At 70.0% G+C, this 52,325-nt stretch carries 46 protein-coding genes, 3 tRNA genes and 1 pseudogene (1 of these 50 only partly in view); 32 read left to right on the top strand and 18 right to left on the bottom strand.

All coding sequences use genetic code 11. The annotated features are described in order from the left end of the window. The first annotated feature begins 139 nt into the window (after positions 1-139). The 4 genes from ACVMLK_RS01590 (at position 140) to ACVMLK_RS01575 (ending at position 5,545) form a co-directional block, all read left to right on the top strand. Positions 140-622 (top strand): DUF2497 domain-containing protein, encoded by a 483-nt coding sequence (locus ACVMLK_RS01590; RefSeq protein ID WP_457485414.1) that lies wholly within the window; start codon positions 140-142, stop codon positions 620-622. Positions 623-694: 72 nt separating this feature from the next. After that, a complete protein-coding gene (locus tag ACVMLK_RS01585) occupies positions 695-3,391 on the top strand; it encodes a valine--tRNA ligase (RefSeq protein ID WP_457485413.1) in 2,697 nt (898 codons plus the stop codon). 191 nt (positions 3,392-3,582) lie between these two features. Further along, complete coding sequence (gene ilvD, locus ACVMLK_RS01580) at positions 3,583-5,307, top strand: dihydroxy-acid dehydratase (protein ID WP_457485412.1); 1,725 nt, start codon at positions 3,583-3,585, stop codon at positions 5,305-5,307. Positions 5,308-5,368: 61 nt separating this feature from the next. Beyond that, positions 5,369-5,545, top strand: coding sequence for a hypothetical protein (locus ACVMLK_RS01575; protein ID WP_457485411.1), 177 nt, complete (start codon positions 5,369-5,371; stop codon positions 5,543-5,545). Between the two features lie 10 nt (positions 5,546-5,555). Here the strand turns inward: ACVMLK_RS01575 and xth are convergent, their stop codons facing one another. Together xth and ACVMLK_RS01565 are read right to left on the bottom strand one after the other, a co-directional pair. Then, a complete protein-coding gene (gene xth, locus ACVMLK_RS01570; RefSeq protein WP_457485410.1) occupies positions 5,556-6,320 on the bottom strand; it encodes an exodeoxyribonuclease III in 765 nt (254 codons plus the stop codon). A gap of 12 nt (positions 6,321-6,332) precedes the next feature. Next, complete coding sequence (locus ACVMLK_RS01565; RefSeq protein ID WP_457485409.1) at positions 6,333-6,686, bottom strand: HesB/IscA family protein; 354 nt, start codon at positions 6,684-6,686, stop codon at positions 6,333-6,335. 106 nt (positions 6,687-6,792) lie between these two features. Between ACVMLK_RS01565 and ACVMLK_RS01560 the strand changes: the two genes are divergently transcribed. The 13 genes from ACVMLK_RS01560 (at position 6,793) to ACVMLK_RS01500 (ending at position 17,192) form a co-directional block, all read left to right on the top strand. After that, the gene (locus tag ACVMLK_RS01560; protein WP_198364966.1) at positions 6,793-7,944 is read left to right on the top strand and encodes a deoxyguanosinetriphosphate triphosphohydrolase; all 1,152 of its coding nucleotides are present in this window, start codon (positions 6,793-6,795) and stop codon (positions 7,942-7,944) included. 10 nt (positions 7,945-7,954) lie between these two features. After that, complete coding sequence (gene argS, locus ACVMLK_RS01555) at positions 7,955-9,742, top strand: arginine--tRNA ligase (RefSeq protein WP_457485408.1); 1,788 nt, start codon at positions 7,955-7,957, stop codon at positions 9,740-9,742. Next, positions 9,739-10,551: an SPOR domain-containing protein gene (locus tag ACVMLK_RS01550; protein ID WP_457485407.1), complete on the top strand. Its 813-nt coding sequence runs from the start codon at positions 9,739-9,741 to the stop codon at positions 10,549-10,551. Before argS ends, ACVMLK_RS01550 begins: the two co-directional genes overlap by 4 nt. 11 nt (positions 10,552-10,562) lie before the next feature. After that, complete coding sequence (gene nagZ, locus ACVMLK_RS01545; protein WP_457485406.1) at positions 10,563-11,567, top strand: beta-N-acetylhexosaminidase; 1,005 nt, start codon at positions 10,563-10,565, stop codon at positions 11,565-11,567. Next, positions 11,564-12,265 carry a site-2 protease family protein gene (locus ACVMLK_RS01540; protein WP_457485405.1) on the top strand — a complete coding sequence of 234 codons (702 nt, stop codon included), beginning with the start codon at positions 11,564-11,566 and terminating at the stop codon, positions 12,263-12,265. The genes nagZ and ACVMLK_RS01540 overlap by 4 nt, the downstream gene beginning before the upstream one ends. Continuing rightward, a complete protein-coding gene (locus tag ACVMLK_RS01535) occupies positions 12,262-13,068 on the top strand; it encodes a segregation and condensation protein A (protein WP_198364961.1) in 807 nt (268 codons plus the stop codon). The genes ACVMLK_RS01540 and ACVMLK_RS01535 overlap by 4 nt, the downstream gene beginning before the upstream one ends. Next, positions 13,052-13,642: an SMC-Scp complex subunit ScpB gene (scpB, locus tag ACVMLK_RS01530; protein ID WP_457485419.1), complete on the top strand. Its 591-nt coding sequence runs from the start codon at positions 13,052-13,054 to the stop codon at positions 13,640-13,642. The genes ACVMLK_RS01535 and scpB overlap by 17 nt, the downstream gene beginning before the upstream one ends. Positions 13,643-13,961: 319 nt before the next feature. After that, positions 13,962-14,528, top strand: a complete 567-nt coding sequence (tatB, locus tag ACVMLK_RS01525; RefSeq protein ID WP_457485404.1) for a Sec-independent protein translocase protein TatB — start codon at positions 13,962-13,964, stop codon at positions 14,526-14,528. Positions 14,529-14,538: 10 nt separating this feature from the next. Then, positions 14,539-15,327 (top strand): twin-arginine translocase subunit TatC, encoded by a 789-nt coding sequence (gene tatC, locus ACVMLK_RS01520; RefSeq protein ID WP_457485403.1) that lies wholly within the window; start codon positions 14,539-14,541, stop codon positions 15,325-15,327. A 9-nt stretch (positions 15,328-15,336) separates the two neighbouring features. Beyond that, complete coding sequence (gene serS / locus ACVMLK_RS01515; protein WP_457485402.1) at positions 15,337-16,605, top strand: serine--tRNA ligase; 1,269 nt, start codon at positions 15,337-15,339, stop codon at positions 16,603-16,605. A 43-nt stretch (positions 16,606-16,648) separates the two neighbouring features. Next, a tRNA-Pro gene (locus ACVMLK_RS01510) sits at positions 16,649-16,722 on the top strand. 45 nt (positions 16,723-16,767) lie between these two features. Next, positions 16,768-17,091 (top strand): NADH dehydrogenase ubiquinone Fe-S protein 4, encoded by a 324-nt coding sequence (locus tag ACVMLK_RS01505; RefSeq protein ID WP_198364956.1) that lies wholly within the window; start codon positions 16,768-16,770, stop codon positions 17,089-17,091. A gap of 24 nt (positions 17,092-17,115) precedes the next feature. Then, positions 17,116-17,192 (top strand) — tRNA-Arg (locus tag ACVMLK_RS01500). Between the two features lie 79 nt (positions 17,193-17,271). On the opposite strand, the pseudogene ACVMLK_RS01495 reads toward ACVMLK_RS01500, so the two are convergent. From ACVMLK_RS01495 to panC, 3 genes and pseudogenes are all read right to left on the bottom strand, one after another. Beyond that, positions 17,272-17,895, bottom strand: a pseudogene (locus ACVMLK_RS01495) (endonuclease/exonuclease/phosphatase family protein); the annotation flags it as partial. Between the two features lie 11 nt (positions 17,896-17,906). Continuing rightward, positions 17,907-20,096 (bottom strand): VTT domain-containing protein, encoded by a 2,190-nt coding sequence (locus ACVMLK_RS01490; protein WP_457485401.1) that lies wholly within the window; start codon positions 20,094-20,096, stop codon positions 17,907-17,909. A gap of 60 nt (positions 20,097-20,156) precedes the next feature. After that, positions 20,157-21,068 carry a pantoate--beta-alanine ligase gene (panC, locus tag ACVMLK_RS01485; protein WP_232476828.1) on the bottom strand — a complete coding sequence of 304 codons (912 nt, stop codon included), beginning with the start codon at positions 21,066-21,068 and terminating at the stop codon, positions 20,157-20,159. An 86-nt stretch (positions 21,069-21,154) separates the two neighbouring features. On the opposite strand from panC, the gene trpS reads away from it, so the two are divergent. Further along, the gene (trpS, locus tag ACVMLK_RS01480) at positions 21,155-22,159 is read left to right on the top strand and encodes a tryptophan--tRNA ligase (protein ID WP_198365023.1); all 1,005 of its coding nucleotides are present in this window, start codon (positions 21,155-21,157) and stop codon (positions 22,157-22,159) included. A 29-nt stretch (positions 22,160-22,188) separates the two neighbouring features. Here trpS and ACVMLK_RS01475 read toward each other — a convergent pair whose 3' ends face one another. Then, positions 22,189-23,334 (bottom strand): bifunctional 2-C-methyl-D-erythritol 4-phosphate cytidylyltransferase/2-C-methyl-D-erythritol 2,4-cyclodiphosphate synthase, encoded by a 1,146-nt coding sequence (locus ACVMLK_RS01475; RefSeq protein ID WP_457485400.1) that lies wholly within the window; start codon positions 23,332-23,334, stop codon positions 22,189-22,191. Between the two features lie 154 nt (positions 23,335-23,488). Here ACVMLK_RS01475 and dusB point away from each other — a divergent pair, with 154 nt between their 5' ends. The 10 genes from dusB to ACVMLK_RS01425 all read left to right on the top strand — a co-directional run bounded on the left by dusB (position 23,489) and on the right by ACVMLK_RS01425 (position 35,047). Then, the gene (gene dusB / locus ACVMLK_RS01470) at positions 23,489-24,568 is read left to right on the top strand and encodes a tRNA dihydrouridine synthase DusB (RefSeq protein ID WP_422924090.1); all 1,080 of its coding nucleotides are present in this window, start codon (positions 23,489-23,491) and stop codon (positions 24,566-24,568) included. Then, a complete protein-coding gene (locus tag ACVMLK_RS01465) occupies positions 24,565-25,710 on the top strand; it encodes a two-component system sensor histidine kinase NtrB (protein ID WP_198364952.1) in 1,146 nt (381 codons plus the stop codon). The genes dusB and ACVMLK_RS01465 overlap by 4 nt, the downstream gene beginning before the upstream one ends. Then, the gene (gene ntrC, locus ACVMLK_RS01460; protein ID WP_457485399.1) at positions 25,707-27,146 is read left to right on the top strand and encodes a nitrogen regulation protein NR(I); all 1,440 of its coding nucleotides are present in this window, start codon (positions 25,707-25,709) and stop codon (positions 27,144-27,146) included. Before ACVMLK_RS01465 ends, ntrC begins: the two co-directional genes overlap by 4 nt. Beyond that, positions 27,146-29,446: an ATP-binding protein gene (locus ACVMLK_RS01455; RefSeq protein WP_457485418.1), complete on the top strand. Its 2,301-nt coding sequence runs from the start codon at positions 27,146-27,148 to the stop codon at positions 29,444-29,446. The genes ntrC and ACVMLK_RS01455 overlap by 1 nt, the downstream gene beginning before the upstream one ends. Continuing rightward, positions 29,436-30,836, top strand: coding sequence for a nitrogen assimilation response regulator NtrX (ntrX, locus tag ACVMLK_RS01450; RefSeq protein WP_198364949.1), 1,401 nt, complete (start codon positions 29,436-29,438; stop codon positions 30,834-30,836). Before ACVMLK_RS01455 ends, ntrX begins: the two co-directional genes overlap by 11 nt. A gap of 61 nt (positions 30,837-30,897) precedes the next feature. Next, positions 30,898-31,770: a D-amino-acid transaminase gene (locus ACVMLK_RS01445; RefSeq protein ID WP_457485398.1), complete on the top strand. Its 873-nt coding sequence runs from the start codon at positions 30,898-30,900 to the stop codon at positions 31,768-31,770. After that, complete coding sequence (locus tag ACVMLK_RS01440; protein WP_198364947.1) at positions 31,767-32,438, top strand: HAD family hydrolase; 672 nt, start codon at positions 31,767-31,769, stop codon at positions 32,436-32,438. Before ACVMLK_RS01445 ends, ACVMLK_RS01440 begins: the two co-directional genes overlap by 4 nt. 105 nt (positions 32,439-32,543) lie before the next feature. Next, entirely contained in the window at positions 32,544-32,873 is a 330-nt protein-coding gene (gene hfq / locus ACVMLK_RS01435; protein WP_198364946.1) for an RNA chaperone Hfq, read from the top strand. Positions 32,874-32,898: 25 nt separating this feature from the next. After that, a complete protein-coding gene (gene hflX / locus ACVMLK_RS01430; RefSeq protein ID WP_198364945.1) occupies positions 32,899-34,203 on the top strand; it encodes a GTPase HflX in 1,305 nt (434 codons plus the stop codon). A gap of 16 nt (positions 34,204-34,219) precedes the next feature. Continuing rightward, a complete protein-coding gene (locus tag ACVMLK_RS01425; RefSeq protein ID WP_198364944.1) occupies positions 34,220-35,047 on the top strand; it encodes an inositol monophosphatase family protein in 828 nt (275 codons plus the stop codon). 23 nt (positions 35,048-35,070) lie between these two features. Here the strand turns inward: ACVMLK_RS01425 and mazG are convergent, their stop codons facing one another. The 9 genes from mazG to ACVMLK_RS01380 are packed head-to-tail and all read right to left on the bottom strand — an operon-like array spanning position 35,071 to position 43,791. After that, positions 35,071-35,865: a nucleoside triphosphate pyrophosphohydrolase gene (gene mazG / locus ACVMLK_RS01420; protein ID WP_457485397.1), complete on the bottom strand. Its 795-nt coding sequence runs from the start codon at positions 35,863-35,865 to the stop codon at positions 35,071-35,073. 45 nt (positions 35,866-35,910) lie between these two features. Then, positions 35,911-36,669 carry an MBL fold metallo-hydrolase gene (locus ACVMLK_RS01415; RefSeq protein ID WP_457485396.1) on the bottom strand — a complete coding sequence of 253 codons (759 nt, stop codon included), beginning with the start codon at positions 36,667-36,669 and terminating at the stop codon, positions 35,911-35,913. A gap of 49 nt (positions 36,670-36,718) precedes the next feature. Beyond that, positions 36,719-37,489 (bottom strand): TatD family hydrolase, encoded by a 771-nt coding sequence (locus ACVMLK_RS01410; protein ID WP_457485395.1) that lies wholly within the window; start codon positions 37,487-37,489, stop codon positions 36,719-36,721. After that, on the bottom strand, positions 37,489-39,027 hold the full coding sequence (gene metG / locus ACVMLK_RS01405) for a methionine--tRNA ligase (protein WP_457485394.1): 1,539 nt from the start codon (positions 39,025-39,027) through the stop codon (positions 37,489-37,491). Before metG ends, ACVMLK_RS01410 begins: the two co-directional genes overlap by 1 nt. An 11-nt stretch (positions 39,028-39,038) precedes the next feature. After that, on the bottom strand, positions 39,039-40,043 hold the full coding sequence (locus ACVMLK_RS01400) for a DNA polymerase III subunit delta' (protein WP_198364939.1): 1,005 nt from the start codon (positions 40,041-40,043) through the stop codon (positions 39,039-39,041). Beyond that, positions 40,040-40,681, bottom strand: a complete 642-nt coding sequence (gene tmk / locus ACVMLK_RS01395) for a dTMP kinase (protein WP_457485393.1) — start codon at positions 40,679-40,681, stop codon at positions 40,040-40,042. Before tmk ends, ACVMLK_RS01400 begins: the two co-directional genes overlap by 4 nt. Before the next feature lies 1 nt (position 40,682). Beyond that, positions 40,683-41,894 carry a D-alanyl-D-alanine carboxypeptidase family protein gene (locus ACVMLK_RS01390; protein ID WP_198364937.1) on the bottom strand — a complete coding sequence of 404 codons (1,212 nt, stop codon included), beginning with the start codon at positions 41,892-41,894 and terminating at the stop codon, positions 40,683-40,685. A gap of 23 nt (positions 41,895-41,917) precedes the next feature. Continuing rightward, positions 41,918-42,823 (bottom strand): RlpA-like double-psi beta-barrel domain-containing protein, encoded by a 906-nt coding sequence (locus ACVMLK_RS01385; protein ID WP_457485392.1) that lies wholly within the window; start codon positions 42,821-42,823, stop codon positions 41,918-41,920. After that, on the bottom strand, positions 42,820-43,791 hold the full coding sequence (locus tag ACVMLK_RS01380; RefSeq protein WP_198364935.1) for a lytic murein transglycosylase: 972 nt from the start codon (positions 43,789-43,791) through the stop codon (positions 42,820-42,822). Before ACVMLK_RS01380 ends, ACVMLK_RS01385 begins: the two co-directional genes overlap by 4 nt. A gap of 216 nt (positions 43,792-44,007) precedes the next feature. Here ACVMLK_RS01380 and ACVMLK_RS01375 point away from each other — a divergent pair. Further along, positions 44,008-44,097, top strand: a tRNA-Ser gene (locus ACVMLK_RS01375). A gap of 102 nt (positions 44,098-44,199) precedes the next feature. On the opposite strand, the gene ACVMLK_RS01370 is transcribed toward ACVMLK_RS01375, so the two are convergent. Beyond that, positions 44,200-44,772, bottom strand: a complete 573-nt coding sequence (locus tag ACVMLK_RS01370; RefSeq protein ID WP_457485417.1) for a metal-dependent hydrolase — start codon at positions 44,770-44,772, stop codon at positions 44,200-44,202. Positions 44,773-44,952: 180 nt separating this feature from the next. Between ACVMLK_RS01370 and ACVMLK_RS01365 the strand changes: the two genes are divergently transcribed. Next, entirely contained in the window at positions 44,953-45,639 is a 687-nt protein-coding gene (locus ACVMLK_RS01365; RefSeq protein ID WP_198364933.1) for a DsbA family oxidoreductase, read from the top strand. A gap of 12 nt (positions 45,640-45,651) precedes the next feature. Here ACVMLK_RS01365 and mfd read toward each other — a convergent pair whose 3' ends face one another. Both mfd and ACVMLK_RS01355 read right to left on the bottom strand, forming a co-directional pair. Beyond that, entirely contained in the window at positions 45,652-49,113 is a 3,462-nt protein-coding gene (mfd, locus tag ACVMLK_RS01360; protein WP_232476826.1) for a transcription-repair coupling factor, read from the bottom strand. After that, positions 49,110-49,424, bottom strand: coding sequence for a succinate dehydrogenase assembly factor 2 (locus ACVMLK_RS01355; protein WP_198364931.1), 315 nt, complete (start codon positions 49,422-49,424; stop codon positions 49,110-49,112). Before ACVMLK_RS01355 ends, mfd begins: the two co-directional genes overlap by 4 nt. A gap of 34 nt (positions 49,425-49,458) precedes the next feature. Here ACVMLK_RS01355 and ACVMLK_RS01350 point away from each other — a divergent pair, with 34 nt between their 5' ends. Next, positions 49,459-51,540 (top strand): ATP-dependent DNA helicase RecG, encoded by a 2,082-nt coding sequence (locus ACVMLK_RS01350; RefSeq protein ID WP_457485391.1) that lies wholly within the window; start codon positions 49,459-49,461, stop codon positions 51,538-51,540. A 96-nt stretch (positions 51,541-51,636) separates the two neighbouring features. Further along, positions 51,637-52,325, top strand: partial view of an ABC transporter ATP-binding protein gene (locus tag ACVMLK_RS01345; protein ID WP_198364929.1) — the 5' portion only. 40 nt of this gene lie beyond the right edge of the window; 689 of the gene's 729 nt are visible here — the first part of the coding sequence; it begins with the start codon at positions 51,637-51,639; its stop codon lies beyond the right edge, outside the window.

The following is a 52,325-nucleotide window of genomic DNA, read 5'->3' as shown; positions in this document are numbered from 1 at the left end:
CCCTCCCCGTCGCCCTCTACGACATGGACACCTACTACCAGACCGTCAGGTCCAAGTGGTTCGGTACGGGCGATTACAGCAAGGAAGCACCCTGACCATGGCGCAGCCGCCCTCCCGGCTGGATCCGCATGAGCCTTCCATGGAGGAGATTCTGGCGTCGATCCGCAGCATCCTGAATGAGGAGGAGCTGAAGGCTCCGTCCTCCACACCCGACCCGGACGCACCGCTCGAACTGACGGAATCGATGCTGATCGAGACGCTGTCGGCCAGGATGCCGCCCGAGGCCGCCCAGCCCGCCACGCCTCCGCCGGTGGTGGCCCTGCCGGACGGTCCTCCACAGCCGCAGCCGCAGCCGCAGGCCCCGGAATCCGGGAAGCGGGATTCCCTCCTGGACCCCCTCGCCAGCGCCGCCGCGGCGGCCGCGCTGGGGCAGCTGGCCCAGGCCGTGGCCCGCGAGCGTCGGGCGCCCGTCCACCGGGTTCCCGGCCCCAGCATCGAGGACGTGGTCCGCGAGGAGATGCGACCGCTGCTCAAGGCCTGGCTCGACCAGCATCTTCCCGGCATGGTCGAGCGCCTGGTCCGGGCCGAGATCGAGCGGGTCATGAACCGCTCGGAGGGCTGAGCGGCGGGAGAGGGCCTGATCCGCCGTGACGCCCTCTTGACGAGGGCGGCGGCGCCGCCCAAGCGTGCCTTCATGCTCGACAAGACCCTCTCGCCCGCCAGCTTCGAACAGCGCATCTATGAAGGCTGGGAAGCCTCGGGCGCCTTCGGCGCCGATCCCGGCAGCGCGGCGCCGCCCTTCACCATCATGATCCCGCCACCCAACGTGACGGGCAGCCTGCATATCGGCCATGCGCTGACCTTCACGATCCAGGACATCCTGGTCCGCTGGCGGCGCATGCAGGGCCGCGACACCCTGTGGCAGCCGGGCACCGACCATGCCGGGATCGCCACACAGATGGTCGTGGAGCGGCTTCTGGCAGGGCAGGGGGTCGACCGCCGGGAGATCGGTCGCGACCGCTTCCTGGACCATGTCTGGGAATGGAAGGGGCAGTCCGGCGGCAATATCACCCGCCAGCTTCGCCGCCTCGGCGCCAGTCTGGACTGGCCGCGCGAGCGTTTCACCATGGATGCCGGGCTTTCCGAGGCGGTGCGGAAGGTCTTCGTCACCCTGCACCGGCAGGGGCTGATCTATCGCGACCGACGGCTGGTCAACTGGGATCCGAAGTTTCAGACCGCGATCTCCGACCTGGAGGTCGAGAGCCGCGAGGTGAAGGGGAGCCTCTGGCACCTCCGCTATCCCATCGAGGGCGAGCCCGGCCGCTTCATCACGGTGGCCACGACCCGGCCGGAAACCATGCTGGGCGATACGGCCGTGGCGGTGCATCCGGAGGATGCGCGCTTCCGCGATCTCGTCGGCCGCCACGCCATCCTGCCCCTGGTCGGCCGCCGCATCCCGATCGTCGCGGATGAGTATTCCGATCCGGAGAAGGGATCGGGCGCGGTGAAGATCACGCCCGCGCATGACTTCAACGATTTCGCCGTGGGCAAGCGGCACGGCCTGCCGCTGCCTTCCGTGCTCGATGCCGATGGCAGGATCACGCTGGAGGAGATCGAGGGCGATCTCGCGGCGGTCGAGAACCTGGCCGATCCGGGCTTCGTCCGCGGACTCGTGGGCCAGGACCGCTTCGTCGCGCGGAAGGCCATCGTGGCCGAGTTAGAGCGCCTGGAGTTGGTCGCAGCCATCGAGCCGCATCTCCACGCGGTGCCGCACGGCGACCGGTCGGGCGTCCCGATCGAGCCGCGGCTGACGCTGCAATGGTATTGCGATGCGGCGACCCTGGCGCAGCCGGCGATCAAGGCCGTCGAGAGCGGCCAGACGGTTTTCGTGCCGCGGCACTTCGAGAACGTCTTCTTCAGCTGGATGCGGGACATCCAGCCCTGGTGCGTCAGCCGGCAGCTGTGGTGGGGGCACCAGATCCCGGCCTGGTACGCGCCGGACGGCAGCACCTTCGTCGCCGAGACGGAGGAGGAGGCCCTGGCGGAGGCCCGCGCGAAGCTCGGGCCCGAGGTGACGCTGCAACGCGACCCCGATGTGCTGGACACCTGGTTCAGCTCCGCCCTCTGGCCCTTCAGCACCCTCGGCTGGCCGCAGCAGACGCCGGAGCTGGCCAAGTACTATCCCGGCGACGTGCTGGTCACGGGCTGGGACATCATCTTCTTCTGGGTCGCCCGGATGATGATGATGGGGCACCACTTCATGGGCGATGTGCCGTTCCGCACGGTCTACATCCATGGCCTCGTCCGCGACGAGAAGGGCCAGAAGATGTCGAAGTCGAAAGGCAACGTCATCGACCCGCTCGAGCTGGTGGAGAAGTACGGCACCGATGCGCTGCGCTTCACCATCGCCTCGCTCGCGACACCTGGCCGCGACGTCAAGCTCGGCCCGAAGCGGGTGGAGGACTACCGCAGCTTCGGCACCAAGCTCTGGAACGCCGCCCGCTTCTGCGAGATGAACGGCATCGGCCCCGATCCGGCCTTCGACCCCGCTACGGTCACCACGCCGCTGGGCCGCTGGCTGCTGAGCACCGCCGATGCCGCCGTGGCCGAGGCGACCGCCGCCCTGGAGGCCTTCCGCACGGATGACTATGCCTCGGCCTGCTACCGCTTCGTCTGGGGCAGCTTCTGCGACTGGTTCCTGGAGTTCGCCAAGCCGGCCCTGAACGGACCCGACGGGCCGGAGAAGACCGAGATCAAGGGCGTCGCGCAGCATGTGCTGGGCCTGATCCTGAAGCTTCTGCATCCGGTCATGCCTTATGTGACCGAGGAACTGTGGGACCGCTTCGGCTACGGCCCCGACTATAGCCTGATCCGGCAGGAATGGCCGCGTCCGGCCGTGGTGGCCGGGGCGGAGGCGGCGAAGGCGGAGCTCGACTGGGTCATCCGCCTGATCACCGAGGTCCGCGGCGTGCGGGCCGAGATGAATGTGCCGCCCTCGGTCACCGTGCCGTTGCTGGTCTCCGGCGCCTCGGCGGCGACCCTGTCGCGCGCGGATCGTTGGCTCGACGTCATACGCCGGCTGGCCAGGGCCACGGAGATCCGGCCGCTGGAGGGGGAGGCGCCCAGGGGCGTCGCGCAGATCGTGGTCGATGAGGCGACCATCCTGCTGCCCCTGGCCGATGTCATCGATATCGCCGCCGAGCGGGGCCGCCTCGCCAAGGAGAGGGCCCGCCTGGAAGGCGACGCTGACAAGGTCGCGGCGAAGCTGGCGAACCAGGATTTCGTCTCGCGCGCCAAGCCCGAGGTGGTGGAGGAGAACCGCGAGCGACTGGCCACGGCGAAGGCCGAGATTGCCCGGCTGGACGCGGCCCTGGCCCGCATAGGAGACTGAGACGGCGCGGCCGCCAGGGAGGCCCCGGCTTCGCGGACTTCCCTGGACCATGCCGGAAGGGGATGTCCCCCTGCACCGCCGGACTACCGATAAGTCTCTGATAAACCTATCGGGGTTTGAGACCGCAGTTGCCACAGAAAGACGGCTGCGCGATACCTCGCAGGGGATGAAACGGAAGGAAGGCGCTGCACATGGCTGAGGATATCTGGGACAAGTCGCGCCTGCCGAGCCGCCATGTCACCGTGGGTCCGGAGCGGGCGCCGCACCGTTCCTACTATTACGCCATGGGAATGACCGAGGAGGAGATCGCCCAGCCGCTGGTGGGCGTGGCGACCTGCTGGAACGAGGCCGCCCCCTGCAACATCGCGCTCAGCCGCCAGGCGCAGAGCGTCAAGACGGGGGTCAAGGAGGGCAGGGGCACGCCGCGCGAGTTCACCACCATCACGGTGACGGACGGCATCGCCATGGGCCACCAGGGGATGAAATCCTCCCTGGCGAGCCGGGACGCCATCGCCGACACGGTGGAATTGACGATTCGCGGCCACTGCTATGACGCGCTGGTCGGCCTGGCGGGATGCGACAAGTCGTTGCCCGGCATGATGATGGCCATGCTGCGCCTCAATGTTCCCAGCGTCTTCATGTATGGCGGCTCCATCCTTCCCGGGCGCTTCAAGGACCGCGACGTGACCGTTGTGGATGTCTTCGAGGCGGTCGGGCAGCATGCGGCAGGCAATATGTCGGACGAGGACCTCCATGCCCTGGAGTGCGTCGCCTGCCCTTCCGCCGGCGCCTGTGGCGGCCAGTTCACCGCCAACACCATGGCCACCGTCTCGGAGGCCATCGGGCTGGCGCTGCCGGGCTCGGCGGGGGCGCCCGCGCCTTACGAGGAGCGCGATCGCTGGGCGGTGGAATCCGGCAAGGCGGTCATGGAGCTTCTGCGGCGCAACATCCGCCCCCGCGATATCGTGACGCTGAAGGCGCTCGAGAACGCCGCGGTGGTGGTGGGCGCCACGGGGGGGTCAACCAATGCGGGGCTGCATCTGCCTGCCATCGCCCATGAGGCCGGCATTCGCTTCACCCTGGACGACGTGGCCGCCATCATGCGCCGCACCCCCTACATCGCCGACCTGAAGCCGGGCGGGAAGTATGTCGCCCTCGACGTCCATCGCGTCGGCGGCATTCCGGTGATTATCAAGGCCCTGCTGGATGCCGGCCTGCTGCACGGCGATTGCCTGACGGTGACCGGCCGGACGCTGGCGGAGAACCATGCCGACGTCGTCTTCCCGACCGATCAGGACGTCATCCACCCGGTGTCGCGCGCCATCACGCCCACCGGCGGCGTGGTCGGGCTGAAGGGCAACCTCGCGCCGGAGGGCGCGATCGTGAAGGTCGCCGGCATGAAGAGCCAGCGCTTCGAAGGGGCGGCCCTGTGCTTCGACTGCGAGGAGGACGCCTTCAAGGCTGTGGACCAGCGGGCCTATAAGGCCGGCGACGTGATCGTCATCCGCTACGAAGGCCCCAAGGGCGGGCCGGGGATGCGCGAGATGCTCTCCACCACCGCCGCCATCTATGGCCAGGGCATGGGAGAGGCGGTCGCCCTCATCACCGACGGTCGCTTCTCGGGGGCCACGCGCGGCTTCTGCGTCGGCCATGTCGGCCCGGAGGCGGCGGTGGGCGGGCCCATCGCGCTGCTTCGCGATGGCGATCCCATCGTCATCGACGCCGAGAAGGGCAGCATCGACGTGCTGATCTCCGAGGACGAGATGGCCCGGCGGAAGGCCGCCTGGACGCCGCGGGGCACCGACTACAATTCCGGAGCCTTGTGGAAATACGCGCAGATGGTGGGACCGGCGCACCTTGGCGCGGTGACCCATCCGGGCGGGGCGGCGGAAACGCACAGCTACCCGGATCTTTGAATCGCCGGAGCGGCAGTCGATGGCAGGCGGGCGGGATTTCAGGGCGACAAGGGCGGGAGGCTTGGTCCTCCTGCTCGCCGTGCTGGGCGGATGCACCATACAGCCGGTGATCAATCTGCCCCCGCCGCCCCTCTACTACGAATATTACGAGCCGCTTCCGGCGCCCCATATCCCGCCATACCCACCCAACGAGCGGCGCTATCCGATGGGCGTCCAGCCGGAGAATGCCATCCGATGATGGCTTCGCCCTAGCCGATCTCCAGAACGAGGGGGGTGTGGTCGGAGGGCTGTTCCTGCGCCCTTGGCCCGACATCGACCCAGACCCTGCCGACTTTCTCCATGAGGTCGGGCGAGAGCATGGCGTGGTCGATCCTCAGCCCCCTGTTCCCCTCGAAGGCGGGGCCGTAGTCCCAGTAGGTATAGAGCCGCTCACCCGGATGCAGCGCCCGAAGGGCGTCGGTCATCCCGAGGTACTCCAGAGCGCGAAAGGCCTGGCGCGTCTCGGGCCGGACCAGGGCGTCGCTGGCGGGCAGGGCGCCCGGCGCCAGGTCCAGTTCGGTCGGGCAGACATTGAAGTCACCGAGAATGGCGAAGGGCAGGAAGGCATCGAGCCGCGCCCTGGCCAGGGCGCGGAGCCGCTCCATCCAGCGCAGCTTGTAGGCATAGCCCTCTGCCCCGCCGGAATTGCCATTGGGCAGGTAGATCCCCGCCAGGCGGAGCCCTTCCACCGCGACCTCGAGATAGCGGGCATGGCTGTCCTCCTCGCCCGGCAGGCTCTCGCCGAGAATTTCGAAGGGCAGGCGGCTCAGGATGGCGACCCCGTTGCGGCCCCCGGTCTGCCCCACCGCATGGCTCCGGTAGCCCGCCTCCTCGAACGCCGCCGCGGGGAACTCATGCGTCTGGCACTTCAGTTCCTGAAGAAACACCACGTCGGGCCGGACCGCTTCCAGAAAGCGCAGCACATGCGGCACCCGCTTGCGGACCGAATTCACGTTGAAGCTGGCGAGCAGCACCGGGCGGGCCGCTCAACCCAGCGAGAAGGAAACGCCGCAGCCGCAGCCGGAGGCCGCCTGCGGGTTGCTCACCACGAAATGCGCGCCGATCAGCTCATCGGCCCAGTCCAGCTGCGCCCCCCGCAGCAGATCGAGGCTCACGGGATCGATCGCGACACGCCGCCCGGCATCCTCAAGGACGAGGTCGTCCGCCGCCACCGCGTCATCCAGCGCGAAGGAGTACTGGAAGCCGGAGCAGCCGCCGGCCAGCACGGCAAGGCGCAGCACGGCGCCGGGGCGACCTTCGCGCGCGGCAATCGCCCCCACCTCCTGGAAGGCACGGGGCGTCACGCTGAACGAGGCGGTGGTGGCAGTACCGTCGGGCATGATCGTCATCTCCTGGTGGCCAACATAAGACGGGAAGGCGTGGTTTCCAACGATCCGGGGCGGCGGCGTTGCAGCGGAGCGGGGGGGCTGGTAAGCCGCCGCCCTCATGACCGATCTCGCGCCCTATGCCGTGCGTGCGGAAACCTCCCGGGGCCGGTTGCATCCGGAGCCCGCGGGGGGGGTGCGCTCGCCCTACCAGCGCGACCGGGACCGGATCATCCACAGCGCCGCCTTCCGGCGCCTGCAGTACAAGACCCAGGTCTTCATCTACCACGAGGGCGACGCCTTCCGCACCCGGCTGACGCACAGCATCGAGGTCGCGCAGATCGCCCGCTCCATCGCCCGCAGGCTCAGGCTGGATGAGGATCTGGCGGAGGCCCTGGCTCTGGCCCACGATCTCGGCCACCCCCCCTTCGGCCATGCGGGGGAGGAGGCGTTGAACGGCCTGATGCGGCCCTATGGCGGCTTCGACCACAATGCCCAGAGTCTCAAATCGGTCACCATGGTCGAGAAGCGTTATGCGGAGTTCGACGGCCTCAACCTGACCTGGGAGACGCTGGAGGGGCTGGCCAAGCACAATGGCCCGATCGTCCGGCCCTCCAGCTTCATGGCCGAGTACGACCGCCTGCACCCGCTCGACCTGTCGAGCCATGCCTCGCTGGAGGCCCAGGTCGCCGCCCTGGCGGACGACATCGCCTACAACAATCACGATCTGGACGACGGGCTGCGGGCCGGGCTCTTCACCCTCGACGAAATGGCCGCCCTGCCGCTGGTCGGCGAGGCGGTGGCCGAGGTTCGCGCTCTCTATCCGGAGGCGGCGGCCTCCCGGCAGGCGAGCGAATCCATCCGTCGCGTCATCAACGCCATGGTCCAGGACGTGGTGGCGGAGGCGGAGCGCCGGCTGGCGGTCCTGGCCCCGCGCGGCGTCGAGGATGTCCGCGCCGCCGGCCGCCCCATGGTCGCCTTCAGCGCGCCCATGCAGGCCGCCAATCAGACGGTGCGCCAGTTCCTGCGCCAGCGCATGTACCGCCACTGGCGGGTCAACCGCACGACGCAGAAGTCGAAGCGCGTCGTGCAGATGCTGTTCAGCCTGCTGCATGGCGGGCCGGACATGCTGCCGCCCGAATGGCGGCAACGCGCCGGCGCCGCGGGGAGCGCGGACTGTGCCGCCGTGGTCTGCGACTATATCGCGGGCATGACGGACCGCTTCGCCCTCGACGAGCACAGGCGGTTGACCGACCCTAACATTCCCGGCTGATCGGACATCCATGGAACAGAGCCCCGCCCTCTCGCAGGACATCTTCGCCACGCTGCGCCAGGAGGTCCTGGCCTGTCTGCGCCGCATCCTGCCGGACCTGCCGGAGGAGGCGCTGGCCCGCGTCCAGGTCGAGCCGCCGCGGGATGCGAGCCATGGCGACATGGCCACCAACGCCGCCATGGTGGTCGCCAAGCCGGCCCGGATGCCGCCGGCGCAGATCGCCGCCCGCCTGGCCGAAGCCCTGGTGGCCGCAGCGCCGATGGTGTCGGAGGCTGCCCCGGCGGGGCCCGGCTTCGTCAATCTCCGGCTGAAGGAGGATTACCTCCTGGGGCAGCTGCCCATCATCCTGAACGCCGCCGAGGCCTATGGCGACGGCTCGGCAGGCGGCGGCATCCGCGTCGATGTCGAGTATGTTTCCGCCAATCCCACCGGCCCCATGCATGTCGGCCATTGCCGCGGCGCGGTGGTGGGGGACGCCCTGGCCAACCTGCTCGCCAAGGCCGGCTACGCCGTCACCAAGGAATACTACATCAACGATGCCGGCGCGCAGGTGCAGGCCCTGGCCTATGCCGCCTACTGGCGGTACCTCCAGGCCCTCGGCACCACGCTCGCCGAGGAGGACTACGCGGCCTTCGTCGCTGGCGGGCTGCAGTATCGCGGCGAGTATCTGATCCCGGTCGGGGAGGCGCTGAAGGCCGAGCTGGGCGACGCGCTGGCGCCCGGCGCCATGCCGGCCGATCCGGCCCTCTGGCTCGACCAAGTGAGGGAATTCACCATCGCCCGGATGATGGCGGTGATTCGCGAGGATCTCGACGCGCTGGGCGTCCGGCATGATGTCTTCATCAGCGAGGCGCAGCTGGTCCGCGACGGCGTCGCCGACCGGGCCATCGCGATGCTGGCCGGGAAGGGCCTGGTCTACGAGGGCGTGCTGGAACCGCCCAAGGGCAAGCTGCCGGAGGACTGGGAACCGCGCCCGCAGACGCTGTTCGCCTCCACCCGCTTCGGTGACGACGTCGATCGCCCCCTGCGCAAGTCCGACGGTACCAACACCTATTTCGCCAACGATATCGGAAATCACGCCGACAAGATCGCGCGCGGGATGCAGGAGCTGGTGCAGGTCTGGGGTGCCGACCATGGCGGCTATGTCTCGCGCATGAAGGCGGCCACCAGGGCGCTCTCGGACGGCCGTGTGCCGCTCGACGTGCTGCTCTGCCAGATCGTCAAGGTGGTGAAGGGCGGCGAGCCGGTGCGCATGTCCAAGCGCGCCGGCACCTATATCACCCTGCGTGATCTCATCGACGAGGTGGGGCGTGATGCGGTGCGCTTCACCATGCTGACGCGGAAGTCCGACGCGCAGATGGAGTTCGACCTCGACAAGGTCGTCGAGCAGTCGCGCGAGAATCCGGTCTTCTATGTGCAGTACGCGCATGCGCGCTGCCGCTCCGTGCTGCGGCAGGGGGGTGATCCGGACATCGCGGCCCTGGGCGGGGCGGCCTTCGCCACGTTGACCGACCCCGCCGAACTGGCGCTGGTCCGCCGCCTCACCACCTGGCCTCGCCTTGTGGAAGCCGCTGCTGCAGCGCGGGAGCCGCATAGGATCGCCTTTTATCTCCAAGACTTGGCCAGCGACTTTCATATTTTGTGGAACCGGGGGCGCGATGATGCGACACTCCGTTTCATCCGGGCGGGGGAGCCCGAAGCCACAGGGGCCCGGCTCGCTCTCGTGGCCGCGACGGCCCTGGTGATCCGCTCGGGCCTCAAGGTCATGGGCGTGACGCCGGTCGAGGAGATGCGGTGAGGGAAGTGCAGGTACCGTCCTATCGGGTGCGGGACGTCGCCGAGGATGGCGGCTCCCGCCGCATGATGCTTCTGGCCGGCGGCTTCGCCGGCCTGCTTGCGGTCGGGGGGATCGCGGGCTGGGCATTCAGCCGGTATTCGGACACCACGGTGCCGGTCGTGCAGGCGGATGCGCGGCCTATCAAGATCCGTCCTGATGACCGCGGCGGGCTGCGCGTGGCGAATCAGGACGAGATCATCTTCGAACGGCGCACGGCCTCCGGGGTCTTCGAGCCGGCCGGCCGCCTGGGACCGGCGGCCGAGGCGCCGAATCTGGATGCCCTCCGCGCCGCCACCGCCCCGCCGCCCGGCGCCTCCACGCCGCCCAGTGTCTCCACGCCGGTGGAGCCCTCTCCCGTGGCGGAGGCCGCGCCCAGTGTCGCGGCGGTGACGGCGGAGGCTCAGGCGCCCGCCGCCGCACAGCCCGCGCCGCCGGCGTTGCAGGCCGCGCCCGTGACGGCGCCGGTGGTGGCGACGCCCACTCCTCCGGCGCCGCCGAAGCCGGCGGCTCCCGCCGCGACCGGTAGCGTCGTCGTTCAGCTCGGCGCCCTGGATTCCGAGTCCGGGGCCCGTTCCGAGTGGGAGAGGCTGAGGGGACGCGCGCCGTCGCTCCTCCAGGGCCGTTCGCCGCAGGTGATCCGCTTCGAGCGCGAAGGCAAGCCGACCATGTGGCGCCTGCGCACCGGCGGCTTCGAGAATCGCTCCGCCGCCGGCAGCTTCTGCGAGTCGATCAGAAGCCAGGGCGGCGCCTGTGCCGTCATCGGCGGCTGAGGTTCTTCCGGGTGTCCACGCCGCGCGCTGCCATCATCGGGGTCTCGGGACCCGTCCTGCTGCCGGACGAGGCCGCGTTGCTGCGGCACTCCCGGCCGCTTGGAGCCATTCTTTTCGCCCGCAATGTCCGGGACCCGGGGCAGTTGTCGCGCCTGACGGCCGATCTCCGCGAGGAGCTGGGGGCGGAGGCGCCGATCCTGGTGGATCAGGAGGGCGGCCGCGTCGCCCGCCTGCGGCCGCCGCACTGGCCGGACTTTCCACCGGCATCCGCCTTCGAGAGCAGGCCCGCCGAGGCCGCCTGGGCCAATGCCGCGCTGCTGGGGCGTGAGTGTCACGCCGTGGGGCTGGACGTGGTCTGCGCCCCCGTGCTGGACCTGCGCCTGCCGGGAGCCCACGGCATCATCGGCGATCGCGGCTTCTCGGCGGATCCCGCCGAGGTGGCGCGGCTTGGCGAGGCCTGGATCCGCGGCCTGCAGACGGCGGGCACCATCCCCGTCATCAAGCATATCCCCGGCCATGGCCGCGCCCTGGCCGACAGCCATCTGGAGCTGCCCCGGGTCGAGGCCGGTCCGGAGGAGCTCGCGGCGGATATGGCGCCTTTCCGGGCACTGGCCGGAAGCGGCGCCTGGGCCATGACGGCGCACATCCTCTATACCGCGCTGGATGCCTCGCGCCCTGCCACCCTGTCGGGCCGGGTGATCGAGCGGACCATCCGGGGCGATCTGGGCTTCGACGGCGTGCTGATCTCGGACGATCTCGCCATGAAGGCGCTGAGCGGGGCGCTCGATGCGCTGGCGCGCGATGTCCTCGCGGCGGGATGCGATGTGGCTCTGCACTGCACCGGGCAGCTCGACGAGAACGAGGCCGTGCTGGCAGGAAGCGCGCCATTGACCGACAAGGCGCTGGAGCGGGTGAAGGCGGCACGAAACGCCATGATCGCCCGCCGTGACGCGGGCGTGCCGGATCCTGCGGCACTGGCGGAACGCCGCGACACCCTGCTTCGCGAAACGGCGTGAGCGACTGGCTCCCGGAACTCGCCGTGGCCGTCCTGGCCACGATGCTGGCGATCACCCTGCATGAGGCGGCGCATGGCTACGCGGCGCTGGGCCTGGGTGACGACACGGCGCAGCGTGCCGGGCGGCTGAGCCTGAACCCGCTCCGGCATGTCGACCCGGTAGGGACGCTGCTGCTGCCCGGGCTGCTCCTGCTGGGCCAGTTGCTGACCATCGGCCGGGTCGAGGCCATGTTCGGCTGGGCCAAGCCGGTGCCGGTCGATGTCATGCGGCTGCGCAATCCGCGATATGGCATGGTGCTTGTCGCGGCGGCCGGCCCGGCGATGAATGTCTTCCTGGCATGGTGCGCGGCCATGCTGGCGCACCCGCTGGATTCCCTGCAGGGTGCCCTGCCGCCACAGGCCATGGAGCTGGCCCTGCGGTTCATCGTGCTGTCCATCATGGCGAACCTGCTGCTGGGGCTTTTCAACCTCCTGCCGATTCCTCCCCTGGATGGCGGGCGGATCCTGGTCGGCCTTCTGCCAGCACCTCTGGCCCTGCCGCTGGCCCGGCTGGAGCGGGCCGGACTGCTGATCGTCATGCTGCTGATCTTCGCCCTTCCCCGGATCAGCTCCTCCCTCGATCCCATTGGCTGGATCGTCGATCTCGTCGTGGGGCCCGGCTTCCGGGCCATCCTCTTCCTGGCCGGGCATGGGACATGACGGAACCCGCGCGCGGCGAGAGCCTTCAGCTTCGCCTCGATGGCTTCGAGGGGCCGCTGGATCTGCTGCTGGAACTGGCCAGATCGCAGAAGGTGGACATCGCGCGGATCTCCATCCTGCAACTGGTGGACCAGTATCTGGGCGTCATCGAGGGCGCCCGGCGCGTGCGCCTGGAGATCGCCGCGGACTGGCTGGTCATGGCCGCCTGGCTCGCCTGGCTGAAGTCCCGGCTCCTCCTGCCGGACGAACCGGGTCAGGAGGAGGATGCCGAGGCGCTGGCGGGCCAGCTGGCCGAGCGCCTGGCCGAGCTGGAGCGCATGCGCGCGGCGGCGGGCTGGCTCGGTCGCTGCCCGCAGCTGGGCCAGGACGTCCTGGCGCGCGGCCAGGCGGAGCGCCTGGTGGAAGAGGACCGGAGCGGCCTGCACGCGGATCTTCCCGCCCTGCTGCGCGGCTATGTCGTGGCGCTGCGCCGCGCCGCGGGCCGGCGCCCGTACCAGCCCCGGCCACGGCGTCTCTGGACGGTTCAGGAAGCGCTGGGGCGGCTGGCGCAGCTCATCGGGCACCTGCCCGAATGGGGAGAGTTGCAGCGCTTCCTTCCCGACAGCCTGCGCGATCCGGTGGAACGCCGGGCCGCCCTGGCCTCGACCCTGATCGCCGGCTTGGAAATGGCCCGGGGCGGCGGTATCGAACTGCGTCAGGAAGCGGCCTTCGGCCCCATCCTGGTGCGCCGCCGTGCCGCCCGGCCGCAGGAGGGGCAGGCAAGGCCGGAGGAGGAAGCCCATGGATATGTCGCCGCCGCATGACGTCTCCGGAGATGCCGCCGGGCTGTCCTCCATCGAGCACGCGCTGCGACTAACGGAAGCCCTGGTCTTCGCCTCCGACCGGCCGGTATCCCCGGCCCGCCTGCAGGAGGTGCTGCCGCCGGGGCTCCGTGCCGATGCCGTGCTGACGCTGCTGGCCTCACGCTACGCGGGGAGGGGCGTGGAGTTGACCGAGGTGGCGGGCGGCTACGCCTTCCGCACCGCTCCCGACCTGGCGCCGCTGCTCACGCGGGTGGTGGAGGTGCCGCGGCGCCTGCCGAGGGTGGCGATGGAGACGCTGGCCATCATCGCCTACCACCAGCCGGTGACGCGGCCCGAGATCGAGGAGATCCGCGGCGCCAGCCTCTCGCAGTCGACGCTGGAGCTTCTGCTGGAGCACGGCCTGATCGCGCCACGCGGGCGCAAGGAGGTGCCCGGCCGGCCAAGCCTCTGGGGCACGACGCCGCGTTTCCTCGAGCATTTCGGGCTGCGTGTGCTCGCGGATCTGCCGCGCCGCGAGGAACTCCTGGCCGGCGAGAACGGGGTGTCACTTCCGGGATTGGGCCGCCCGGCTTGAACCTGGCGCTTCACCGGGCTGGTCCCGCATCCTGTGCGGGCACCCCGCCGCGGGCGCCTGGAACGGCTCCGCGCGCCTGACGAATTGTATCTGTTCGGGGCGAACCGTTTCGGTGCCAGGTTCCCGGCCTCCTCCCCAGTCAGCGGCTCGACTCCGGGATCGCCCGGACGTGTCGATCGAGCCCGGGCGTGCCTTCGCCTTTCCGCTCGCATCCCCTAGATAAGACGGGTTGGCGGCGGGAAGATGGGCCGCCGGATTGGCGCTGCCCCCGGTTCCTGCTAACGGGGACGGCCCCCGATATGGGGGAGATGGGAATCACATGTTCGATTTAGCCTGGTCCGAGCTGGCCCTGATCGCCGTGGTGGCTGTAGTGGTCATCGGGCCCAAGGACCTTCCCGAGGCCATCCGCAATGTCGCCAAAGGGGTGCAGAAGCTTCGGCGCATGGCCGCGGAGTTCCAGACCCATGCTGACGAACTGGTGCGCGAGGCGAAGCTCGAGGACGTCCGCGACCAGATCCGCGACATCCGCAATTTCGACCTGAAGAGCACGATCGAGCGGAGCCTGGACGAGGACGGCTCGATCCGTAAGACCTTCACCGAAGATCCTCTGAAGAACGCCTGGAAGCCGGAAACATCCGGCACGGCGGAGGCGACGGGCGCCAAGGCCCCGCTCCAGGAGACTTCGGCGGCCGAAACCTCCAAGGTCCCGCCCGCACCGCCCGCCTTCGTGCCGCCCGCCGGCGCGGCGGCCGCCGCGCCGGCGCGGCCGGAGCCCCAGCCGGAGTCCAGGCCCGAGCCCCCTGCCGGCGCCGAGCCGCCGCCTGAGGAACGCTCCGCCGTCTCGGCCGGCAAGGCCGCCCCCCCGCCCGCAACACCGAGCGTCTGAGTACCCCTCCGTGGCCCGAGACCAGGACGACATCATCGACGACAAGCCGATGCCGCTGATCGAGCATCTGCTCGAACTGCGCACGCGCCTGCTATGGTCGATTGGCGCTTTCATCATCGCCTTCGCCGTCTGCTACTACTTCTCCACGCAGATCTACGGCTTCCTCGCCCGCCCCCTGGCCGACATCCTGCAGCAGCAGAGCGGCAGCGAGCGGCGGATGATCTTCACCGCCCTGTACGAGGCCTTCTTCACCTATCTGAAGGTGGCCTTCTTCGGCGCCACCTTCCTCAGCTTTCCGATGTGGGCGACGCAGCTCTGGCTGTTCATCGCGCCGGGCCTCTACCGCAGCGAGAAGCGGGCCATCATGCCCTTCCTGCTCGCCTCCCCGGTGCTTTTCGTCCTGGGCGCGGCGCTGGCCTACTACTTCATCTTTCCGCTGGCCTGGAAGTTCTTCATCTCCTTCGAGACGCCGCCCGGCGCCGGCGCCCTGCCGGTGCAGCTGGAAGCCAAGGTCAGCGAGTACCTCAGCCTGGTCATGCACATGATCCTGGCTTTCGGCGCCGCGTTCCAGCTGCCCGTCGCGCTGACACTGATGGCCAAGGTGGGCATCGTCACGCAGGCCGGACTGAAGCGGGGACGGCGCTACGCCATCGTCGGCATGTTCGTGGTCGCCGCGGTCATCACGCCGCCGGACATCATCAGCCAGATCGGCCTCGCCGTGCCGCTCATCGCCCTTTACGAACTGTCGGTCCTGGCCGCGGGATGGGTCGCGCCCCGGCGCGATGAGGACCAGAGCTGAGTATTCGCCATGCATGACATCCGCATCGTCCGCGCCGATCCGGCAGCCTTCGACGCCGCGCTGGCGCGCCGTGGCCTGCCGGCCATGGCCGGCAGCATCCTGGAGCAGGACGCCACCCGCCGCGCCGCCCAGACCGCCGCCCAGGAGCTCCAGGCGCGCCGCAACCAGATCTCGAAGGAGATCGGCCAGGCAAGGCGCGCCGGGCAGGAATCCTCGGCCCTCGAGGCGGAGGGCGCCACGCTACGCGGCCGCATGGAGGCCCTGGAGGCCGAGGCCAAGGCGGCCGATCAGCGGCAGGTCGCCCTGCTGGAGGCGCTGCCGAACATCCTGGACGCCGAGGTGCCCGAGGGAAGGGACGAGGCCGACAACGTCGTGCTGCACCAGCACGGCACGCCCCCGGTGCTCGACTTCCCGGCGCGCCAGCACTTCGAGATCGGCGAGGCGCTGGGCCTCATGGATTTCGCGGGGGCCGCGAAGCTGGCCGGCGCCCGCTTCACCGTGCTGCGCGGCGCCCTGGCGCGGCTCGAGCGTGCGCTCGGCCAGTATATGATCGCCTTGCACACCGGCGAGCATGGCTACGAGGAAGCCGCCGTGCCGCTGCTGGTGAACGATGCCACCATGTACGGCACCGGGCAGCTCCCGAAGTTCCGGGAGGACCTGTTCCGCACCGAAGACGGCCGCTGGCTCATCCCGACGGCCGAGGTGCCGCTCACCAACCTGGTCGCCGGCGAGATCCTGGCGGAGGACAGTCTGCCGCTGCGCTTCGCGGCCCTGTCTCCCTGTTTCCGCTCCGAGGCGGGAAGCGCGGGACGCGACACGCGGGGCATGCTGCGCCAGCACCAGTTCACCAAGGCGGAGATGGTGTCGATCACCACGCCGGACCAATCCGCCGACGAGCACGAGCGCATGACGCGCTGCGCCGAGAGGGTGCTGACGAAGCTGGGCCTGGTCTGGCGGCGCGTGCTGCTCTGCTCCGGCGATACGGGATTCGCCTCGGCCAGGACTTACGATCTCGAGGTCTGGCTGCCGGGGCAGGGGGCGTGGCGGGAGATCTCCTCCTGCTCGAACTGCCGCGACTTCCAGGCGCGCCGGATGAACGCCCGCTTCCGGCCGAAGGAAGGCAAGGGAACGGCTTTCCCGCACACCCTGAACGGCTCCGGCGTGGCGGTGGGGCGGGCCCTGATCGCCGTGCTGGAGACGCATCAGCAGGCGGATGGCAGCGTGGCCATTCCCGAGGTGCTCGCGCCCTGGATGGGCGGCCTGTCGCGGCTCGGATGAAGGCTTGCCGTCCGGCGAGGCAGCCCATAGTTTGCGCCTCAATCGGGGCGTAGCGCAGCCTGGTAGCGCATCTGCTTTGGGAGCAGAGGGCCGGAGGTTCGAATCCTCTCGCCCCGATACCCACTTCCGGCGGCATCCCGCCCCTGCGGAGGCCAGAGCGTTATGAGCCAAGACACTGTCATCGCCCGGATCTACAACCAGCCGCGCTCGGCCATGCAATCCGGCAAGGCCCGCACCGGCCGTTGGATCCTGCAGTTCGCGCCCGGCGAGGCCCGTCAGATCGACCGTCTGACCGGCTGGTACGGGTCGGGCGATATGCGGAGCCAGTTGCGCCTGAGCTTCGCGTCCCGAGAGGCGGCCGAAGCCTTCGCCCGCGCCAATGGACTGCGTTACGAGGTCGAGCCCGAGGCGCCCAAGCCGGCGATCAAGCCGAAGTCCTACGCGGACAATTTCCGCTACGGACGCGCCGAGAACTGGACCCACTGAGACGGCCGGCCTGACGGCCACCCGGCGCCCTTAGCTCAACTGGACAGAGCAACCGGCTTCTACCCGGTTGGTTGGGGGTTCGAGTCCCTCAGGGCGCGCCAGAACCTGCCCGCGATCATCGCCCTCGCCAGCCTGCGGCGGCTGAATGATCTCGGCGATGACGGGCAGATGGTCGGAGGCCGTGGCGGCGCGGATGTCGCGCCAGCTTCTCCCCAGCATCGCGGCGGGCCGGCAGAGGATTCTGTCCAGGCGCAGCAGTGGCAGCCGGGCCGGGAAGGTCCGGACCGCCGTGCGGCCGGGCAGCAGGGGCGCCAGACGGCGCCAGACCGGACCCCGCCAGGCCCAGTCGTTCAGGTCTCCCATGACCAGCACGGGCTCCCTGCTGTCGCGGATCAGATCGGCCAGCCTGACCGCCTGCTCCCGACGCTCCCAGGCCTTCAGCCCGAGATGCACCGCGATCACGTGCAGAGGACCGCGCGGCGCGTCCACCAGGGCCGAGATGGCGATGCGGGGCTCGCGTCCGGTGAGGGACAGATCCACGAGGCGCTCGCGGCGCATCGGCCAGCGGCTGAGCAGCATGTGGCCATAGGCTCCGTCATGCGCCGTCATGGTCTCCGCCGCGAGCGCATGGCCCTCGAAGAAGGCGCGCAGTTCCTCGAAGGGCGAGGGACGTTCGCCCCGCCCGCGGCTCTCGACCTCCTGTAGGGCCAGCAGATCCGGTTGGTGGGCCTGGATACGCCGGATGACGCGGCCAAGGTCGTAGCGCCCGTCCGGTCCGATCGCCGAGTGGATGTTCCAGGTCATGGCGCGGAAGGTCATGCCGGGCTTCCCGCCCCGGCCGACTTCCCCGCCACGCGGCGGCGCAGCCAGCCGATGACGATCTGCAGCCCATAGGACAGGCCGCCCCAGGCCAGCAGCACGAGGGCGAAGCCGAGGAGGTCGCGCCAGGAAGGGTCGGTCAGAATCCGGAGCAGGCGATCGCCCAGGGCGGTCATCAGGATCAGTCCCGGCGCCAGCCCAAGGGCCGTGCCCACCGTGTAGTCCAGCAGACGGATCCGCATGGCGCCCGCCACCAGGTTCACCAGCGTGAAGGGAGCCACCGGCATGAGCCGCACCAGGGTGACGGCAAGGATACCGTTCCTGGCGATGCCCTGGCTGACACGGTTGATGCGGGGCCCGAAGACACGACGCAGCGTGCCAGGGCCCAGCCACCGGCCGATCAGGTAGGTCAGCAGGGCGCTGAACATGGCGCCGATCGCCGCATAGGCGAGGCCGGGCCAGAGCCCGAAGGCGGCCGCCGTCGCCACGATCAGAACGTTCACCGGAAAGGCAATCAGCCCCAGGAACAGGAACAGGCCCAGCGCGATGGCAGGCCCCCAGGCGCCGCTCGCGCTCTGCATGGAGGCGCTGAAGGTCTCGGGATTGAGGTAACCTGAGAGCGGCGTGTAGCGCCAGGCCAGCCCCAGCAGGAGCACGGGTGCCGCGGCCAGGGCGATCCGGAACCAGAGCGAGCGACGTCCCTGGATCTCGCCGGGCCGGGAGAAATCGGCCAGCAGCGTATCGGCGCCGAGCGGGCGGGGCGGGTCCGCCACGGCCTCGATCTGGGAAAGGCTCTCCCCCTCGCGCAGCGGGCCATCCTCGATCGGCAGCAGGCGGCGCCGGCCGGACCCCAGGCTGTCCAGCGCGCCGAACAGGCCATGGCGCCGGATCGCCTCGGCCACGGCGGCGGGCGCGGCGCCGAGATGCTCGCTCAGGAGACGGGCGCGCGCCGCCTCGATCGCCTGACGCTCGTTCGCGGTGCGGGCCTCGATGACCAGGTCGCATTCGCTGTCCGTACCCATGGAGCGGTGGCAGAGATTGGCGGAACCGACCCGGAGCAGCCGGTCGTCCACGATCATCAGCTTAGAATGCACCATGATGTCCGCGCCGCCGCCCAGCCGCCCCTCGACGCGGGGATGGAGCAGGCGGACCCGATCGGCCACGCCCGCCTGGCGCAGCGTCTCCATGAAACGGATCCGCCCCACCTGCATGGTCCTGTGTTCCAGCCAGGTGTGATGCGTCCTGGGCCCGAGGATGACCACCTCCAGCTCCGGCCTCTCCCGCAGCCGGGCGGCCAGCCGGCGTGCCAAGCCGAGATGGGTCAGGAACTGGTTCTCGATATAAAGCGCCCGCTCGGCGGTTCCGATCATGGCTTCGAAGAGGCGCTCGACCTGCGAGGCGGTTCCCCCGGCATAGCCCCCCTCGGTGAGGGCGATGCCCATGCGTACGCCCCTGAAATCCGGCGTGAGAGCCTCCGGCCATGGCAGCAGCGCCCCGTCATCGGCGGGCAGGGGCGACAGATCCTCGCAGGCGGAGGCAGCCCAGCGCTGACGGAACAGATCGGCCAGATCCCGCGCCACCGCGCCATCCACCACCATCTGCAGGTCATGGAAGGGCGGGTAAGGCTCGCCACGGGGATCCACCCGATGGGGGTTATGCGGCGTGTGCTCGGGCGTGTCCCATCGCCGGATCGTCAGGTCGAGCCCGCCGGCGAAGGCGACCCGACCATCGATGACAACCACTTTCTGATGCTGTGAGGCGCCGAAGGCCGCCTGGTCATCCAGGCAGAGTTCCACCTGGGAGGGGGTGTTCCAATGCAGGGCCAGGGCGGGGAGCAGCTCCCGCTCCATCGCGTAGAGCACCGAGTAGTCCCACAGCAGCAGCTTGACGCGCAGCTCCGGCCGGCGGGTCACCAGGGCCGTCAGGAAGGGTCCGAGATGCGCCGGCAGGCCGTCCTCGGGCTCCCCCGAGGGGCCGACGAGCGGGGTGCGGCTGTCGATGTCCCAGCCGGCGACCCAGATGCTGTGCCGTGCCTGCCGCATGGCGGAGCGCAAGGCGCCATAATAGGCCGCCGCATCGACCAGCAGGCTGGCCCGGCCGGCCTCGCCGATGCGCCAGACCGTCTCGTCCGGGCGCAGCAGCGAGGGTGTATCGGCCTGGGAAGGATGTCCCGCTGGCTCCGTCACGGCATGTCTGTCCTTCGGCCCCGTTATCCTCCAGCGCAACGCAACATGCCGGAAAAGGCTTCAACCGGCGGACGAGGGCACCTTGACCGGGAGGTTGTCGAGCAGCCGGACATCCCCGAGCCGCGCCGCCGCCAGCAGGCGGGCCTCCCCGGCCTGGCCCGCCGGCCAGGGGTGCAGCGTGTCCGGTTCGACAAGGGCGAGGTAGTCCGGGATGAAACCCTGCTCCTCCAGCCCGGCGTGTCCCCAGGCCACGGCCTCCTCCGGCGGCGCGCCGCCCGTGATCCGTCCGGAAACCGCGGTGAGGATGGCCGGCAGCACCGCCGCCTTCGCCCGCTCGGAGGGGCTGAGCCTCTGGTTGCGGGAGGACAGGGCCAGCCCGTCGTGATCCCGCACCGTCGGCAGTCCCTCGATCCGCACCGGCAGATGCAGGTCCCGCACCGCCTGCCGAACGACCTGCAGCTGCTGCCAATCCTTCTCGCCGAACACCGCGACGTCGGCACGGCTCATCATGAAGAGCTTGGTGCAGACCGTCGCCACGCCGCGGAAATGGCCGGGCCGGGCCGCACCCTCCCAGCCCAGCGCCGCCCCTTCAGGCTCGATGGTGGTGGCCGCGCCAGGCGGATACATGACCTCGGGGGTTGGCAGCCAGGCCAGGTCGCATCCGGAGGCCTCCAGCTTGGCGAGGTCTCCGGCCTCGTCCCGCGGGTAGCGGCTGAGATCCTCGTTCGGGCCGAACTGCAGGGGATTGACGAAGATGGAGACGACCGCCCTCTCGGCCAGGGAACGGGCCCTGTCCAGCAGGGCCAGATGCCCCGCATGCAGCGCCCCCATGGTCGGCACCAGGCCGACGCGCCGCCCCTCGGCGCGCCAGGCATCCACCACATCCCGCAATCCGACGAGATCCCGCACCACCCGCATGTCCTGACGATCCTCCGCTTTCCGCCCCTTCGGTGCCCCGGAACCGCCGGTCATGCAAGCCGGACCCTGGCGCATGCTTGACGGCGGCGGCGCCGCGCGGGATCACCCGCGAGCCGCCCGGACAGGAAAGAGGTGTGACGATGCAGCGCGTGTTCTCCGGAATCCAGCCTTCCGGCATTCCCACCCTCGGCAACTACCTGGGCGCCATCCGCAACTGGCCTCCGATGATCGCCGGGCATGAGTGCGTCTTCTGCGTCGTCGACCAGCACGCCATCACCCAGCCCTTCGACCCCCGGGACCTGGCGGCCAAGACCCGCGACATGGCGGCGGCGCTGATCGCCTGCGGCGTCGATCCGGAGAGATGCGTGCTCTTCGTGCAGAGCCACGTGCACGCCCATACCCGCCTGGCCTGGATCTTCAACTGCGTGTCCCGCATCGGCTGGCTGAACCGGATGACCCAGTTCAAGGACAAGGCCGGCAAGGACCGCGAGAATGCCGGCAGCGGCCTCTACGTCTATCCCAACCTGATGGCGGCCGATATCCACGCCTATCACGCCACGCTGGTGCCGGTGGGCGATGACCAGAAGCAGCATCTCGAGCTGGCCAATGACATCGGCCAGAAGTTCAACCACGACTATGGGGCGGACTTCTTCCCGACCATCCAGCCCATGATCCAGGGCGTCGCGGCCCGCGTCATGTCGCTGCGCGACGGGACCCGCAAGATGAGCAAGTCGGACCCCTCGGACCAGTCGCGCATCAACCTGACCGATGACGCCGAGACCATTGCCCTGAAGATCCGTCGGGCGAAGACGGACCCGGAGCCGCTTCCCGCCGACCCGTCGGCGCTGGAAGGCCGGCCGGAGGCCCGCAACCTGGTCGGCATCCTGGCGGCTGTCACGGGGCGCGAGCCGGCGGATGTGCTTCGCGACCACGAAGGGCAGGGCTTCGGCACCTTCAAGGGCGTGCTGACCGATGCGCTGGTGGCGCATCTGGGGCCGATCCAGGCCGAGATGCAGCGCCTCCTGGCCGACCCCGGCGCGGTGGACGCGGCGCTGCGGCGCGGGGCCGAGCGGGCCGCGGCCATAGCGGAGCCGATCGTCGACAGGGCCGAGGAGCTGATCGGCTTCCTGCCGCGCCGGAAATAGACACCGGCCCGCCGCGAACGGGGGTCGCCTCAGGCCGGCAGGAGCAGCGTCGCGGCGGCCTGCGCGGCGATGCCCTCGCCGCGCCCCGTGAAGCCGAGCCTCTCGGTTGTGGTGGCCTTGACGGAGACACGGCCGATGGCGACCCCCAGCAGGTCCGCCAGCCGCGCTCGCATGGCCTCGGCATGCGGGGCGATCTTCGGCCGCTCGCAGATCAGCGTCACATCGGCATGGGTCAGGATGCCGCCACGGGCGGCGACCCGCCCGGCGGCATGGCGCAGGAAGGCGGCGCTGTCGGCATCCTTCCAGGCCGCCTCGGAGGGGGGGAAGTGCCGGCCGATGTCGCCTTCGGCCAGGGCGCCATACACGGCATCGCACAGGGCATGCAGCCCGACATCGGCGTCCGAATGGCCATCCAGCCCCAGCGGATGCGGAATCGTCACGCCGCACAGGATCAGCGGCCGCCCCTCGACCAGGCGATGGACGTCGAAGCCGGTTCCCATGGCGGGCAGGAAGCGGGGGAGGTGCTGCGCCTCCAGGCGGGCCAGGTCTTCTGGGTAGGTCACTTTGATATTGGTCTCCGATCCGGGCGAGAGCACGACAGGCAGGCCGACCGCCTCCAGCAACGCGGCGTCATCCGTCGCCTCCTGCCCCGCGGCGCGATGGGCATCCAGCAGGGCGCCGAACCGGAAGGCCTGCGGGGTCTGGGCACGGTAGAGTCCCGCCCGGGGGACGGTGCGCAGGATCCGCCCATCCTGGCCCGCCTTCAGCGTGTCACTGACGGGCATGGCCGGAATGGCTCCCGGCGCCCGGGACAGCGCCTCCAGCAAGGCCGCGATGCAGCCCGGCGGCACCACGGGCCGGGCGGCGTCATGGACCAGGACGGCATCCGGCGGGTCGGCCGCCAGGGCCTCCATCCCGGCGCGGACGCTGGCCTGGCGCGTGGTTCCGCCCTCCACCGGCGGCAGGACAGGCAGGCCGGACAGGAGCGTCGCCACCCGTTCCGCCTCGCCCCGGCCGACAACCGGCAGCAGGCGGGTGACCAGCCCCTCGGCCAGCAGGGCCTCGGCGGCATGGCGGATCACCGGCCGCCCGAGCAGGGGCAGGAACTGCTTGGGCAGCGCGGCCCCGAAGCGGCTGCCTTGACCGGCAGCCATGAGAAGTGCGACCACATTCATGGCCGCAGCCTAGCCCGTCCGCGGGCGGCCGCCCAGGGAGAGGTCCAGGGAGAGGCACGGACCACCCGCGGCAATGCGACCGGCGCGACGTTGCCCTGCAACTGTGCGGTAGTGCATGGACGGATGCCCGCTCGACGTTTAGATTGCTCAAATCATGAGCATCGTTCCCCAGCCCTCCACCGCCGTGCCCCTGCTGCGGCCGATCACCGTTGGGCCGATCCAGATCGACGCCCCGGTGATCCTGGCTCCGATGTCTGGCGTCACCGATCTGCCTTTCCGCAGACTCTGCCGCGAGTTGCAGGCACCGATGGTGGTCAGCGAGATGATCGCCAGCCAGGCCATGGTGCGTGAGAACCGCCAGACCCTGAAGATGGCCGAGGTGGACGGCTTCGGTGGGCCCGCCAGCGTGCAGCTCGCCGGCTGCGACCCGGTGGTGATGGGGGAGGCGGCGCGCCTCGCCGCGGATCGTGGCGCCGCCATCATCGATATCAATTTCGGCTGCCCGGTGAAGAAGGTGGCGCTGGGCCAGCAGGCGGGCAGCGCGCTGATGCGGGACGAGATCCACGCCGCGCGCATCCTGGAAGGGGTGGTCCGCGCCGTCTCGGTGCCGGTGACGCTCAAGATGCGCATGGGCTGGGATCACAGCAGCCTCAACGCGCCGCGACTGGCGCGGATCGCCGAGGAGTGCGGCATCCGGATGGTGACGGTCCATGGCCGCACACGGCAGATGTTCTACACCGGCACCGCCGACTGGGCCTTTGTCGCGCAGGTCAAGGAGGCCGTCGGCCTTCCCGTCATTGTCAATGGCGACATCCTGACGCCCGAGGACGCGGCCGAGGCGCTGAGGCAGTCCGGGGCCGACGGGGTGATGATCGGCCGTGGCTGCTACGGCCGCCCCTGGTTGCTGCCGCAGGTCGCCGCCTACCTCACCACCGGGGAGCGCCTGCCAGAGCCGGACCTGCGCGCGCAGTTCGAGATCCTGCTGCGTCACTACCGCAGCATGCTCGAGCATCACGGCACGCAGCCCGGCGTCCGCCTGGCCCGGAAGCATCTCGCCTGGTACTCCAAGGGGCTGCCGGGCTCGGCCGAGTTCCGCGTGCGGGTGAACCGGGCGGAGACGCCTGAAGCCGCGGAGAGCCTCCTGCGCGCCTTCTACGAGCCCCTGATCGAGCAGGGCGTCGAAGCGGTGCGGGAGGCCTTCCGGGACCAGGACGCGGACGCGATGGCGGCATGAACCGCACCCTCCTGCCCCGGCGCGCGCCCAGCGCCGCCAGCGCACCGCCCCTGCCGGATACCACCGCCTTGCTCTCCGCCGTGCCCATTCCGATCATCGTGCTCGATGCGGCGGATCGTTTCTGCTTCGCCAATCCGGCGGCCGAGCAGTTCTTCCAGCTCTCGCTGGGCAGCCTGCGCCAGCTTGCCCTGGGCGACCTGATCCCGCAGGACAGCCGCCTTCTCGCGCTTGTCGCGCAGGTTCGCGCGCTGGATGCTCCGGTCTCGGATCACGACCTGACGCTGGACAGCCCGCGCCTGCATCGGCGGGGCGTGGCGGCTCATGGCGCGCCGCTGCCGGAAATGGCGGGATCGGTGGTGCTCTCGCTGCAGGACGGCAGCAAGGCGCAGAGACTGGACCGGCAGTTGAACTTCCGCGGCGCGGCGCGTGGCGCCTCCGCCATGGCCGCGATGCTGGCGCACGAGGTGAAGAATCCGCTCTCCGGCATCCGGGGCGCCGCACAACTCCTGGAGCAGTCGGCGACCGAGGCGGACCGGGAACTCTGCACCCTGATCCAGGATGAGGCCGATCGGATCCGCAACCTTGTCGAGCGCATGGAGATGTTCTCCGAGCGGCCCATCGAACGGGCCCCCCTGAACATCCACGAGGTTCTGGACCATGTTCGCCGCATCGCGGGGCGGGGCTTCGCCAGTCACCTGCGGATCGTGGAGGATTATGATCCCTCCCTGCCGCCGGTCCTGGGCAATCGCGACTTCCTGGTGCAGATCCTGCTGAATCTCGTCAAGAACGCCGCCGAGGCGGTCGATCCCAGGTTTGGCGAGATCCACCTGTCCACGGCCTATCATCACGGCGTTCGCATCGCCATCCCCGGCTCGCGCGAACGGGTGCACGTGCCGATCCAGGTCTGCGTCCGCGACAACGGGTCCGGCATACCCGAGGAAGTGGCATCCACCCTCTGGGAGCCCTTCGTCACCACCAAGCGCGGCGGGCAGGGGCTGGGGCTGGCGCTCGTGGCCAAGCTCGTCGCCGACCAGAGCGGCCTGATCGAATGCGAGAGCCGCCCCGGCCGCACCACCTTCCGTCTCTCGCTTCCCGTGGCGCAGAACGAGCCCACCTCTTCCCGCAAGACCCAGGACGCATGACCGATACCCGCACCATCCTGGTGGCCGATGACGACCGCGCCATCCGCACCGTGCTCTCCCAGGCGCTCGGCCGTGCCGGCTACACGGTGCGTGCGACCTCATCGGCCTCGACGCTGTGGCGCTGGGTGGAGGAGGGCGGCGGCGACCTGGTGATCACCGACGTCGTGATGCCCGACGAGAACGGGCTCGACCTGGTTCCGCGGATCAAGCGCGTCAGGCCGGACCTGCGCGTCGTGGTGATGTCGGCCCAGTCCACCTTCATGACGGCCCTGAAAGCCGCGCAACGCGGCGCCTTCGAGTACCTGCCGAAGCCATTCGACCTGAAGGAACTGCTCGCGGTCGTCGCCCGCGCCCTGACGGCGCCCGCGGCCGTGGTCGCGGAGGACGAGGAGGACACCGGCGAGCGGCTGCCCCTGATCGGCCGCTCGCCGGCCATGCAGGAAATCTACCGCACGGTCGCGCGCCTGACGACGACGGATCTCACGGTGATGATCACCGGCGAGAGCGGCACCGGCAAGGAGCTGGTCGCGCGCGCCCTGCACGATTACGGCCGCCGCCGCACCGGTCCCTTCGTCGCGATCAACATGGCGGCTATCCCGCGGGAGCTGATCGAGAGCGAATTGTTCGGCCACGAGCGGGGCGCGTTCACCGGCGCGCTGGCGCGCGGCGTCGGCCGTTTCGAGCAGGCGGCCGGCGGCACGCTGTTCCTGGACGAGATCGGCGACATGCCACCCGAGGCGCAGACCCGCCTGCTGCGCGTGCTGCAGGAAGGCGAGTTCACCACCGTCGGCGGCCGCAATCCGATCAAGGCGAATGTGCGGATCGTCGCGGCCACCCATCGCGACCTCCGGCAGGCGATCCGTCAGGGCCTCTTCCGCGAGGATCTGTTCTACCGCCTGAACGTCGTGCCCATCCGCCTGCCGCCGCTGCGCGAGCGCATCGAGGACATTCCGCTTCTGGCGCGGCATTTCCTCGATCGCGCGAAGGCCTCCGGGCTTCCCGGCAAGCAGCTGGACCCCGATGCCCTCGACCGGCTGCGACAGCACTCCTGGCCCGGCAATGCGCGCGAGCTGGAGAATCTGATGCGCCGTCTGGCGGCCCTGTATCCGCAGGAGATTATCGGCGCCGACGCGGTGAACGCCGAGCTTCTCGAGGCCGAGCCCATCGCCTCGCCGGAGGCGCGCTCGCCGGAGACGCTGGAGCAGGCGGTCGAGCGGCATCTGTCCAGCTTCGTCGCGGCGCAGAAGGATGGCCTGCCGGTGCGCGACCTTTACGAGCGTGTCCTGGCCGAGGTGGAGCGCCCGCTGCTGCGGCTGGCGCTGGCGGCGACGCGCGGCAATCAGATCAAGGCGGCGGCCATGCTGGGCCTGAACAGGAACACGCTGCGGAAGAAGATCCGCGAACTCGACCTGCCGGTGGTGCGCGGCCTGTCGTGATGCAGGGCAGCGTCTCGCCAGGCGCCGAGCCACCCTCCCTCGGGCGTCGCCTGGTCGATCTGCTTCTCGGGCGGGGCATCACCCTGTGTCTGGCGGTGGGTGCCCTGCTCCTCGGCATCGGCACCTTCACCCTGCTGTCGGGCGGCAGCCCCTTCGGACCGACCAGCCCGGGCCAGATCGTGGCCATGGTGCTGGTCAATGCCGTCTTCCTGCTGCTCCTGGCCGTCTCGCTGATCGTCCGGCTGGTCCGGGTCTGGGCCGAACGCCGGCGCGGCTCGGCCGGCTCGCGCCTGCATGTGCGGCTGGTGATGCTGTTCAGCGTCGTGGCCGTCGTGCCGGCCCTGCTGGTCGCCATCTTCGCCGCGGTGTTCTTCAACCTCGGCATCCAGAACTGGTTCAGCGATCGCGTCCGCAGCACGCTGGAGGCCAGCCTCGTCGCCTCCCGCGCCTATCTGGACGAGCATCGCAACACGATCCGCGCCGATGCCCTGGCCATGGCCGCGGACCTGAACCGCGCCGGCCGGCTGCTGGATGAGAACCAGTATGCCTTCGCGCAGATCCTGGCGACCCACACGGCACTGCGTGGGCTGACGGATTCGGTGGTCTTCGAGCCCACCCTCAACCGGGTCATCTCCCATGCCGGGCTGACCACGAGCCTGGTGCTCGATCCGCTGCCGGCCTGGGCCATGGAACTCGCCCGCAGCGGCGAGGTGGCGGTACTGCCGGGCGAATCCGAGGAAGGGCGGGTCCGGGCGCTGGTGGAGCTCGATATCGGCCCCGGGCTGATGCTGCTGATCGGCCGTCCCGTCGATCCCGGCGTGATCGAGCACATGCAGCGGACCGAGCTTGCCTTCCAGCAGTACGACCAGCTCGACCGGAACCGGTCGGGCCTGCAGATCACCTTCGTGATGATCTTCGCCATCGCCGCGCTGCTGGTCCTGATGGCGGCCGTGCTCATCGGCCTGGTGATCGCCAATCAGATCGCGCGGCCGCTGTCCCGGCTGATCGTCGCGGCCGACAGGGTCCGGGGCGGCGACCTCGGGGTTCGCGTCACGGAGGGCGAGGGGGATGACGAGGTCGGCACGCTCTCCCGTGCCTTCAATCGCATGACCAATCAGCTTGCCGCGCAGCGCAGCGAGCTGCTCGAAGCCTATCGACAGATCGACGAGCGGCGGCGCTTCACCGAAACCGTTCTGTCCGGTGTCTCGGCGGGCGTGGTCGGCCTCGATTCCGAAGGCCGCGTGAACCTGCCGAACCGACGTGCCAGCGAACTGCTTGGCATCGATCTGGACGCCGAGCTGGGGCGCCGCCTTTCCGACGTCGTCCCGGAATTCGCGAGCTTCCTGGAACCCGCGCTGACCACGCCGGACCGCACGCGGACCAGCGAGATCCGCATCGGGCCGCATAGCGACCGCCGCACGCTGCTGGCCCGGATCGGGGCGGAGACCCAGCGCGGCCAGGTCGTGGGCTTCGTGCTGACCTTCGACGACATCTCCGAGCTTCTCTCGGCACAGCGCAAGGCGGCCTGGGCCGATGTCGCGCGCCGGATCGCCCATGAGATCAAGAATCCGCTGACGCCCATCCAGCTTTCCGCCGAACGGCTCAAGCGTCGCTATCTGAAGGAGATCCAGTCCGATCCGGAAACCTTCACGGCCTGCACCGACACCATCGTCCGGCAGGTCGGCGACATCGGGCGCATGGTGGACGAGTTCTCCGCCTTCGCCCGTATGCCGCAACCCGTGATCCGCCCCGAGCCCATGGATCAGGTGGCGCGCGAGGCGCTGATCCTGCAGCAGAACGCGCATCCGGACATCGCCTATCGGACGGACATCCCGGCCCAGGCGCCGCGCGTGCCCTGCGACCGCAGGCTTATTGGCCAGGCCCTCACCAACCTCCTGGCCAATGCGGCGGACGCGGTGGTCATGCGCCGCCAGGCCGAGGAGGCCGAGGGCGGGACGGCTTCGCCGGGGTACATCCGGCTCTCGGTCGAGCCGGGCGAGGACTGGGTCACCCTGGCGGTGGAGGACAATGGAGTAGGCCTGCCGCAAGGCGAGGAACGGGAGCGGCTCACAGAACCGTATGTGACCCACAAGCCGAAAGGGACCGGCCTTGGTCTTGCCATTGTCAAGAAGATCATGGAGGACCACGGCGGTAGGCTGGTGCTGACCGAGCGGGCGGCAACAGGGGAGGGCGGCGCGTCCGGAACCCGCGCGGCGCTGATGCTGCCGCTGCGCGGCCACGTGACCGCCGCCGCGGACACCGGGGGGAGAAGCACGGAGATGCAACGACATGGCGCATGACATCCTGATCGTCGATGACGAACCGGACATTCGCGCGCTGATCGAGGGCATCCTCTCGGACGAAGGCTACGAGACCCGCGCCGCACAGAATTCCGACACTGCCCTGGCGGCGTTCCGCGCCCGGCGGCCCAATCTCGTCATTCTGGACATCTGGCTGCAGAACTCCCGCCTCGACGGCCTCGGTATCCTGGAGGCCATGCAGAGGGAGGAGCCCCAGGTGCCGGTGGTGATGATCTCCGGCCATGGGACCATCGAGACGGCCGTGCAGGCGATCCAGCAGGGCGCCTATGACTTCATCGAGAAGCCGTTCAAGTCGGACCGCCTCATCCTGATCGTCGAGCGCGCCCTGGAAGCGGCGCGGTTGAAGCGCGAGGTCAGCGAGCTCAAGCTGCGCGCCGGGGTGGAGACCGAACTGCTCGGCGCTTCCTCCCAGGTTGTCCAGCTGCGGGCCGCCATCGAGCGCGTGGCGCCCACGGGGAGCCGGGTCCTGATCTCGGGGCCGGCCGGGGCCGGCAAGGAGATCGCGGCACGGATGATCCATGCGCGATCGCGCCGGAACTCCGAGCCCTTCGTCGCGCTCAACTGTGCCACCCTCAACCCGGCGCGGTTCGAGGAGGAGCTTTTCGGCGTCGAGGCCGGCGCGGACGCCCAGGCCTCGCCGCGCCGCGCGGGCGTTCTGGAACGGGCGCATGGCGGGACGCTGCTGCTGGACGAGGTGGCCGACATGCCCCTGGAGACCCAGGGCAAGATCGTCCGCGCCTTGCAGGAGCAGGGTTTCGAGCGGGTGGGCGGCGCGACCCGGGTGAAGGTCGATGTCCGGGTCCTGACCACGACCAATCGCGATCTCTCGGCCGAGATCGCGGCCGGCCGCTTCCGCGAGGACCTCTTCTACCGCCTGGCCGTGGTTCCGCTGCGCGTCCCGGCCCTGCGGGAGCGCCGGGAGGATGTGCCGATCCTGGCCCGCCATTTCATGGCCCGCTCCGCCGAAACCTCGGGCGTTCCCGCGCGCGAGTTGTCCGAGGATGTGCTGGCCACCATGCAGGCCTATGACTGGCCGGGGAATGTCCGCCAGCTTCGCAACCTCGTCGACTGGCTGCTGATCATGGCGCCGGGCGGGCCGGGAGAGCCGATCCGGCCCGAGATGCTGCCGCCCGAGGTGGGCTCCGCGGCCCCGGCGGCGCTGAAGCTCGACCGTTCGAGCGAGATCATGACGCTGCCGCTGCGCGAGGCGAGGGAATTGTTCGAGAAGCAGTATCTGGAGGCGCAGCTGCTCCGCTTCGGCGGCAATATCAGCCGCACGGCCAATTTTGTCGGCATGGAGCGCAGCGCTCTGCACCGCAAGCTGAAGTTCCTGGGGGTTCAGGCCGAGGACCGGGCGCCGCAGGTCTGACCCTCCACCCGGCCATGGCCATGCCGTTCATCTCGCTCCATCATCAGGAAGAGCCTTGGGCATGTCCCGTATCGCCTATGTCAATGGCCGCTATGTCCCGCAGCGCCATGCCAGCGTGAACGTCGAGGATCGCGGCTACCAGTTCGGGGACGGTATCTACGAGGTCGTGCACCTCTATGGCGGGGGCTTCGTCGACGAGGACCGCCACCTCGACCGGCTCGAGCGCTCTCTGCGAGAGATCCGCCTCCCCATGCCGTTGTCCCGGCAGGCGCTGTCCCATGTCCTGCTGGAAGTGGCGCGCAGGAACCGGGTGACCGAGGGTCTCCTCTACATGCAGGTGACGAGGGGCGTGGCCCGGCGCGACCATCCGTTCCCCGCCGAGCCGGTCCCGCCGGCCCTGGTGGTGACCGTCAAGCGGATCAAGCCCTATCCGCGCAGCATCGACGGCTGGGGCGGCGACGCCATCACCCTGCCCGATCTTCGCTGGGCGCGGCGCGATATCAAGAGCCTGAACCTGTTGCCGAACGTCCTGGCGCGCCAGGCGGCCCGCGAGCAGGGCGCCATCGAGGCCATCCTCTACGAGGAGGAGAGCGGCCTCGTGACCGAAGGGGCGGCGACCACCTTCTGGATCGTCGATGAGGCCGGCCGCATCCGGACCCGCCCCCTCTCGCACGATATCCTGCCGGGCTGCACCCGCGGCGCATTGATGGCCGAGCTGCGCCAGGCGGCGATTTCCTATGACGAGACGCCGTTCACGCTGGAGGATCTGGCGCGGGCCCGGGAGGCCTTCATCACCTCCGCCACCTCCTTCGTGAAGCCCATCCTGCGGATCGACGGACGGCCGGTGGGCGACGGCGCTCCGGGGCCGGTGACCCGGCGGTTGTTCGACATCTTCTCCCGTCACGTGACGGGCGCCCTGAAGAACGCCGCTTGAGCGCCCATCTTCCGCCACCCGCCGCCATCCTGTGGGACTGGGACAACACGCTGGTCGACGCCTGGAGAGGCGTGCAGGCCGGAATGAACGCGGCGCTGCGGGCCTTCGGCATGCCGGAGTGGAGCCTGGAGGAGGTGCGCGCCCGCGCCCGCCTCTCCCTGCGTGACGCCTTTCCGGCGATCTTCGGCGCCGAATGGGAAAGGGCCCGTGACGCCTTCTACGCGGAGGTGCGCGCCCGCCATCTCGAATTCGTGACGCCGCTGGCTGGCACGGAGGCCGCGCTCCGGGCGGCGCGGCCCTGGCCGCTCGGCGTCGTGTCCAACAAGCAGGGGCCGATCCTGCGGGCCGAGGCGGGCCATCTCGGCTGGAGCGGGTTCTTCGCCGCCCTGGTCGGCGCCGGCGACGCGGAAGCGGACAAGCCTCATCCGGCGCCCATTTTCATGGCCCTGCGCCAGCTGGGCGTCGCGCCGGGTCCGGCGGTCTGGTTCGTGGGCGATACCGGCGTGGACATGGAGGCGGCGCGTGCCGCGGGCTGCACCGCCATCCTGATTGGAGATGCCGGGCATGATGGCGGCGTGGCGGCGCTGGCCCCGGACGCCGCCTTCGCGGATGGGCATATCCTGGCCCGCCATCTGCGCGGCCTTGCCAAACCCCCCCCACTTGCCTGATCTTGCCCGCGAACCGGCAGGCAACCTGCCTGCCGGGGCGTCGTTCCGTGCGCGGCCCCGCAGAGGTGCCCGCATGCCTCGCCAAGAAAAAGAAGGACCGAGCCCATGGCCGCCGAGAAGTCCCAGAATGTTCAGGATGTCTTCCTGAACCATGTCCGCAAGAGCAAGACGCCGGTGACCATCTTCCTGGTCAATGGCGTGAAGCTGCAGGGCATCATCACCTGGTTCGACAATTTTTCTGTCCTGCTGCGTCGGGACGGGCACACCCAACTGGTCTATAAGCATGCCATCAGCACCGTCATGCCCGGTGCGCCGATCATGCTGTTCGATGCCTCGGCCGCCGGCGCGGCCCAGCCGCAAGGCGGGACCACGCCGCCGCGAGAAGGCACCATGACCCTGCAACGTGAGGTTAACCCTGTCGGCTCCTCCGACTGACATTGGCCAGGGCGGCGACAAGCCGATGCTTGCCGCCGTCCTGCTGCCGCATGAACGCTCGACGCGCCAGGCTGGCGCCGAGGGCATCATCCAGTTCCCCGAAAGCCGCGCCGCCCACCGCGCGGCCGAAGCCCGGCTGGCGGAAGCCGTCGGGCTGGCCGCGTCGATCGGCCTGACCATCGTCCACAGCGCCGTGCTGCCGCTCCGCGCGCGCCGTCCTTCCACGCTGCTGGGGGAAGGGCAGGTCGATGCAGCCCGGGAAGCCATCGCCGAGCACAAGGTCGGCGTCGTGGTGGTCGATGCCGCCCTGACGCCGGTGCAGCAGCGCAATCTCGAGCGTGCCTGGGACTGCAAGGTCATCGACCGGACCGGGCTGATCTTGGAGATCTTCGGCGAGCGCGCCCGGACACGGGAGGGCAGCCTGCAGGTCGAGCTGGCGCATCTCGAGTATCAGCGCACGCGCCTCGTCCGCTCCTGGACCCATCTGGAGCGTCAGCGGGGCGGCTTCGGCTTCCTGGGCGGTCCTGGCGAAAGCCAGATCGAGATCGACCGGCGGCTGATCGGCGAACGCATCGTCAAGCTGAAGCGTGAGCTTGAGCAGGTTCGCCGGACGCGGGGATTGCACCGGGCGGCGCGTACGCGGGTTCCATTCCCGGTGGTCGCTCTGGTGGGCTACACCAACGCGGGCAAGTCGACGCTTTTCAATGCCCTGACCGGGGCGGGCGTCTATGCCCAGGACCAGCTCTTCGCGACGCTCGATCCGACGATGCGCGCCATCCGCCTGCCGAGCGGGCGGACCGTCATCCTGTCCGACACGGTGGGTTTCATCAGCGATCTGCCGACGCAGCTCATCGAGGCGTTCCGGGCGACGCTCGAGGAGGTGGCCTCCGCCGACATCATCCTGCACGTGCGGGACGTGGCGCATCCGGACACGACGGCGCAGCGGGCCGATGTCATCGGCGTGCTTGCCGAGATGGCCAGCGGCCCTGATCCGGCCCTCGACGAGAACTGGCCGACCCGCACCATCGAGGTGCTGAACAAGGCGGATCTGCTCGGCGGCATCGAGGCGGTGCCGGGCGACGATGGCACCCAGGCGGTCGCCGTCTCTGCGCTGACCGGGGAGGGGCTCGACAGCCTCCGGGCGGCGCTCGACAGCCGACTCGCGGCCGGCATGGAGACGGCCGAGTACAGCCTGGCGCCCGCCGACGGCGCGCGTCTGGCCTGGCTCTACGAGCATGGCGAGGTGCTGGACCGGCGGGACGCCGAGGACGTCATCCGACTGACCGTGCGGCTTTCCCCCGCTGATCGTGCCCGCTTCGAGCGGATCTGAACTGGAGCAGCATTCCATGCCTTTCGACCAGGCCCAGGCCACCGAGATCGCCACGGTTCTGCGCGATGCGTCCCGTGCCGAGATCCTGCCGCGGTTCCGCCGCCTCGCGGCGGGGGAGGTCCGCAGCAAGTCGAGCCCGATCGACCTCGTGACGGATGCCGATGAGGCCGCAGAGCGGCGGATCACCGCCGAGCTGGAGCGCCGCTATCCTGGCTGCGTCGTCGTGGGCGAGGAGGCCTGCGCGGTCGATGCCAGCCTGTTGGACAGGCTGCTGGGTGCCGATCTGGCCTTCGTCGTCGATCCGGTCGATGGCACCGCCAACTTCGCCGCCGGTGTGCCCCTGTTCGGCTGCATGGCGGCCGCCATCCGGCGCGGCGAGGTGGTGGCGGCCTGGATCCACGATCCGCTGGGCGATGACACCGCCATCGCGCTGCGGGGGGAGGGTGCCTGGATCGAGGCGCCGGATGGGCACAGGGCTGATCTGAAGGTGGCCCGTCCGGTGCCTGTCCATCAGATGACCGGCGCCGTTTCCTGGACCTGGATGAGCGAGCCCTACCGCAGCCGGATCACGCAGCGGCTCTCACGCCTGGCCAGCGGTGTTCAGTTTCGCTGCGCGGCGCATGAGTATCGCCTGGTTGCTTCCGGCGGCGCGCATATCGTCGTCTACAACCGCCTCATGCCGTGGGACCATCTGCCCGGCTGGCTCCTGCATCGCGAGGCCGGCGGTTACAGCGCCCGCTTCGATGGCAGCGCCTACCGGGCCGAGCATCGCGACGGGGGCTTGATCGCCGCGCCGGACGAGGCAAGCTGGCACGAGGCGCGCGAGGCCCTGCTGGGAGAGTAGCGGGCTCGCGGAAGCCGGCCGGTTCAGCCGGCGGCTTCCTCCTTCTTAACCGCCTGCCAGGCCGCCTCCATGACGTCGAGGGACACGTCGGCGGGCGATTGGCCCTGCCGGGCCAACTTGCCTTCCACGGCCTGGAAGCGCCGTTCGAACTTGGCGTTCGCGCCGCGCAGGCAGGCCTCCGGGTCGAGATCGAGCTTGCGGGCCAGATTGGCGAGGACGAAAAGCAGATCGCCCAACTCGTCCGCGAGCCGCTCCCGCGAGGCGCCCGGCAATTCCGCGCGAAGCTCCCGGGCTTCCTCCTCCAGCTTATCGAACACCGAGTCGGCATCCGGCCAGTCGAAGCCGACACGCGCGGCGCGGCGCGTCAGCTTGGCCGCGCGTGTCAGGGCGGGCAGGGTGGAGGGCAGCCCCGCCAGGGTTCCCGTCTCGGCACGCGCCTGCCGCTCACGCTGTTTCTGGGCTTCCCAGGCCACGGTCTGCTCCGCGCTGTCGCGCGTCGCCGCCTCACCGAAGACATGGGGGTGGCGGCGGATCATCTTGTCGCCGATGCCGCGCGCCACATCGGCAAAGCCGAAGCTGCCGGCCTCCTGTGCCATCTGGGCGTGATAAACGACCTGGAACAGCAGATCTCCCAGCTCATCCTGGAGCGCCGCCGGATCATCATGGCTTATGGCATCGGCGACCTCATAGGCCTCCTCGATCGTGTAGGGCGCGATGGAGGCGAAGTCCTGCTCCCGATCCCAGGGGCAGCCATCGGGCGCGCGCAGCCGCCGCATGATGTCCAGCAGGCGAAGAAGAGGGGCCGCCGCATCGGTCATGGAAGTCGTACCTCTGATTGCCGCATAAGGAAGATTATGTAAAATCTAGGTGGCGGCAGGAATGGTCAGCTGCATGCCGTCATGCGCGGCTTCCACTCCATCCGGCAAGTTCGCACGCAGCCAGGACCAGTCCATGTCCGTGCCCATATGGGTCAGGACCGTGCGGCGCGGCTTCAGCGCGGCCACCCAGTCCAGCACCTTGTCCAGATGCGCATGCACGGCGTGCGGCCGCCGCTGGAAGCAGCCGACGATCCAGGTATCCAGACCGCCCAGCATCGCCATGCTCTCCTCCGGCATGGCGACGACATCCGTGGAGTAAGCGAAGCCGCCAATCCGCAGGCCGAGCGTCTCCATGACCTTGTGGTCCTGCCGGAAAAGCCGGACCGCCATCCCGGCCGCCTCGACCGTCCGCCCCGGCGCCACGGCGACCGGCGTCAGCGCCGGCCGGAAGAAGATCGGCGGCGTCGGCGGGCGGAAGACATATTCGAAGCGGGCCTGAAGCTCCGCCAACGTCTCCGGCGTCGCGAGCAGCGGCAGGGCTTCGCCCAGCACCCGGTTGATCGGCCGCAGCTCATCCAGCCCCATGATGTGATCGGCATGTCCATGCGTCACCAGGAGGCAGTCCAGCCGCCCTATGCCATTCTCCAGCAGTTGCTGCCGGAGATCGGGCCCGGCATCGACCAGCAGGCGGCGGCCATCCACGCCCTCGATCAGGATCGAGGATCGCTTGCGGCGGTTGCGCGGCTCGCCAGGATCGCAGTGCCCCCAGTCGCCCAACCCATCCGGGCCACCGATCTGCGGCACGCCGGCGGAGCCTCCGCAGCCCAGGACAGTGACCTTCAACGACAAGGGCCTAGGCCGCCTTGCTGAAAAGGCGCCGGAAATTCGCGGTGGTCAGCGCGGCCATGGCCTCCTCGTCCATGTCGTGCAGCCCGGCGAGGACGCGCGCCGTATGGCGGACATAGGACGGTTCGTTGCGCTTCCCCCGGAACGGCACCGGTGCCAGATAGGGCGAGTCCGTTTCGACCAGGATGCGGTCCTTCGGCATGTCCCGGGCGATGTCGCGGATCTCCTGCGACTTCGGGAAGGTCAGCATGCCCGAGAAGGACACGTATCCCCCCATGGCGATCGCCTCCTCCGCCAGCCCGCGGCCGGAGCTGAAGCAATGCAGCACGAAGGAGAAGGCGCCGTCGGCGCGCTCCTCCCGCAGGATGTCCCCGATATCCTGGTCCGCGTCCCGCGCGTGCACGACCAGCGGCAGGCCGGTCTGGCGAGCGGCGCGGATATGCCGCCGGAAGCCCTCCTGCTGAACCGCCCGCGGCGCCTTGTCGTAGAAGTAGTCCAGCCCGCTCTCGCCGATGCCGACGACGCGCGGATGCCCGGCGGCGGCAACGATCTCCGCCACCTCGGGCAGCGGGCTTTCCCCCACATTCTGGGGATGCACGCCGACAGTGGCCCAAACCCCGGGGAATCGTTCCGATATCGATTTAACGTCGGCGGCCTGGCTCATCCGCACGCCAATGGTGACCATCTCTCCCACACCTGCCTCGGCGGCGCGGCCGAGGATGTCCCGGATCTCCTCATCGTTGAAGTAGTCGAGATGGCAGTGGCTATCGACCAGCATCAGGCCGCCTCGTCCTGGATCTTCTGGAACAGGGGGCTGGGCGGCGGCAGCGCCGTCCCGTCGGGCATGGGGCTGGCGAGCGCTGCGAGGCCGCGCTCGCTCTCGGGCACGCCGAGCTGGTCGAGCATGCGGGCCATGGTCCCCGGCATGAAAGGCAGCAGCACCGTGGCGAGGCAGCGCAGCAGGCTGTGCAGATGCCGCAGCACGGACAGCATGCGGGCCGGATCGGTCTTCTTCAGCGACCACGGCTTCTGCGCGTCGATCCAGGAGTTGCCCAGCCGCGTCACCACCCAGATGCGCTCCAGCGCCTCATGGAAGGCCTGGCGGCCCAGCGCCTCGTCGACCTGGCCCGGAAGGGCGCGGATGGCGTCCAGCACCTCGCCATCCGCCGGCAGCTCCGGCCCGGCAGCAGGCAGCCGGCCCTCGCAGTTCTTCTGAATCAGTGCCAGGCTGCGCTGTGCCAGATTGCCCAGATCATTGGCCAACTCGCTGTTCAGGCGTCCGATCAGCGCACGGCGACTGAAATCGCCGTCATTGCCGAAGGGTACCTCGCGCAGCAGGAAGAACCGTACCGGATCCAGCCCGAATTCGTCGATCAGCGCCAGGGGATCGATGACGTTGCCGACCGACTTGGAGATCTTCTGCCCCTCATTGGTCCACCAGCCATGCGCGAAGATGCGGCGGGGCGGCGGCAGGTCGGCGGCCATCAGGAACGCCGGCCAGTAGATGGCATGGAAGCGCAGGATATCCTTGCCGACGAAATGCACGTCGGCCGGCCAGAACTTCCAGAGCTCACCGGTCTCGTCGGGATAGCCGAGGGCGGTGATGTAGTTCGTCAGGGCATCGAGCCACACATACATCACATGGGCATCGTCGCCCGGCACCTTGACGCCCCATTTGAAGGAGGTGCGGGAGATGGAGAGGTCGCTGAGCCCGCTCCTGACGAAGCTGATCACCTCGTTGCGCCGGGTGCCAGGCGCGATGAAATCCGGATGCGCCTCGTAGAAGGCGAGGAGCCTGTCCTGCCAGGCCGAGAGCCGGAAGAAGTAGGAAGGCTCCCTCACCCATTCGACCGGCGCGCCGGTCGGAGCGAACTTCTGCCCGTCCTTCTCCGTGATCTCGTCGGGCCCGCAGAAGGCCTCGTCACGGACCGCGTACCAGCCTTCGTAATGGCCGAGGTAGATCTCGCCCTTCTCCTGCAGCCGGGTCCAGAGCGCGGCGCAGGCCCTCTTGTGCCGCTCCTCCGTGGTGCGGATGAAGGCGTCATTCGAGTAGTTCATGCGGGCGGCCAGTTCGCGGAAGGCCTCGCTCACCATGTCGGTGAAGGCCTGCGGCTGCATCCCCCGCGCCTCGGCGGCCTTCTCGACCTTCTGGCCGTGCTCGTCGGTGCCGGTCAGGAAGAAGACCGCCTGCCCCGACATCCGCCGCCAACGCGCCATCACATCGGCCGCGAGCGAGGTATAGGCATGGCCGATATGCGGCTTGTCGTTGACGTAATAGATCGGTGTGGTCAGGTAGGAGCGGAATTCGCTCGTCATCGTTCAGGTCCTCAACGCGAGGTCAGCTGCGTCAGGCCGGTCAGGACCGCCTGCTTGCGGTCGAGATTCAGGGCTTCCGTCTCGTCGGCCAGGCGGCCAAGGGTGTCCCACAGCGAGGCCCAGTCGGCAAGCGGGCGGGCGGCGATGAAGGCCGGCGCCTCCCCTCCCCGCGCGGCCTCGCGGATGGCCGAGCCCAGGGCATCGCGCAGCAGGGTGATGAAGGTGCCGAAGGCGCTGCCGTCCCTGCGTGCCGCCAGGCTGTCGGCCAGGGCATGCAACTGCCGCCCGTCCAGATCGGGAAGGCCATGCAGGACCGTCTCGACGCTGCGCTGGAGCGTCAGCCCGTCCTCCTCGAACAGCCGAAGCGCACGTCCCGGCGCGCCACCGGAGATCCGCGCCAGAAGCTGAAGCTCAGCCTCCGGCAGGTCGGGCAGCCAGGCCGAGAGGACGGCCTCCATCTCGGCCGGAGGCAGGGGAAACAGCTCGATCCGGCGGCAGCGGCTGCGGATCGTGGGCAGGAGGCGGTCCGGCGCGGCGGTGGTCAGCAGCAGCAGGCTGCGGCTGGGCGGCTCCTCCAGGGTCTTCAGCAGGGCGTTCTGCGCCTCCGGGTTCATCGCTTCGGCCTGCTCGATGACGACGATCCGCCAGCCGCCTTCCGCCGCCGTCAGGCCCAGGAAGCGCGGCACCTGGCGAACCTCGTCCACCCGGATCATCAGCTTCACGCCCCGCTCCCCCGCATTCGGCGCCAGCACGCGCAGGTCGGCATGCCCGCCGGCGGCGACACGGCGGAAGACCGCATCCTGCGGCGGCAGGTGGAGCGGCGGCGAGGAGGGCGGACGGCCGGCCAGCAGCCATCGCGCGAAACGATAGGCCAGCGTCGCCTTGCCGGTGCCCTGCGGCCCCGAGATCAGCCAGGCATGGTGCAACCGTCCTCCCCGGCCCGCCGCCTCCAGTGCCGCCATGGCGGCGTCGTGGCCGTACAGGTCAGGATTGGCCCGCGCCTCCGGGGGGATCACAGCGGTGCCCCGAGCCGATCCGCGAGGACGGCCATGGCCTCCCGCCGCAGCGCCTCGGCCGGCTGCCGCGCATCCAGGATCTGGCAGCGGTCCGGCTCCCCCGTGGCGATGGCCCGGAAGGCGGCGTGGACACGGGCGTGGAAGGGCGCGCCCAGGCGCTCGAACCGATCGGGCAGGCCACGCGACAGGGCCCTGCGCATGCCTTCCGCCGGCGGCAGGTCGAGCACCAGCGTCAGGTCGGGCCGGAAGTCCCCGAGGGCCACATCGGACAGCTTCCGGTACAGGGACAGGTCGAGGCCATGCCCATGGCACTGATAGGCCAGGGTGGAATCGGCGAAGCGGTCGCAGACCACCCAGATCCCGGCCGCCAGGGCAGGACGGATGGTCTTCTCCAGGTGCTCCCGCCGGGCGGCGAACATCAGCATGGCTTCCGCGACCGGATCCCAGTCCACGCTACCCTGCAGCAGAAGCGCGCGCAGCACCTCGGCACCCGGAGCGCCACCCGGCTCCCGGGTCCTCAGCACCGGCAGGCCGGCCTCCGCCAATGCGCGAGCCAGGCCGCCGGACAGGGTGGTCTTTCCGGCGCCCTCGCCGCCTTCCAGCGTGATGAAGGCCGATCGCGCCGCGGGCCGCCCCACCTCAGCCTGAGATCAGGCGGCCGAGAACCGCCGGAATCCGCTGCACCAGGCCGAGCTTCGCGACATCCGCCCCGGCATAGAGCGGCAGGACCATAGGCGGTACGCCCTGGCCGGAGACTTCCAACTGGCCAGCCTCCTGCCCCTTGGCCACCGGAGCCTGCAGAGGACTGTCATACCGCAGCTTCACCGTCAGGCTGCGCCGCCATTGCCGCGGCAGCGTCAGCACCAGATCCTTGCCGCCGACCAGGGGGATTGTCGGCCTGTCACCGAGATAGACGGGCGCCTCCTCCACCGTATCGGCGGCGCGGAACAGCACGACGTTCTCGAACTCGCGGAAGCCCCATTCCATCAGCCGCTCGGACTCCTCTGCCCGCGCGCGCATCGAGTTCAGGCCGTTGACCACCAGGATCAGTCGCCGGTCGCCCCGCTTGGCGGTGCCGGTCAGCCCGTAGCCCGCATCCTCCGTATGGCCGGTCTTCAGCCCGTCGGCGCCCGCGACGCGGCCCAGCAGCGGATTGCGGTTCTCCTGGTTGATGTCGTGCCAGCGGAAGGAGCGCTCGCTGTAGAAGCGGAAGGCGTCCGGGAAATCGTGGATCAGGCGGCTGGCCAGGATCGCCAGGTCGCGCGCCGTCATGCGGTGCTCGGGGTCGGGCCAGCCGGTCGCGTTGCGGAAGTGGCTGTCCTTCAGGCCGATCCGCTTGCCGTACTCGTTCAGAAGCTCGGCGAACTGCTGCTCGCTGCCGCTGATGCCCTCGGCCAGGACGATGCAGGCATCATTACCCGACTGGATGATCACACCCCGTGCCAGGTTCTCGACACTGACGGAGCTGCCGAGCTCGACGAACATCTTGGAGCCGCCCATGCGCCAGGCGCGCTCGCTGACCGGCAGCTCCTGGTCCCAGCGCAGCCGCCCCTGCTTCAGCAGGTCGAAGACGACGTACATCGTCATCAGCTTCGACATCGAGGAAGGCGGCATCAACTCATCCGCGTTCTTCTCGAGCAGCACCGCGCCGGTATCAGCGTCGATGATGAGGGCCTGCCGGGCCTGCGTATCCACCGGCCCGAGGGGCGTGGTCGCCGGGCTGGTCGGCGGCGGGGCCGGTCGCGCGGCCGGGCGGCGCTGCGCCAGGGCCTCTCCCGCACCGGTGGTGGTCAGCGCGCCGGCGGCGACAACCGCGCCGGCACCGCCCAGCAACTCGCGGCGAAGCGGCATGGCGGGGATTCTCCTCATGGGGCTCAGTCGATCAGGATGCGGGCTTCGGACAGGCCGGACCGGAGCACGGCCTCGAGCGCTGTATCCGCCTGCGCGACGGATGCATAGGGGCCAAGGCGGACACGGTATTCGGGCCGGCGGGACGGGCCATGGCTCTCGACCCGGGCGCCGATCCGCGCCGCCTGCCGCTGGGCGTCGGCCCGATTGAAGAAGGTGCCCGCCTGGATGACCATCCGGCCGGGACGGGGCGGCAGCGTGGCAACCTCCTCCGGCAGCCGGAGCGGCGGCGGCGCGGGAGCCGCCACCTCCTCCGCCGCGCGGCGGCCCGGCGGAGACGCGGCCGGGCCGGCCTGGCTCCAGGTGCCTGGCAGCGGTGCCAGCGCCTCGCCTTCCAGCGCCCCGCGGGGCGCCGTGGCGACAGCCAGAACGGTGGAGACATCCTGCGGCGACGTGGCGGACAGGGCGCGCGACAGCCCCGGCTCGACCGCCAGGGCGATCTGTGCCCCGCCCGCCGCCGGAATGCGCAGCAGATCCGCGGCGCGGCGGGACAGCTCCAGCACCCGCCCCGGATGCTCCGGCCCCCGGTCATTCACCCGCACCAGGAGGCTGAGCCCATTCTCGAGATTGGTCGCCCGCAGGATGGCGGGCAGCTGCAGGGTCCGGTGCGCCGCCGTCAGGAGGGCCGGATCATGGACCTCGCCATTGGCGGTTCGCCGCCCGGCACGCGGGTCGGCCACGACACTCGCCAGGCCGGTCTCCTGCAGGCCGAAATCCTCCTTCGGATAGGACCAGACGCCGCCCATCTGGTAGGCCCCGCCGATCAGATAGCGGCCGCCTGCCGCCGGACCCGATGGCGCGGGAGGCCGATGGCAGGCCGTGACCAGCACCGGCAGCGCCAGGCTCATGCCGAGGACGGCGCGGCGCCTCATGCCACGAGATCGGACAACAGCCCGACGGCGAGGGCGTAGTAGTCGGAGGGATTGTATCGACGAATCACGTTGAAGTTCTGGTAGACCGCGAAGGCCTGCCCGCCCGCCCCGCCGGGCAGCAGGATGGAGGTGGCCATGTCCAGCGGCGGCAGGGGCGTGCCGTCGCTGGCCCGGACCCCGGCCTGCACCCAGTCGCGCAGCGGGCGGCGCGTGCCGCGGCCGGCCTGCCCGCGATCGAAGCCCGAGGGCAGCAGGACCTCACGCCCCCAGCGCTCGTCCCCGCGCCAGCCATTGCGGCCGAGATAATTGGCGATGGAGGCCAGGGCATCGGCCCGGTTGTCCCAGATGTCGCGCCGGCCATCGCCATCGAAGTCCACGGCGAGACGCTCGAAGCTCGAGGGCATGAACTGCGGGTGCCCCATGGCGCCCGCGTAGCTGCCCCGCATCCGCTCCGGTGTGACATCCCCCGCCTGCAGGATCCGCAGGGCCGCCATCAGCTCGCCACGGAAGAAATCGTGACGCCGCCCGTCCCAGGCCAGCGTGGCCAGGGCCTCGATCACGTTGAAGGTGCCGGTGAAGCCGCCATAGTTCGTCTCCAGGCCCCAGACGGCGACGACCACGCGGGGAGACACCTGGTAGCGTTGCCAGATGGCATCCAGAAGCGCCTGGTTGTCCTGGAAGGCCTGCCGGCCACGCTCGATGCGCTGGGCGGAAAGCCGGCTGTCCCGGTACTGCTCCCAGGTCAGCGTGAACTCGGGCTGGCGCCGGTCAAGCTCAAGCACCTTCTCGTTCGGCCGTATCCCCGTCAGGGCCCTTTGCAGCACGGATTGCGAGATCCCCGCACGCCGGGCATCCGACGCGACCTCGGCCATGAAGGCCTCGAAGCTGGAGGTGGCGGCCTGCGCACCGGTTGCGGCAAGCGCAGGGAGGGCGGCGACTCGGGAGAGGAGGAAACGACGACTGACCATGCGCGAGAGGTGCCATGAGGGCCCGCCGGACTGCAACCGCTGGCGTCATGCGCTGCGGCTCCTGTTACTTAAGGGCGAAAGAGAGTTGACCAAATTCATTGCGATTTCGCATCAAATCGTGTCGGAAGCGGCTCCCTGTGGCCGCATCCCACTTCCCTTAAGGCAGCGAGAGCGCTAACGGCGCGTGCGGGACGATGCGACATCGCGTCCGCAGACGGATGGGTGGCCGAGTGGTTTAAGGCAGCGGTCTTGAAAACCGCCGTAGGGGTAACTCTACCGTGGGTTCGAATCCCACCCCATCCGCCAGACGCCGCCCCCTAGCCCTCCACGATGCCGATGAGACCCCTCAGGGCGATAATCCATGGTCATCCGTTCGGCGCTGGTCCCATCCCCCGCCTTTCCGGCCGGTCAGGGCGCTCGCAGGAGGGCGCCGCCAAGGGTTGCCAGGCGCTGCGTGCCGTCGGCCAGGACGGAGGCCGCCTCCGCGCAGAAGGACGGCAGGACGGCGCCGGCGAGATGGCAGATCCCGCCGGCGGCCCAGTCCGCGCGGATCGTGCTCCGTTCAGCCAAGCCGCCCCAGGACCATGACAGGATCACAGCCACGATCAGCGGCTCGAAGGGCGAACCGGTCCGGCACAGCGGCAAGGCATAGGTGCCCTTGAAAGGCCAGGCGAGGCGGAGGCCACCGGGCGTCAACAGGTCTGCCGCCAGATGAGAGACATAGCCGACCGCCAAGGGCGCCGCGACGACGAAAGGCACGTCATGGCGCAGCAGCACGGCAAGACAGGCGAGGAGCGCCAGCAGCGAATGAGTCATTCCCCGGTGGCCGAAGATCGCGGCACAGGGACGGGAGATGAACCACAATCGCCGGCCCACCCAGGATTTCGGATGGTCGATATCCGGCGCCAGCGCCCCCACCACGGCCAGGCCGAGCAGGGCCGGATCCAGGGCCGGCAGACCCAGCCTGGGCGCCGCCAGCATCCAGGCGGCTGCACCCAGAGCGACATGCGAGCCCGCCATCATGACAGCCGGACAACCCCTTGACGATGCAAACTCAAACTAGGAGTCAGGAATCAAGGGTACAAGCCTGATTCCAAGGGATTCTGTGGCTCAGACCTGCCTCAGGGGTGCTTTGGCGGCCTGAGGGTCTATATTGGCGGGGTGAATCTCGTATCCTCCAATCGCGGCCACCTCGATATCGAGGTCGTCTATGATCTCGTCTGCCCCTGGTGCTTCCTGGGCGCCAGGCGGCTGCGACGCATGCTGGCCCGGCGCGCCGATATCCTGACGACGGTGCGCTGGCGTCCGTTCCTGCTGAATCCGGAGCTGGGTGCCGGGGCGGGCCATCGGCACGAGCAGGCCGCCCGCCGCTTCGGCAGCGAGGAGCGCATGCGCCGGCTGCACGCCACCATGACGGAGCTGGGCCGGCCGGAAGGCATCGATTTCCGTTTCGAACGCATCCGCCGCGTCCCCTCCTCCGTCGACGCGCACCGCCTGGTCCGCCTGGCGGGGCAGCACGGCATTGCCGATGCGCTGGTGGATGGGCTGTTCACGGCGCATTTCAGCGAGGGCGCCGACATCGGTGACCACGAGGTCCTGGCCCGACTGGGTGAGCGCTACGGGCTCGACCAGCGCACCGTCCTGCGGTTTCTCGCGACCGGCCTGGAGGTGGAGGCGGTCCATGCGGAGAACCTCCGGGCCCATCGCCTCGGCATCAATGGGGTCCCTTGCTTCGTGATTTCCGGAGGCGGCGGCATCGGGTCGAGCCACGCCATCGCCGGCGCCCAGGAGCCGGAAGTCCTGGGGCGCCTGCTGGACGTGGCCCTGGCCGAAGCGATGGAGTTCTGAGGCAAGCCGGTGTCAGGCGGCGCGCCCCTGCGCCGCGACGCCGGCCAGCGCGGCCAGCATGTCCTTCGCGGTACGGACGCGCGTCTTCAGGTCCATTTCCCGCACCATGGCCAGCTTGTGGTCCGGCCGCAGCTTCACCAGCCCCTTCTGGGCTGTCACCCAGTTCACCAGCCCGCCCGGATTGGCGAAACGGTTCTGGCGGAAGGTCAGGACAATGCCCTTCGGCCCGGCATCAAGCTTCTCGACACCCGCCTGCCGGCAGAGGTGCTTGATGGAGACGACCTGAAGCAGGTTCTCGACCTCCGCCGGAAGCGGGCCGAAGCGATCGGCGAGCTCGGCCGCCATGGCCTCGACCTCGGCCTCGCCCGCCAGGGCACCGATGCGCCGGTAGAGACCGAGACGCACCGGCAGGTCGGCCACGTAGCTCTCGGGGATGAGGACCGGCAGGCCGAGATTGATCTGCGGCGTCCACTCGCGATCCTCCTCATCCCGGCGCCCCTGCCCCGCCTTGATGGTCGCCACCGCCTCCTCCAGCATCTGCTGGTAGAGTTCGATGCCGACCTCGCGGATATGACCCGACTGCTCGTCGCCGAGCAGATTGCCGGCACCGCGGATATCAAGGTCATGGCTGGCCAGCGTGAAACCGGCGCCGAGATTGTCCAGCGTCTGCATCACTGCCAAGCGCTTCTCCGCCGAGCCCGAAAGGCGCTGCGCCGCCGGCCAGGTCAGATAGGCATAGCCACGCAGCTTGCCCCGGCCCACCCGGCCGCGAAGCTGGTAAAGCTGCGCCAGACCGAACATGTCGGCGCGATAGATGATGAGAGTATTGACCGCGGGCATGTCGAGCCCGCTCTCGACGATGTTGGTCGCCAGCAGGATGTCATACTTGCCGTCGCCGAACTCGGTCATGACGCGTTCGAGCTCGGTCGGGGTCAGCCTCCCATGCGCCTGCACCGTGCGCGCCTCCGGCACGATCTCGGCCAAGCGGGCGGCCATTCTCGGCAGGTCCTCCAGGCGTGGCACCACGCAGAAGATCTGCCCGCCACGGAAGCGCTCGCGCTGGATCGCCTCGCGGATGACGACCGAATCGAAGGGCATGATGAAGGTGCGCACCGCCAGGCGGTCGACCGGCGGCGTGGCGATGACGCTCATCTCCCGCACCCCCGTGAGCGCCAGCTGCAGCGTCCGCGGAATCGGCGTCGCCGTCAGCGTCAGGACATGGACATCGGCCCGCAGCGCCTTGAGCCTCTCCTTGTGCGCCACGCCGAAATGCTGCTCCTCATCGACGATGACGAGGCCGAGGTCGGCGAAGTCGATGCCCTTGGCCAGCAGGGCATGCGTGCCGACCACGATGTTGATGGAGCCGTCGGCGAGCCCGGCCTTGACCGCCGCCGCCTCCTTCGCCGTGACCATGCGGGAGAGCTGGGCGACCTTGATCGGCAATCCCGCGAAGCGGGCGGTGAAGGTGCGGAAATGCTGGCGCGAGAGAAGAGTGGTCGGCACCACCACGGCCACCTGCGCGCCGGTCATGGCGACGACGAAGGCGGCCCGGAGGGCGATTTCCGTCTTGCCGAAGCCGACATCGCCGCAGATCAGGCGGTCCATGGGCCGGCCGGCCGACAGATCCTCCAGCACATCGGCGATGGCGCGCTGCTGATCCTCGGTTTCGGCGAAGGGGAAGCGCGCGCAGAACTCGTCCCAGGCCCCTTCGGGCGGGGTGGCCAGATGGGCTTCCTTGACCTTGCGCTCCGCCGCGACCCGGATCAGCTGGCCCGCCATGTCGGCGATCCGCTGCTTGGCCTTGGCCTTGCGGTTCTGCCAGGAGGTGCCGCCCAGCTTGTCCAGCGTCGCCCCGGCGGTGTCGCTGCCGAAGCGCGACAGCAGCTCGATGTTCTCGACCGGCAGGAACAGCCTGTCGCCGCCGTCATAGACCAGGCGGAGGCAGTCATGCGGGGCGCCCGAGACCTCGATGGTCGCCAGGCCGTCATAGCGGCCGATGCCATGCTCCTGGTGCACGACCAGGTCGCCCTCGGCGATCTCGGTGGCATCGGCGATGAACTGGTCCGCCCGCTTGCGGCGCCGCGGCGGCCGGGCGATGCGCTCGCCGAGAAGATCCTGCTCGCCGGTGACGGCGATGGCGCCGCCCTTGCCGCCTTCCGGGCCCGGCCCGACGAAGCCGCGCTCCAGGCCATAGACGACGAGGCCGATCATGCCGGCCGGCAGGCGCCGGGCCGCAGCCCAGTCCTCCACCGGCTGCGCGGTCACGCCATTCTCGCGCAGCAGGTTGCCCAGCCGGTCCCGCGAGCCCCGGGTCCAGGCGGCGACGAGCGGGCGGTGGCCGCTCCGCGCCAGGCTCTCGGCCTGCTCGCGGAAGGCGGTGAAGACATTCTGCCCCGAGGCCCGCGCCTCCGCGTAGAGGCGCCCTGGCCGCCCTCCGGCCTCGATACCCTCCGCCCCCTCGGGCCGGGGGAAAGGGCTGAAGGAGAGCAGCGGGCCGCCCGACAGCATGGCATCCCAGTCGGCGCGGCTGAGGTAGAGCCGGCCCGGCGGCACCGGCCGATAAGGCACCTCCCCCTCGCGGGACGGGCCGCGCCGCGCCTGATAGTGATCCTCGATCATCTCGAGCCGGGCCTCGAGCGCGTCCCCGGCCTGGTGGTCCAGGCTGACGGAGGCGCCGGGCATGTAGTCGAGCAGCGTCGCCATGCTCTCATGGAACAGCGCCGCCCAGTGCTCCATGCCGGGGTGGCGCCGGCCGGCGGAGATCGAGACGTAGAGGGGGTCCTCGCCAGAGGCCGGGCCGAAGAGGTCCCGGTAGCCGGTCCGGAAGCGCGCGATCGAGGCCTCGTCGAGGAAGACCTCGCCAACCGGCCGCAGCCAGAGCTCCTGCAGGACCGCGCCGCTTCGCTGCGTCTCGGTGGAGAAATGGCGCAGGCTCTCGATCTCGTCGCCGAAGAGGTCCAGGCGAACCGGCTCCGCTTCACCGGCCGGATAGAGATCGACGATGCCACCGCGCACGGCGTACTCGCCCGGCTCCATCACGGTCGCCACCCGGCCATAGCCATTGGCCTCCAGGAAGCCGGCCAGCCGCTCGGGCGCGATGCGGCCGCCACGGCGCAGCAGCAGCGTCGCGTCCGCGAAGACCGCGGGCGGCGGAATGCGCTGCACCAGGGCATTCACGGTGGTCAGCACGAGCCTGGGCCGCTGCCCGGTTTCCAGCAGCCGGGTCAGCGTCGCGACGCGCTCGGCCACGAGTTCGGCATGCGGCGAGACCCGGTCATAGGGCAGGCAATCCCAGGCCGGTAGGCGCAGCACCTCGATCTCCGGCGCGAAGAAGCCGAGCCCCTCCTGCATCCGGGCCATGCGCGCATCGTCCCGGCAGACATGCAGCACCGGTCCGGAAAACTCCCGCCTGCGGCGGGACAGCAGAAGGGCGTCGAAACCCTCGGGAGCGCCGTAGACGGTCAATGCGGTCATGCGCGGCGCGCGGCCTCCGGCACGCCGGCGCCGGTGCGGGAGCATTCCTCCCGCATCCGCGCCATCATCGGCGTCATGACCTCCGGAGGGATGGGCCGGCGGCCACTGAGCCAATCGGCCAGGTCGACATCGAGATGGTCGAGCACCGCCTCCAGCTCGTCCAGCTCCGGGTCGGTGAAGACGGCGATATGGCGCGCCACGAAGCCGCCGACCATCAGGTCGGTCTCCTTCGTGCCGCGATGGTGAGCCCGGAACAGCAGGCGGCGGCGGCGGGGGGTCAGCTCGGGGGTGGTGTTTTCGGTCAGGGACATGTCGGCGCCTTATCAGGCTGGCATATAGAGGCTGATGGGAATCATGTCAGCCCAAGAGGCCGAACTGTATCCGGCGGCGCCGCTCCTGGCGCCGCTGTCCAGCCTGCCCTTGCCGGAGGAGAAACGGAAGCGCCTGGCCCAGGCCGTCGAGGGCGACAGGCTGATCGACCTGCTCTTCCACATGCCGGAACGCTACCAGGACCGCCGGGCGAGCCTGCCGCAGGAAGGCGAGGTCGCCACGCTGGAGGTCCGGGTGCTCAGCGTCCAGCCGCCCCGCAGCCCGACGCAGCCCTGGTCGGTCTGCTGCGAGTCGCCGGCCGGCCTTCTCGACCTGATCTATTTCGGCCGGCGCTCCTGGCTCGGCGCCTGGCTCGGCCGCACCTATCCGGAGGGCGCGGTCCGTCGCGTGTCCGGGCGGATGAAGCGCTTCCGAGACCGCTGGCAGATGGAGGCCCCCGACTTCGTCTCTCCGCCCGACGACATTCCCGAGATCCAGCCCATCTGGCCGCTGGTGCGCGGCCTCGGTCAGCGGGATGTCGGGCGCGCCATGGCGGAGGCGTGCGGGGCCCTGCCCGACCTGCCCGAATGGCAGGATCGCAACCTCCTGGCACGGCGCCGCTGGCCTGCCTTCGGCGGGGCCCTGCGCGCCCTGCAGATGCCGGACGAGTCGCCTCCCGAGGCACCGCGCGAGCGGCTGGCCTATGACGAGCTGCTGGCCGGACAACTCGCCGTCGGCCTGGTGCGCCGTACCGTCCTGCACCGCCCGGGGCGTGCCCTGATCGGCAGCGGCCTGCTCCGGGAGGCCGCCCTGAAGGCCTTCGGCTTCCCGCCCACCGCCGCGCAGGAGCGGGCCCTGGCGGAGATCGATGCCGACCTGGCGGCGCCGCGGCGCATGCTCCGCCTGCTGCAGGGCGATGTCGGCGCCGGCAAGACGCTGGTTGCCGTGCTGGCCATGCTGCGTGCCGTCGAGGGCGGCGCCCAGGCGGCGCTGATGGCGCCCACCGAGCTGCTGGCCCGGCAGCATCTGAGGACGCTGGAGAAGCTGGCGGGCGCGGCGCGGGTGCCCTGCGCGCTGCTCGCCGGCTCGGTCAAGGGCAAGGCGCGGCGGCAGGTGCTCGGAGGGCTGGCCCGGGGTGATCTCCCCCTGGTCGTGGGCACCCACGCGCTGATCGAGGAGGGGGTGGCCTTTCATGACCTCGGCCTTGTGGTTGTGGACGAGCAGCATCGCTTCGGCGTGGAGCAGCGCCTGGCCCTGGCCGAGAAGGGCACGACCGATGTCCTGGTCATGACCGCGACCCCGATCCCCCGCACGCTGCTGCTGACGCAATGGGGAGACATGGCGGTCAGCCGGCTCGAGGGCCGGCCCGCCGGACGGCAGCCCATCGTGACGCGGATCATCAGCCGCGAGCGGCGCGCGGAGCTGACGGCGCGGCTGCGCGCCGCCTTCGCCGCCGGGCACCGGGCCTACTGGGTGGTGCGGGCGGTGGAGGAAGGCGAGAGACACGATAACGCCGCCGCGGAGACCACCTTCGCCGAGCTGGCCGCCCTGTTCGGCGACAAGGTCCGCCTGGCCCACGGCGCCCAGAAGCTGGAGGTCCGCGAGGCCGCCCTGCAGGACTTCGCCTCCGGCCGCGCGCAGCTCCTGGTTGCCACGACGGTGGTCGAGGTCGGTGTGGACGTGCCGGACGCCACCATCATGATCATCGAACAAGCCGAGCGTTTCGGCCTCGCCGCCCTTCACCAGTTGCGTGGCCGCGTGGGCCGCGGTCCGGCGCAGTCCTTCTGCCTGCTGCTCCCCTCCGCCGAGCTGAACGAATCCGAGCAGCGCCGGCTGGCCGTGCTCCGGGACACGCAGGACGGTTTCGTCATCGCCGACGCCGATCTCGACCACCGCGGCGGCGGCGATGCGCTCGGCCTTCGCCAGGCTGGCCGCCTGGGCCGCCGCATCGCCGATCCGCAGCGCCACGGCGGCATGATCCGCATGGCCCATCAGGACGCCGCGCTGCTGCTGGAGAAGGACCCGGAGCTGCGGGCCACGCCGCGCGGGCGCGCGGCCCGGATGCTGCTGGCCCTGTTCGGCCATGACCTCACCCTCGCTCCGCTCGCCGCGGGCTGAGTCCGCCGCGACAATCCGATACAGCGCCGGGGCTTGCAAACCCTCCTGCCACGATTAAACCGGACCGGCATCCGGTCCTGCAGGGGGTATGCGCGGTTGTCCGCACTCATCGAGATCGACCGTCTGACCAAGCGCTTCGGTACCTTCACCGCCGTGGACAACGTGTCCTTCCAGGTCGCCCGTGGCGAGGTGCTGGGCTTCCTCGGACCGAACGGCGCCGGCAAATCGACCACCATGAAGATGCTCGCCGGCTTCGTGACGCCGAGCGCGGGGGCGGCGCGGATCTGCGGCGAGGATGTCGTCGCCCGGCCTGTCGAAGCCAAGCGGCAACTCGGTTATCTTCCTGAGGGCGCGCCCACCTATCCCGAGATGACGGTGCAGTCCTTCCTGGGCTTCGTCGCGCGCATCCGCGGCTACCGCGGCGGCGAGGAACGCGAGCGCGTGGCCCATGCCATGCGGCTGACCACGCTGGAGGGCGTGCGACTGCAGCCCATCGAGACCCTGTCCAAGGGCTTCAAGCGCCGCGTCGGCCTGGCCCAGGCGCTGCTGCACGATCCGCCGGTGCTGGTGCTGGACGAGCCTACCGATGGCCTCGACCCCAACCAGAAGCATGAGGTGCGCCGCCTGATCGGACAGATGGCGCCGAGCAAGGCCATCATCATCTCGACCCATATCCTCGAGGAGGTCTCGGCGATCTGCACGCGCGCCATCATCATCGCGCGCGGGCGCCTGCTGGCGGATGCGACGCCCGCGGAGCTGGCCCGGCGCGGCCCCTCGCTGGATGC

Source organism: Teichococcus aerofrigidensis (assembly GCF_054073225.1).
This window is presented reverse-complemented; position numbering and strand designations above follow the sequence as displayed.

Coding starts and splice junctions, on each gene's coding strand:
- ACVMLK_RS01590 (WP_457485414.1), top strand. CDS start 140: ATGGAGGAGATTCTGGCGTCGATCCGCAGCATCCTGAATGAGGAGGAG.
- ACVMLK_RS01585 (WP_457485413.1), top strand. CDS start 695: ATGCTCGACAAGACCCTCTCGCCCGCCAGCTTCGAACAGCGCATCTAT.
- ilvD (WP_457485412.1), top strand. CDS start 3,583: ATGGCTGAGGATATCTGGGACAAGTCGCGCCTGCCGAGCCGCCATGTC.
- ACVMLK_RS01565 (WP_457485409.1), bottom strand. CDS start 6,686: ATGCCCGACGGTACTGCCACCACCGCCTCGTTCAGCGTGACGCCCCGT.
- ACVMLK_RS01560 (WP_198364966.1), top strand. CDS start 6,793: ATGACCGATCTCGCGCCCTATGCCGTGCGTGCGGAAACCTCCCGGGGC.
- argS (WP_457485408.1), top strand. CDS start 7,955: ATGGAACAGAGCCCCGCCCTCTCGCAGGACATCTTCGCCACGCTGCGC.
- ACVMLK_RS01535 (WP_198364961.1), top strand. CDS start 12,262: ATGACGGAACCCGCGCGCGGCGAGAGCCTTCAGCTTCGCCTCGATGGC.
- scpB (WP_457485419.1), top strand. CDS start 13,052: ATGTCGCCGCCGCATGACGTCTCCGGAGATGCCGCCGGGCTGTCCTCC.
- tatB (WP_457485404.1), top strand. CDS start 13,962: ATGTTCGATTTAGCCTGGTCCGAGCTGGCCCTGATCGCCGTGGTGGCT.
- serS (WP_457485402.1), top strand. CDS start 15,337: ATGCATGACATCCGCATCGTCCGCGCCGATCCGGCAGCCTTCGACGCC.
- ACVMLK_RS01505 (WP_198364956.1), top strand. CDS start 16,768: ATGAGCCAAGACACTGTCATCGCCCGGATCTACAACCAGCCGCGCTCG.
- panC (WP_232476828.1), bottom strand. CDS start 21,068: ATGACCGGCGGTTCCGGGGCACCGAAGGGGCGGAAAGCGGAGGATCGT.
- trpS (WP_198365023.1), top strand. CDS start 21,155: ATGCAGCGCGTGTTCTCCGGAATCCAGCCTTCCGGCATTCCCACCCTC.
- ACVMLK_RS01475 (WP_457485400.1), bottom strand. CDS start 23,334: ATGAATGTGGTCGCACTTCTCATGGCTGCCGGTCAAGGCAGCCGCTTC.
- dusB (WP_422924090.1), top strand. CDS start 23,489: ATGAGCATCGTTCCCCAGCCCTCCACCGCCGTGCCCCTGCTGCGGCCG.
- ACVMLK_RS01465 (WP_198364952.1), top strand. CDS start 24,565: ATGAACCGCACCCTCCTGCCCCGGCGCGCGCCCAGCGCCGCCAGCGCA.
- ntrC (WP_457485399.1), top strand. CDS start 25,707: ATGACCGATACCCGCACCATCCTGGTGGCCGATGACGACCGCGCCATC.
- ACVMLK_RS01455 (WP_457485418.1), top strand. CDS start 27,146: ATGCAGGGCAGCGTCTCGCCAGGCGCCGAGCCACCCTCCCTCGGGCGT.
- ntrX (WP_198364949.1), top strand. CDS start 29,436: ATGGCGCATGACATCCTGATCGTCGATGACGAACCGGACATTCGCGCG.
- ACVMLK_RS01445 (WP_457485398.1), top strand. CDS start 30,898: ATGTCCCGTATCGCCTATGTCAATGGCCGCTATGTCCCGCAGCGCCAT.
- hfq (WP_198364946.1), top strand. CDS start 32,544: ATGGCCGCCGAGAAGTCCCAGAATGTTCAGGATGTCTTCCTGAACCAT.
- hflX (WP_198364945.1), top strand. CDS start 32,899: ATGCTTGCCGCCGTCCTGCTGCCGCATGAACGCTCGACGCGCCAGGCT.
- ACVMLK_RS01425 (WP_198364944.1), top strand. CDS start 34,220: ATGCCTTTCGACCAGGCCCAGGCCACCGAGATCGCCACGGTTCTGCGC.
- mazG (WP_457485397.1), bottom strand. CDS start 35,865: ATGACCGATGCGGCGGCCCCTCTTCTTCGCCTGCTGGACATCATGCGG.
- ACVMLK_RS01410 (WP_457485395.1), bottom strand. CDS start 37,489: ATGCTGGTCGATAGCCACTGCCATCTCGACTACTTCAACGATGAGGAG.
- metG (WP_457485394.1), bottom strand. CDS start 39,027: ATGACGAGCGAATTCCGCTCCTACCTGACCACACCGATCTATTACGTC.
- ACVMLK_RS01390 (WP_198364937.1), bottom strand. CDS start 41,894: ATGCCGCTTCGCCGCGAGTTGCTGGGCGGTGCCGGCGCGGTTGTCGCC.
- ACVMLK_RS01385 (WP_457485392.1), bottom strand. CDS start 42,823: ATGAGGCGCCGCGCCGTCCTCGGCATGAGCCTGGCGCTGCCGGTGCTG.
- ACVMLK_RS01380 (WP_198364935.1), bottom strand. CDS start 43,791: ATGGTCAGTCGTCGTTTCCTCCTCTCCCGAGTCGCCGCCCTCCCTGCG.
- ACVMLK_RS01370 (WP_457485417.1), bottom strand. CDS start 44,772: ATGCTGGCGGCGCCCAGGCTGGGTCTGCCGGCCCTGGATCCGGCCCTG.
- mfd (WP_232476826.1), bottom strand. CDS start 49,113: ATGACCGCATTGACCGTCTACGGCGCTCCCGAGGGTTTCGACGCCCTT.
- ACVMLK_RS01355 (WP_198364931.1), bottom strand. CDS start 49,424: ATGTCCCTGACCGAAAACACCACCCCCGAGCTGACCCCCCGCCGCCGC.
- ACVMLK_RS01350 (WP_457485391.1), top strand. CDS start 49,459: ATGGGAATCATGTCAGCCCAAGAGGCCGAACTGTATCCGGCGGCGCCG.